49 protein-coding genes and 5 pseudogenes (2 of these 54 cut by a window edge) are annotated in these 57,671 nt (G+C 60.9%); 43 read left to right on the top strand and 11 right to left on the bottom strand.

What is annotated here, in order from left to right; genetic code table 11:
- The 12 genes and pseudogenes from DIE15_RS07700 to DIE15_RS07650 form a co-directional block, all read left to right on the top strand.
- Nucleotides 1-657, top strand: partial view of a Gfo/Idh/MocA family protein gene (locus tag DIE15_RS07700; RefSeq protein ID WP_221624158.1) — the 3' portion only. It extends 510 nt beyond the left edge of the window; the window shows 657 of its 1,167 coding nt (coding positions 511-1,167); its start codon lies off the left edge, out of view; it ends in the stop codon at nt 655-657.
- Between the two features lie 49 nt (nt 658-706).
- A complete protein-coding gene (iolG, locus tag DIE15_RS07695) occupies nt 707-1,699 on the top strand; it encodes an inositol 2-dehydrogenase (RefSeq protein WP_124832840.1) in 993 nt (330 codons plus the stop codon).
- A gap of 60 nt (nt 1,700-1,759) precedes the next feature.
- The gene (locus DIE15_RS07690) at nt 1,760-2,725 is read left to right on the top strand and encodes a Gfo/Idh/MocA family protein (protein WP_124832839.1); all 966 of its coding nucleotides are present in this window, start codon (nt 1,760-1,762) and stop codon (nt 2,723-2,725) included.
- On the top strand, nt 2,646-3,818 hold the full coding sequence (locus DIE15_RS07685; RefSeq protein WP_311771965.1) for a Gfo/Idh/MocA family oxidoreductase: 1,173 nt from the start codon (nt 2,646-2,648) through the stop codon (nt 3,816-3,818). Before DIE15_RS07690 ends, DIE15_RS07685 begins: the two co-directional genes overlap by 80 nt.
- Before the next feature lie 591 nt (nt 3,819-4,409).
- Nucleotides 4,410-5,342 carry a LysR family transcriptional regulator gene (locus DIE15_RS07680; protein WP_124832837.1) on the top strand — a complete coding sequence of 311 codons (933 nt, stop codon included), beginning with the start codon at nt 4,410-4,412 and terminating at the stop codon, nt 5,340-5,342.
- A 267-nt stretch (nt 5,343-5,609) separates the two neighbouring features.
- Complete coding sequence (locus DIE15_RS07675) at nt 5,610-6,314, top strand: response regulator transcription factor (RefSeq protein WP_124832836.1); 705 nt, start codon at nt 5,610-5,612, stop codon at nt 6,312-6,314.
- Between the two features lie 48 nt (nt 6,315-6,362).
- The gene (locus DIE15_RS36900; RefSeq protein ID WP_185733326.1) at nt 6,363-6,527 is read left to right on the top strand and encodes a hypothetical protein; all 165 of its coding nucleotides are present in this window, start codon (nt 6,363-6,365) and stop codon (nt 6,525-6,527) included.
- A gap of 297 nt (nt 6,528-6,824) precedes the next feature.
- Nucleotides 6,825-7,598: an SDR family NAD(P)-dependent oxidoreductase gene (locus DIE15_RS07670; protein WP_048985709.1), complete on the top strand. Its 774-nt coding sequence runs from the start codon at nt 6,825-6,827 to the stop codon at nt 7,596-7,598.
- Between the two features lie 78 nt (nt 7,599-7,676).
- Complete coding sequence (locus DIE15_RS07665) at nt 7,677-8,561, top strand: alpha/beta fold hydrolase (RefSeq protein WP_124832835.1); 885 nt, start codon at nt 7,677-7,679, stop codon at nt 8,559-8,561.
- A 247-nt stretch (nt 8,562-8,808) separates the two neighbouring features.
- Nucleotides 8,809-9,933 (top strand): porin, encoded by a 1,125-nt coding sequence (locus DIE15_RS07660; protein WP_050011200.1) that lies wholly within the window; start codon nt 8,809-8,811, stop codon nt 9,931-9,933.
- Between the two features lie 106 nt (nt 9,934-10,039).
- Complete coding sequence (locus DIE15_RS07655) at nt 10,040-11,368, top strand: hypothetical protein (RefSeq protein ID WP_124832834.1); 1,329 nt, start codon at nt 10,040-10,042, stop codon at nt 11,366-11,368.
- Nucleotides 11,369-11,453: 85 nt separating this feature from the next.
- Nucleotides 11,454-11,672: pseudogene (locus tag DIE15_RS07650) on the top strand (transposase); the annotation flags it as partial.
- Between the two features lie 757 nt (nt 11,673-12,429).
- Here DIE15_RS07650 and DIE15_RS07645 read toward each other — a convergent pair.
- Nucleotides 12,430-13,128 carry a response regulator transcription factor gene (locus DIE15_RS07645; protein WP_124832832.1) on the bottom strand — a complete coding sequence of 233 codons (699 nt, stop codon included), beginning with the start codon at nt 13,126-13,128 and terminating at the stop codon, nt 12,430-12,432.
- 391 nt (nt 13,129-13,519) lie between these two features.
- Here DIE15_RS07645 and DIE15_RS07640 point away from each other — a divergent pair, with 391 nt between their 5' ends.
- The 6 genes from DIE15_RS07640 to DIE15_RS07615 all read left to right on the top strand — a co-directional run bounded on the left by DIE15_RS07640 (nt 13,520) and on the right by DIE15_RS07615 (nt 21,150).
- Nucleotides 13,520-15,019: an APC family permease gene (locus DIE15_RS07640; RefSeq protein ID WP_124832831.1), complete on the top strand. Its 1,500-nt coding sequence runs from the start codon at nt 13,520-13,522 to the stop codon at nt 15,017-15,019.
- A gap of 104 nt (nt 15,020-15,123) precedes the next feature.
- Nucleotides 15,124-16,377 carry an oxidoreductase gene (locus DIE15_RS07635; protein WP_124832830.1) on the top strand — a complete coding sequence of 418 codons (1,254 nt, stop codon included), beginning with the start codon at nt 15,124-15,126 and terminating at the stop codon, nt 16,375-16,377.
- Between the two features lie 23 nt (nt 16,378-16,400).
- Entirely contained in the window at nt 16,401-16,856 is a 456-nt protein-coding gene (locus DIE15_RS07630; RefSeq protein ID WP_048985697.1) for a flavodoxin domain-containing protein, read from the top strand.
- 10 nt (nt 16,857-16,866) lie between these two features.
- Nucleotides 16,867-18,063, top strand: a complete 1,197-nt coding sequence (locus DIE15_RS07625; protein ID WP_185734383.1) for a cytochrome P450 — start codon at nt 16,867-16,869, stop codon at nt 18,061-18,063.
- Nucleotides 18,064-18,088: 25 nt separating this feature from the next.
- Nucleotides 18,089-19,543: an MFS transporter gene (locus DIE15_RS07620; RefSeq protein ID WP_260428198.1), complete on the top strand. Its 1,455-nt coding sequence runs from the start codon at nt 18,089-18,091 to the stop codon at nt 19,541-19,543.
- A gap of 449 nt (nt 19,544-19,992) precedes the next feature.
- Nucleotides 19,993-21,150 (top strand): porin, encoded by a 1,158-nt coding sequence (locus DIE15_RS07615; RefSeq protein ID WP_260428197.1) that lies wholly within the window; start codon nt 19,993-19,995, stop codon nt 21,148-21,150.
- An 80-nt stretch (nt 21,151-21,230) separates the two neighbouring features.
- On the opposite strand, the gene DIE15_RS07610 is transcribed toward DIE15_RS07615, so the two are convergent.
- From DIE15_RS07610 to DIE15_RS07590, 5 genes are all read right to left on the bottom strand, one after another.
- Nucleotides 21,231-21,869 carry a GntR family transcriptional regulator gene (locus tag DIE15_RS07610; protein WP_260428196.1) on the bottom strand — a complete coding sequence of 213 codons (639 nt, stop codon included), beginning with the start codon at nt 21,867-21,869 and terminating at the stop codon, nt 21,231-21,233.
- 204 nt (nt 21,870-22,073) lie between these two features.
- A complete protein-coding gene (locus DIE15_RS07605; RefSeq protein WP_124832827.1) occupies nt 22,074-23,687 on the bottom strand; it encodes a bifunctional 3-(3-hydroxy-phenyl)propionate/3-hydroxycinnamic acid hydroxylase in 1,614 nt (537 codons plus the stop codon).
- 90 nt (nt 23,688-23,777) lie between these two features.
- Nucleotides 23,778-25,211 carry an aldehyde dehydrogenase family protein gene (locus tag DIE15_RS07600; protein WP_124551266.1) on the bottom strand — a complete coding sequence of 478 codons (1,434 nt, stop codon included), beginning with the start codon at nt 25,209-25,211 and terminating at the stop codon, nt 23,778-23,780.
- 77 nt (nt 25,212-25,288) lie between these two features.
- Nucleotides 25,289-25,852 carry a VOC family protein gene (locus tag DIE15_RS07595; RefSeq protein ID WP_124832826.1) on the bottom strand — a complete coding sequence of 188 codons (564 nt, stop codon included), beginning with the start codon at nt 25,850-25,852 and terminating at the stop codon, nt 25,289-25,291.
- Nucleotides 25,853-25,880: 28 nt separating this feature from the next.
- Nucleotides 25,881-26,735 (bottom strand): fumarylacetoacetate hydrolase family protein, encoded by an 855-nt coding sequence (locus tag DIE15_RS07590; protein ID WP_124832825.1) that lies wholly within the window; start codon nt 26,733-26,735, stop codon nt 25,881-25,883.
- 120 nt (nt 26,736-26,855) lie between these two features.
- Between DIE15_RS07590 and DIE15_RS07585 the strand changes: the two genes are divergently transcribed.
- From DIE15_RS07585 to DIE15_RS07565, 5 genes are all read left to right on the top strand, one after another.
- Nucleotides 26,856-27,437: an amino acid synthesis family protein gene (locus DIE15_RS07585; protein WP_124832824.1), complete on the top strand. Its 582-nt coding sequence runs from the start codon at nt 26,856-26,858 to the stop codon at nt 27,435-27,437.
- Between the two features lie 134 nt (nt 27,438-27,571).
- The gene (locus tag DIE15_RS07580; RefSeq protein WP_124832823.1) at nt 27,572-28,681 is read left to right on the top strand and encodes an alcohol dehydrogenase catalytic domain-containing protein; all 1,110 of its coding nucleotides are present in this window, start codon (nt 27,572-27,574) and stop codon (nt 28,679-28,681) included.
- A gap of 95 nt (nt 28,682-28,776) precedes the next feature.
- Nucleotides 28,777-29,298, top strand: coding sequence for a cupin domain-containing protein (locus tag DIE15_RS07575; protein ID WP_260428195.1), 522 nt, complete (start codon nt 28,777-28,779; stop codon nt 29,296-29,298).
- 44 nt (nt 29,299-29,342) lie between these two features.
- The gene (locus DIE15_RS07570) at nt 29,343-29,936 is read left to right on the top strand and encodes a malonic semialdehyde reductase (protein WP_124832821.1); all 594 of its coding nucleotides are present in this window, start codon (nt 29,343-29,345) and stop codon (nt 29,934-29,936) included.
- 127 nt (nt 29,937-30,063) lie between these two features.
- Nucleotides 30,064-31,359 carry an IS701 family transposase gene (locus DIE15_RS07565; protein WP_124832890.1) on the top strand — a complete coding sequence of 432 codons (1,296 nt, stop codon included), beginning with the start codon at nt 30,064-30,066 and terminating at the stop codon, nt 31,357-31,359.
- Nucleotides 31,360-31,574: 215 nt separating this feature from the next.
- On the opposite strand, the gene DIE15_RS07560 is transcribed toward DIE15_RS07565, so the two are convergent.
- The gene (locus DIE15_RS07560) at nt 31,575-32,525 is read right to left on the bottom strand and encodes a LysR substrate-binding domain-containing protein (RefSeq protein ID WP_124832820.1); all 951 of its coding nucleotides are present in this window, start codon (nt 32,523-32,525) and stop codon (nt 31,575-31,577) included.
- A 130-nt stretch (nt 32,526-32,655) separates the two neighbouring features.
- On the opposite strand from DIE15_RS07560, the gene DIE15_RS07555 reads away from it, so the two are divergent.
- The 4 genes from DIE15_RS07555 to DIE15_RS38125 all read left to right on the top strand — a co-directional run bounded on the left by DIE15_RS07555 (nt 32,656) and on the right by DIE15_RS38125 (nt 35,896).
- Nucleotides 32,656-33,843, top strand: coding sequence for an acyl-CoA dehydrogenase (locus tag DIE15_RS07555; RefSeq protein WP_124832819.1), 1,188 nt, complete (start codon nt 32,656-32,658; stop codon nt 33,841-33,843).
- 6 nt (nt 33,844-33,849) lie between these two features.
- Nucleotides 33,850-35,088, top strand: a complete 1,239-nt coding sequence (locus tag DIE15_RS07550; protein WP_124832818.1) for a CaiB/BaiF CoA-transferase family protein — start codon at nt 33,850-33,852, stop codon at nt 35,086-35,088.
- 4 nt (nt 35,089-35,092) lie between these two features.
- A complete protein-coding gene (locus tag DIE15_RS07545) occupies nt 35,093-35,359 on the top strand; it encodes a hypothetical protein (protein WP_124832817.1) in 267 nt (88 codons plus the stop codon).
- Between the two features lie 288 nt (nt 35,360-35,647).
- The gene (locus DIE15_RS38125) at nt 35,648-35,896 is read left to right on the top strand and encodes an Arm DNA-binding domain-containing protein (RefSeq protein WP_242431724.1); all 249 of its coding nucleotides are present in this window, start codon (nt 35,648-35,650) and stop codon (nt 35,894-35,896) included.
- Nucleotides 35,897-36,132: 236 nt separating this feature from the next.
- Here the strand turns inward: DIE15_RS38125 and DIE15_RS37535 are convergent.
- A pseudogene (locus tag DIE15_RS37535) lies at nt 36,133-36,270 on the bottom strand (IS6 family transposase); the annotation flags it as partial.
- 149 nt (nt 36,271-36,419) lie between these two features.
- Between DIE15_RS37535 and deoC the strand changes: the two are divergent.
- From deoC to DIE15_RS07495, 8 genes are all read left to right on the top strand, one after another.
- Nucleotides 36,420-37,430, top strand: coding sequence for a deoxyribose-phosphate aldolase (gene deoC / locus DIE15_RS07530; RefSeq protein ID WP_124832816.1), 1,011 nt, complete (start codon nt 36,420-36,422; stop codon nt 37,428-37,430).
- A 22-nt stretch (nt 37,431-37,452) separates the two neighbouring features.
- Entirely contained in the window at nt 37,453-39,846 is a 2,394-nt protein-coding gene (locus DIE15_RS07525; RefSeq protein WP_124832815.1) for an aldehyde dehydrogenase family protein, read from the top strand.
- Nucleotides 39,847-39,909: 63 nt separating this feature from the next.
- On the top strand, nt 39,910-40,389 hold the full coding sequence (locus tag DIE15_RS07520) for an RbsD/FucU family protein (protein ID WP_057923907.1): 480 nt from the start codon (nt 39,910-39,912) through the stop codon (nt 40,387-40,389).
- Nucleotides 40,386-41,324, top strand: a complete 939-nt coding sequence (gene rbsK, locus DIE15_RS07515) for a ribokinase (RefSeq protein WP_124832814.1) — start codon at nt 40,386-40,388, stop codon at nt 41,322-41,324. Before DIE15_RS07520 ends, rbsK begins: the two co-directional genes overlap by 4 nt.
- Nucleotides 41,321-42,373: an ABC transporter permease gene (locus DIE15_RS07510; protein ID WP_173938471.1), complete on the top strand. Its 1,053-nt coding sequence runs from the start codon at nt 41,321-41,323 to the stop codon at nt 42,371-42,373. The genes rbsK and DIE15_RS07510 overlap by 4 nt, the downstream gene beginning before the upstream one ends.
- A 52-nt stretch (nt 42,374-42,425) precedes the next feature.
- The gene (locus tag DIE15_RS07505) at nt 42,426-43,430 is read left to right on the top strand and encodes a substrate-binding domain-containing protein (RefSeq protein ID WP_057923904.1); all 1,005 of its coding nucleotides are present in this window, start codon (nt 42,426-42,428) and stop codon (nt 43,428-43,430) included.
- Between the two features lie 57 nt (nt 43,431-43,487).
- Nucleotides 43,488-45,014: a sugar ABC transporter ATP-binding protein gene (locus DIE15_RS07500; RefSeq protein WP_175825355.1), complete on the top strand. Its 1,527-nt coding sequence runs from the start codon at nt 43,488-43,490 to the stop codon at nt 45,012-45,014.
- A 20-nt stretch (nt 45,015-45,034) separates the two neighbouring features.
- A complete protein-coding gene (locus DIE15_RS07495) occupies nt 45,035-46,090 on the top strand; it encodes an ABC transporter permease (RefSeq protein WP_057924137.1) in 1,056 nt (351 codons plus the stop codon).
- Between the two features lie 31 nt (nt 46,091-46,121).
- Here the strand turns inward: DIE15_RS07495 and DIE15_RS07490 are convergent, their stop codons facing one another.
- Nucleotides 46,122-46,853 (bottom strand): DeoR family transcriptional regulator, encoded by a 732-nt coding sequence (locus tag DIE15_RS07490; protein ID WP_124832812.1) that lies wholly within the window; start codon nt 46,851-46,853, stop codon nt 46,122-46,124.
- 238 nt (nt 46,854-47,091) lie between these two features.
- Here DIE15_RS07490 and DIE15_RS07485 point away from each other — a divergent pair, with 238 nt between their 5' ends.
- Nucleotides 47,092-48,636, top strand: a complete 1,545-nt coding sequence (locus tag DIE15_RS07485) for an FGGY-family carbohydrate kinase (protein WP_057923902.1) — start codon at nt 47,092-47,094, stop codon at nt 48,634-48,636.
- Between the two features lie 7 nt (nt 48,637-48,643).
- Nucleotides 48,644-48,731: pseudogene (locus DIE15_RS37530) on the top strand (short-chain dehydrogenase); the annotation flags it as partial.
- 102 nt (nt 48,732-48,833) lie between these two features.
- Here DIE15_RS37530 and DIE15_RS38010 read toward each other — a convergent pair.
- Together DIE15_RS38010 and DIE15_RS37515 are read right to left on the bottom strand one after the other, a co-directional pair.
- Nucleotides 48,834-49,751: pseudogene (locus DIE15_RS38010) on the bottom strand (LysR family transcriptional regulator).
- Nucleotides 49,752-49,803: 52 nt separating this feature from the next.
- A pseudogene (locus DIE15_RS37515) lies at nt 49,804-50,118 on the bottom strand (xanthine dehydrogenase family protein molybdopterin-binding subunit); the annotation flags it as partial.
- Nucleotides 50,119-50,634: 516 nt separating this feature from the next.
- On the opposite strand from DIE15_RS37515, the gene DIE15_RS07460 reads away from it, so the two are divergent.
- From DIE15_RS07460 to DIE15_RS07435, 6 genes are all read left to right on the top strand, one after another.
- Nucleotides 50,635-53,460 (top strand): 2-oxoglutarate dehydrogenase E1 component, encoded by a 2,826-nt coding sequence (locus DIE15_RS07460; RefSeq protein WP_124832888.1) that lies wholly within the window; start codon nt 50,635-50,637, stop codon nt 53,458-53,460.
- Nucleotides 53,461-53,579: 119 nt separating this feature from the next.
- Nucleotides 53,580-54,521, top strand: coding sequence for a LysR family transcriptional regulator (locus DIE15_RS07455; protein ID WP_124832811.1), 942 nt, complete (start codon nt 53,580-53,582; stop codon nt 54,519-54,521).
- Nucleotides 54,522-54,672: 151 nt separating this feature from the next.
- Nucleotides 54,673-55,110 carry a MarR family winged helix-turn-helix transcriptional regulator gene (locus DIE15_RS07450; RefSeq protein WP_185734381.1) on the top strand — a complete coding sequence of 146 codons (438 nt, stop codon included), beginning with the start codon at nt 54,673-54,675 and terminating at the stop codon, nt 55,108-55,110.
- Nucleotides 55,111-55,196: 86 nt separating this feature from the next.
- Nucleotides 55,197-56,759, top strand: coding sequence for a DHA2 family efflux MFS transporter permease subunit (locus DIE15_RS07445; protein WP_057923897.1), 1,563 nt, complete (start codon nt 55,197-55,199; stop codon nt 56,757-56,759).
- 109 nt (nt 56,760-56,868) lie between these two features.
- Nucleotides 56,869-57,306, top strand: a complete 438-nt coding sequence (locus DIE15_RS07440; RefSeq protein ID WP_057923896.1) for a MarR family winged helix-turn-helix transcriptional regulator — start codon at nt 56,869-56,871, stop codon at nt 57,304-57,306.
- Nucleotides 57,307-57,359: 53 nt separating this feature from the next.
- Nucleotides 57,360-57,671, top strand: partial view of an efflux transporter outer membrane subunit gene (locus DIE15_RS07435; RefSeq protein ID WP_124832809.1) — the 5' end (the start) only. The gene runs 1,194 nt beyond the window's last position; only the first 312 of its 1,506 coding nucleotides appear in the window; its start codon is at nt 57,360-57,362; its stop codon lies off the right edge, out of view.

Raw genomic sequence — 57,671 nt, 5'->3', positions numbered from 1 at the left:
GAAATCGCGAAGGGCCGCAGGCTGGTCCAGGTCGGTTACATGCGTCGCTTCGACCAACCGTACATCGAGATGAAGCGCGCGATCGGAGACGGCGAGATCGGTGCGCCGGCTGTCGTGCACAACGTCCACCGCAATCCGGTCGCGCCGGACTGGTTCAACGGTCCGATGTCCATCACCAATGCGTTCGTTCACGAAATCGATGCAAGCCGCTGGCTGCTCGATTCCGAACCTGTTGCCGCATGTGTCTACAGCGCTGGAAACGGCGATCCGCTGGTCGTCGTGATGGAGATGGCCGGCGGCGTGATCGTGTCGTCCGAGGTGTTCATGAATTGCCGGTATGGCTATCACGTACACGTGCAGGTTGTCGGGCGAACCGGGACGCTCGAGACCGCGTCAACCGGAATTGTTGGCAGGAATGCCGGCGGCTACGGCATGACGGCCCATGCCGGCAACTGGATTGACCGATTCAGGGCCGCCTACGTGAAGCAGCTCAACGAGTGGGTTCGATCGATCGGTGCCGGCACGCCAAGCGCCGGCGCAAATGCCTGGGATGGCTACGTCACGACGTCCGTCGCGGAGCAGATCGTCGCCGCGATGGGGCGCGGAACGGCGGCGATGTTGGCGAACGAGCGCTACCGTCCGACGATGTACGTGTAGTCGTACCGATCTACGGACAGGCAGAGGTTTGTGCGACTCGGGAGGAAAAATGATCAGGATCGGCATCCTCGGATGTGGGCGCATTGGTCAGGTTCATGCGCTGGGTATCAGGCAGATTCCATCGGCAACGCTGGTCGCGGTTGCAGACGTCAACGAAAGCGCCGCAGAAGCCTGCGCTGACCGATTTGGGGTTGACGCACGCAATGCATCGGAAATTCTCGAAGGGAAGGACATCGATGCGGTCGTGATTGCGACACCGTCATCGACGCATTTCGATCTCGTTCACGCGGCGGTGGTCGCGCGAAAGGCCATTTTTTGCGAGAAGCCGATCGACCTGTCGTCGGCCCGGGTAAAGGCATGCATGGAGGCCGTCGAGAATGTGGGGGTGCCCTTCATGACGGCGTTCAACCAGCGGTTCGACCCGCACTTCGGCGAGTTGGCGCGCCGCGTACGCGAGGGCGAGATCGGCGACGTCGAGACCGTCACGATCACATCGCGCGATCCGGCACCGCCGCCGCTGTCGTATCTGGAGACGTCCGGTGGCCTCTTTCGCGACATGATGATTCACGATTTCGACCTCGCGCGATTCCTGTTGCGCGAAGATCCGGTGCGTGTGTTCGCCGCCGGATCGGTGCTGGTCGAGCCGTCCATTGCGGAGGTGGGCGACGTGGACACGGCGGCAGTGATCCTGACGACGAAGTCGGGGCGCATCTGCCAGATCTCGAATTCGCGCCGCTCGACCTACGGCTATGACCAGCGAATCGAGGTCCACGGATCGCGCGGCATGCTGCGTGTCAAGAACGTTCACGAGTCTCAGGTGGAGCGTGCCACGGAAGTCGGGTTCGCCATGCCGGTCGCGCAGCCGTTCTTTCTCGAGCGCTTCGGCGCCGCCTATCTCGCCGAAATGCGCTACTTCATCGACACCCTGTCGGCGGGAAAAATGCCGCGGCCGGATGCCGGCGATGGCTTGAAGGCCCAGTTGATCGCCGACGCTGCCACGCTTTCGTGGCAGCGCGGGCAGCCGGTGGACATCGCCGGCTGATCGACATGACCGGCATGAGCAGGCCAGTCGGTCGCCATTTCTCACATATCGGGTGCGCTCATGAAGATCGGTATCGCCGGCCTCGGCAACGTAGCAGAGCTGCACGTGACGGCTCTCGCCGAATTGGATCCGCAGTTGTTTTGCGGCGGCTGGAGCCGGACTTACAGGAAGGCGCAAGAATTCGTCGACAGGTTCGGTGGACGTGCGTACGAAACTGTCGACGAACTGCTGGGCGACAAAGCGGTCGACGCGGTTGTCGTGTGCACGAATACCGCGTCGCACTTCGACATGGCCAGGCGTGCGCTACTGGCAGGCAAGCACGTATTGCTCGAGAAACCGTTGTGCGAGCAGGCGACGCAGATTCGCGAGCTTGCGGAGATTGCACGTTCGCAATCGAGGATCTGCATGCCTTCCCACAATTATGTCTATGCAGAGAGCATGCGGCGACTGCATGCGCATGTTGCTTCCGGGAAACTGGGTAGGATTGTCAATTTCTGGGCGATCTACAACAAGCGACATGACGCTTCGATCGGTGCGCCGGATATGACGATGCGCGAACTGATGGTGCATCACGCGTACTGCATGCTGTACTTCGTCGGCCGCCCGTCGTCGGTGTTCGCGACCGGTTCCAACGTGCACTTCGATGATCCGCATGCCGACGATCAACTGATGACCACCGCGGAATATCCGAACGGCAGGATTGCGAATCTGTGGGGAAGCTTTTCCGCCGACGATCGCAGTCGGGACCCATGGTCCGTCTATTTCAAGATCATCGGCTCCGACGGAAGCGGCGTGATCCCTTGGGATATCACGAAGTTTGGCGACGCGAGACTTCCGTTCTGGGATGACGCGACCTACTGGGACAGCTTTCTTCAGGTCGAAAGCTTCTTCGTGAACGAATGCGTCGCGAAAGGTACGACCCCGTTGTCGACGCTCGACGACGCATATGACGCAGCCGTCGTGCCGGATGCGGCGCGTCGGTCTTTGCGCAAGCGGAGCGCCGTGCCGGTCGTCTACGGTTCCTGAGCAACGCATAGAGGCAAACATGATCAGATACGCTGTTGTAGGTGCTGGATGGATATCGCAAGAGGCGTTCATACCGGCTGTTGCCCAGACAGGAAATTCGGTGATCGGCGCGTTGGTTTCCGGAAATCCTGACGGCGCGCGGAAGCTCGCGAGATTCCACGGCGTCGATACGATCGTCGGGTACGACGACTACGACCGGATGTTGAACAGCGATGTCGTCGACGCGGTCTATATCGCGGTACCCAACCCGCTCCACGCCGACTATGCGATTCGCGCAGCGCGAGCCGGAAAGCACGTATTGGTCGAGAAACCGATGGCGACCAGCGTCGCGGATGCCGAGGCGATGATTGGGGCGGCAGCCGAGGCCGGCGTGTTGTTGAGCACCTGTTACCGCCTGCATCACGAGGCAGGAACGATCGCGGCACTGGAAGCGATCCGGGAAGGCCGCATCGGCGATCCGAAATACTTCAGCGGGGTGTTCGGATTTCAGTCCGCGACGCGCAACCACCGGCTGGACAGTAAGAACTGGGGCGGCCCGCTTCAAGACATCGGGATCTACTGCGTCAATGCGGCGCGGCACGTCTTCTCCGACGAACCCGTCGATGCGTCGGCGATCACGACGCGCCGGCCCGGAGATTCCCGCTTCTCGGACATCGACGACGCCATTGCTGTCACATTGCGCTTCCCTCGCGATCGAATCGCGCAGTTCTATTGCAGTTTTGGCACGGCGTCGATCGATATGTACAGGGTGCTGGGAACCGAAGGGGACCTGACCATGGAGCCCGGTTTCAGGTTCGAAACACCGACCCGAATGGTACTGAACGCGAAGGATGCTTCGGAGACGATGCATTTCCGGCACTGCGATCACTTCGGCGGGTTGATTCAGCAGTTTTCCGAATGCATTCAGAAACGCAGCAAGCCTGCGTCGAGTGTCGAAGAGGGCCTGGCTGACCTGAGGGCCTTGCTGGCGATCGAGGCGTCTGCTCGCACGGGAACGGTGGTGTCCGTCGAACCGACGCGTTTCGTCCGCCGAAACCTGACGCTCGATGATGTGCGCGCCGTACCGAGAACGGAAAAGCGGCTGCTGTTGTAGGTGTTCAAGTCGAGAGAACTTGCGCGACACACTATCCGAGGCTCGCTCGGCGTGCCTCGAATTCCTGTCGCGGATGCAGATCCGTGGCGCGAGACTTAGTTGTAGCCGAGGATCGATACCGACCGGAGATCGGGCCGATCGGGAACATTCGCCGCGATGGAAGACATCGGTTCACGCAGAAGGGCGGTGTACGGAGAGACGTTTCGCTGGTCCGTGGCGGATACGTTTCGATGGTTCGTGCGGGTTACCGGGGCAACGTTGTGAAGGGCGGTGCCGAGAACTTTCCGTGGCGTCATGGGGCGAGGGTCCAGATATATCCGTCGTTTCGAGATTCGCGGTTTGCCGAATGGCTTTCGCACTCTACGTCGTAAAGAAGGAATGCGAATAAATAATAGGATCGGAAATGATCTTGAGCCAACGAGAAATTCCGCACACGGCTGTCAACATTTTCCTGACAAGCAGAGACGAACGTATCGATGTTCAACGCCAATGCGCTGTCTTCGCCGTGTTGACTCGAGAATATCGACGGGCGCAGGCAGGTGTTCTATGGCGTATGACGGGACGGAAACCTGCATCCTCGATGGTGAGGCAATGAATACACGCTTTCTGGAGACGTTCGTGACGCTCGCGCAACAAGGCAGCTTCCGGGCTACGGCGCGTCTTCTTCATACTTCGCCCGCGACGATATCGACACGTATCAAGGCGTTGGAAGACGAGTTGAGGACCGAGCTCGTCGATCGAACGGCGGCGGATTTTCGTCTCACCCTGTCTGGGCAGAGCTTGTTGACGCTGGCGATGAACGTGGTAGACGCGACTCGTGCGCTCAAGAAGGCAGCCGGTCTCGATCTCGCGTTACGCGGACCGATACGTTTCGGCGTGATAGACACGATCGTTCACAGCTGGCTTTCCTTGTATGTGACGCAGTTGAGGGAGCGCGTCCCGGGCTTGGTGGTCGAGCTGACCGTAGATTCGAGCCCGGCACTGAACAAGAAAATCCTGCAGGGCGAGCTCGACATGGCTGTCTGCGCAGAGGTCGTTGGTAGCGACAAGGTCACGTCGAGCAGGATTGCAAGCTATCCGGTTCGATGGATTGTCAGCCGGGAGCTGCTTTCCGGTTCGGACGTGGATCCGATTCGCCTCGCCCTGGCGCGGCCGATACTGACATTCGGAAGGGGCACCACGTCGCACCTGGCGGTGGAACGCATCGTCCGAACACTGGCCGGTGGAGCCGGCATCCCGGACGAGGCGATACGCATAACCTGTGCCTCTTCGGTTGCTGCGATCGTGCAATTGGTGCGTGATGGATACGGTGTCGGGGCAGTCCCGCACTTGTTCGTGCATGACGAACTGGAGAACGGGCGAATCGCCGAGCTCGCGCTGGAGCCGCAGCCGCCGTCGATCGACGTGTCGTTGTGCATGCCGGTCAATGCATCGCCGGCCGTCGTAGCGGCAGCCGACGCGGCCCGGGACGTGTGCGCCACATACTGCCGAGGAAAACCGGAGACGCTGATTCGGGCCGCGTGACCGATCATCCCGATTGAGGTCGTTCGGGCAGTGGGGGTGTACCGATTGACTTTCGGATTATGGTCGCCGGCGGGTATATGACTTCCCTAGTATGATTCGGCGGCGCGTTGCGGTAGCCTGTCCCATTAGGTATCAGATGTTAGTCTGGTGCGAATTTCATGCTCTCCGCTCGTGAGGCTTTCGGTTTCGGTGCTGGCGCACTTGTCGGGCCGCTGATTTCGGGCGATCGGCGCTCGCGCTCATCCCTACCGGCAAAGAGAATTGGCGATGTTAGTCGAAGTCAGCAAATTCAGGGAATCCCAGGAGTTCGCTCTTCAGACCGTTAACTTTGCACGGTCGATGCTCAATTGTTCGGCCGCCGTGTTCACATGGCTCGATTCGCACGACCAGCTGTTGCCGCACACCCAGATGGGATGGCCCGAAGAGACCATCAAGGACTATTACACGGTATTCGCCTCGGCCGATCCGCTGAACGTCTATCGTCTGATCAAACAGCGTGCGACCGTAGTGACCCTCAAAGGGGCAAAGCGCGACGACCAGCACTCCAGTTGGTCGGATTACCAGCGGAAGTACGGGCTCGTGGACGAAGTCGGGTTCCTGTTTTGGGCGGGAGATACGCCACTAGCATGCCTCTCCGTCATCAAGAAGCAAGGCGATAGCCCGTTCTCGACTCCCGAACCCTTCGGACAGATGTACGACTATATGCAGCACAGCTTCTCGATGCTTGCGTCCGTCAAGAAGGTCCAGGCAGACCACGCGCTGCGAAACGAGTATTTCCTGACGGAGCGGGAGCTCGCAGTCGCGTCTCTGATGACCGCCGGCCTGTCCAACAAGGATATCGCCGAGACGCTGGGCATCGAGCTTGCCACCGTCAAGTCGCACGTCATTCGAATCCTGGGCAAGCTGGGCATCGAGAGCCGAACCCAGCTTGCGGCATTCTCCGCCAACCTGGGCACACCGACGACGAAATAGCCTGGGTGCACCGGGGCGGTGCGTTCGTCCTCGTCACCGGTTGCATCAATGGAAATTTTTCTCATCCTTTGGATGGACGAACGGCGTCTTGGCCATACATACAATGGTTTCAAGGCCGCCGGACATCATTCAGACGGTCGTAACGCTCGCATTGGTTCATGCCTGTTGCGTGGCCTGACAGCTCACTTCATCGATCACGATCTTCAACCTTGAGGATGGTGCGCGTTACACATGGCTTGAGCGGCGTCCGGCTGTCAATTCGCATAACGAATTAACTTCTGATGCGTGACGGGTGTTTGCCGAGTGCCGGTTGATGGTGGACCGTCTTCGGTCCAGCTCGCCGAACTGATAGAAATTCGTGATCTGCATGCATCGAGAATCACAATTGGACCTCGTCTAATTGGCGCAAGACGATGCATGCACGCGAATCCTGGAAACAGAAAGCGCACGATTCGCCGGCTCAGTGGGCAGCGCACGTGCTGGTCAAAGTGAAGTCAAGGAGACGTTTCAGTGAATGATTATTCCGGGCGCGTGGTTGTCGTAACCGGTGCTGGTTCCGGCATGGGGCGAGCAATGGTTCGCGAGTTCGTTTCGAGAGGGGCGAACGTAGCCGCACTCGACATCAATCTCAAGAATGCCGTTGCCACCGTCGAAGCGTTGGCGAATCCGTCGATGGCGTACGCACATCAAGTGGACGTCAGCGACCCGCGTAGCGTCGAGGCCGCTGTCAAGGCGGTGATCGAGCGTTGGGGGCACATCGATCTTCTGTGCAATAACGCCGGCATTCTGGATGGACACGCGACGGCTCACGAGGTGAGCGTCGAAGAGTGGGACCGCGTCATTGCCGTTAACCTCACGGGACCGTTCCTGATGGCCCGAGCGGTCATTCCGCAGATGCTGAAGCAAGGCAAAGGGGCGATCGTGAACACGTCGTCCACCTCGGGCTTCAGTGCTGCGGGTGGCGGGACCGCCTACACGGCGTCCAAACACGGTGTGATCGGTCTGACTCGACAACTCACGTTCGAATACGGCGCGCGCGGCATTCGCGTCAATACGATTTGCCCGGGCGCAACCGCAACCCCGCTGGCGATGTCGGAGCACACGACGGCGAATTCGCCCGATATGGAGGCGGCCCTTCAGAAATTCCCGGCCCGCCGCTGGTGTCAGCCGGAAGAAATTGCCAAGCTCGCTGCGTATCTGGGCGGCGACGATGCCGACTTCGTGCATGGCAGCGAGTACGTGATGGACGGCGGTTGGCTTGCTGCTGCCCGGGATCCCTTCTGAGCGGGCGTTTGACTACACGCGTGGCGCGGCGCAGGTGCCCGCGCCTGCACATGTCGGTGGAACAACAGGAGCTTGTGAATGTTTTCGAATCGTGAATGGCCGGAGACCGGCATCGAAGGTTTCAAGCGAGGCTTTCAGACGGTTGATGGCGTGCGGATGCATTATGTGAGCGGCGGCAAGGCGGACGGCGACGTGCTGGTTCTGATTTGCGGTTTCCCTCAAAGCTGGTATGCGTGGCGCAAGGTTTTGCCGCTGCTTGGGCATCGGTATCGTGTTATTGCTCCGGATCTTCCCGGGCAAGGCGACTCGGACCGTCCCGCGGGTACGCTCGACACGGTCAAGGCCGCCAGGCTCCTTCGTGGCCTGGTCGAGAAACTCGGTGTCGATCGACATGCACTTGTCGTACACGACATCGGCGGATGGGTCGGTTATCCCTATGCGGCGATGAATGGCGACAAGGTCACCGGCCTCGCGATCCTCGACACGGGTATCCCGGGCATCAGTCTTCCGGATACGCTGCCGTGGGCTTCCGACGTTGCGTGGCGGACGTGGCACGTCGCATTCCACAACATCCCGGATCTTCCCGAAGCGCTCTTGGCCGGCCGCGAACACATCTATCTCGAGTGGTATTTGCAACGGAAGGCGGCAAATCCGCAGGTGTTCTCCCAAGCGGACTTCGAGGAATACCATCGCGTGTTCCTGACGAATGGCCTGAAAGGTGGCCTCGCTTACTACCGTGCTATCTCGGTGTCGGCCGAGCAGAATCGCGAATTGAGCGAGAAGGGCAAGCTCAAGATGCCGGTTCTCGCGGTCCGTGCAGATCAGGGATCAATGCCCGACCTTGTTCCGCAGCTGCAGCAGGTCGCGGCGGACGTTCGCGGCACGATGGTCGCTTCCGGACACTACATCCCGGAAGAGGCGCCCGAGGCGCTTGCAAAGGAACTCGAGAGTTTCTTCGGCTAGTACGAGCGGATAAGCAGGCGCCGCTTCTGACGATCCAGCCAGCGTCTGGAGAAATCCGTCGCCCGGTTCGAACGGGTATGGAGCGCGCGCCGCATGCTGCCGAGCGATGTCAGTGCGTCGTGGGCGCTGCACTCCGTTCGACGAGAGATTGTTGATCTTGAGACGGAAACGGCTGGTATCGAAGCAATTCGATAGTTTGTTTGATCAGTATTCCTAGTGAAATTAACTTTGGTGATTTGGGGGGGGAATGAACAAAAAAGTCATTGCAGTCGCCGCACTGAGCATCGTAGCTTACTCGCAAGCAAAGGCTCAAAGTTCCGTGACGCTCTATGGGATCGTCGACACGGGTGTGGGCTATGTGCACAACAGCGGCGGACAGAGTTCGCAAGTAAGGATGTTGCCCAGCAATCTTTCGGCTTCCCTGTGGGGATTGAAGGGAACGGAGGATCTGGGTGGCGGGCTCTCGGCCATCTTTACAGTAGAGAGCGGCTTTGACGGCACGAACGGCGCGCTTGCGACACCGGGCAAGTTGTTCAGCCGGCAAGCGTTCGTGGGCATTTCGAGCCAGTACGGCACCCTGACGTTCGGTCGTCAGTACGATCCGCTGACCGACCTCGAACAGCAGTTGACCGCCGATGTCTACAGCGGCTGGTTCGCTACGCCGGGTGACGTCGACAATTACGACTCGAGTGCTCGATTCAACAACGCCGTGAAATGGGTGAGTCCGTCGTGGGGCGGCGTTTCGGCCGAGGTCATGTATGCGCTCGGCGGCGTCGCTGGATCCACGGGCTCGGGGCAGACGTGGAGCGCAGCAGTTGGCTATCAAAGCACGTCGTTCAGCGTCGGCGGCGGCGTTCTCCACATCGACAACGGCAACGCGACGTTGGGCAATCGCGGCACTTCCTCGTCCGACTCGCTGTTTAATTCGCCGGTGAATGCGGCTTATGCGTCAGCCCGGTCGATCAATATCGCCCGGATCGGTGCCAATTACGTTGCGGGCCCGTTCACGGTGGGCGCGGCGTATGGCTATGCCCAGTATTCGGCCGATTCGGCATCGACGTTCACGGGGTCGGAGAAGTATCACAACGGTTCGGTCTTTGCCCAGTATCAGGTGACGCCTGCGTTCCTGCTCATCGCCGGCTACAACTACACGCGCGCACTGGGGGATTCGTCTGCCAAGTACCACCAGGTGAATATCGGGGCCGACTACAGCTTGAGCAAGCGCACCGACGTCTATGCGCTCGCAGGGTATCAGCATGCAAGCGGGCAGAACGGGCAAGGCGCCGCCGAGGCTTCCATCGGGTCGTACGGAATTGCGGCGGGCAAAGGTACTCAGGAAGTTGTAGCCGTCGGCCTGCGGCACAAGTTCTGAAGCAATCTGTATGAGGCGCCGCGGACCGATACGAGGGTGATTCCTTCGTGAGTTCCGCGGCGCCGCGTTGCGCATTTTCCTGACACGAAGGTATTGGGATTTCTGTATGCCGGCATCAACTCACTCCGATGATGATTACGCGTCCAGTCCGGTTCCTGAAGATGCAAGGACCGGTTGGCAGGGCATATTCTTCGCTACGTTAGGTATTGCGACCGCGCTTTTCTTTGCTCAGATTGCGTCGATCATTACCGTGAGGTTTGGCGTAGCAGCCGCGCTGATCGGACTGGCCTACGGATACTGCGTTTCGACATTCGTCGGTGTGCTGCTCGTTCGTCGATCCATTCAGACAGGGTTTGGCATCAATATCTGGGCCAGAACCGTGCTCGGATATCGTGGAGCGGGATTATTCAGCCTGACCTACGGAGTGGCCTGCCTCACTTACTTCGTCGCAGAAGCCAACATCATGGGGGCTTCGCTGCAGGCTCTCTTTCCGCAAGCTCCTCATGCGTTGATATACATCTGCCTTGTCTTCGTCATGTTGCCGCTCGTGTGGTCAGGCATGAAGGTTCTTGCAAGATTCCAGACGATGAGTCTGGTGCTGTTCGTTGTGTTTGTTGTGTGGGCGATAAGAAACGCGCTTGATGTTCCCATGGCTGGCGCTCCGCTCCCGGAGATTCGGCTTGCGGCAGCCCCCTTCACCAGCCTGCTTGAAGTATTGGGCATCGTTAACGGTCTCGCCTTCATCATTGGTCTTGTGACGGCCGACTATGCAAGATTTGTGCGCAAACGAGAACTCCGAGCAGGGACGGTGTTTGTTGGCGCGTTGTTTCCAGCTTTCTGTTATGGGATCACCGGGATCTTGGGGATCTGGTTCGCTGTCCAGATGCGGGAAAGCAATCCTGGCGTCTATTTCGTTTCGTTGCTGGGTGCGGGGGGGATCATTTTCGCGTGTACGACGCAGCTCAGAATCAATCTCGGGAACATCTACTCAGGCACCGTTGCTTTCGTCAACGCACTCGAGCATCTATTTGGCGTTTCCGTCAGCAGAAGAGTCGTCATCGTTGCTTTCTGCGCGGTTGCGGCCGCTGTGCTGATTTCAGATGGTACGCACTTGCTCGCGAGTGCCCTGAACTATATCGGTATGTCCATGGCTTGCTTCGTCACGTTGCTTCTCGTCGATCAGTTCTGGGTTGGACGATCCCGAGATGTGCCCGATGTCATGCCTCAAGTGATCAAGAACTGGCGATGGACGGGATTGAGCTCATGCCTGATCGCAACCCTATGTGGAGTGTGCATCGGTAACGCATCGCTCTTCCCATCGTTGTACCAGTGGGCGACACCGGTGTCGGTGCTTGTCCAGGTGATCCTCTTTGTTGGTATCGAATCGTACTGCAATCGACGAAGGGAACTGTCGTCACATGCTGCCTCGAGTTAGAGGGGGCACGTGAGAAACGGACCTGTTCTCTGGAGCGCTAGGCTACCTGACGCCAGCAAAGGTCACTTTCGAGGAAGGTTTGAGAATGCGGAAGCGCTTTACGAACGAGCAAATCATCGGCTTCTTGAGAGAGGCCGAAGCTGGCGAGGCGGTCCAGTATCTGTGCAGGACGTACGGTTTCAGCGATACCTCCTTCTACTCCTGGCGGGCGAAGTTTGGTGGCAACGACGGCGTTGAATCGCAAAGGTTGAAGTACCTTGAGGGCGAGAATGATCGACTAACGAAGCTATTGGCGGAGGCCTTGGCCAAGCAAGGGGCATCGGGTATCGCTAGAGACGATGTATAGATCGTCCACGTCGCCTGGGTCGTCGTCGTTCCGATGTCGTTGTGATTGGCGTCGAGCGATCCGGCGTGGACTTGAAAAGATCATGATGCTTCACGCTTTGTCGATTGTAACCACCTCTGCGCTTCAATGTCGGGTTGGCGCGCAGACCTCAGTAGTGGACTCAACAGGGAACCGAGTCATGCGAAAGATATTCCTGCGATCGCTGCATAGCCGTCCTCCGATTGACTCAGCAGAGGTCTCTGCTTGTCAGACGGATTCCGATGCTGGAATCCGTAACATTGAGTCAGACCGAAGCAGCTTCGTTACGTACTACAGCCTCGGACAAGTGGTTGCGCACCTGCGTTTCGACGCGCGGAATGGAGAGCAGAGTCCGGCCGAGCGTAGCCGAAAGTAAAAAAAACGGTCCAACTTCAGATCACGGCATGGAAGCGGCCACCGCGAGAGTACGCGGTGGAAACGCCACTGAACGTGCCAATTCGGCCCCGATCTCTCGTCTGTACCTTTGGCGAAGCTGTCGAAACCATGGCGTGTCAAGCTGATGGTATTGCGAAAGCTTGCAGGCTCAGCGGGCCGCGTGCGTTCGTATGGTGCCTGGAGCGGGCGCAAGTCGTTTCGACGGCCTGGTTGAGGGCGGCGTCGGTTCGCCCCGCCTGCAACTGAACTGTAATGGACCGCACGCATCAGACTTCGCTTCCACGAGGCCGGACTGCAACGGTCAATCCGCGGTTATCGAGTGCAGAAATGACGCGACTTGTGACCGCGTATTCAATCCGAGCTTTGCCAGAACCCTTCCCACGTGCGTTTTGACCGTCACCAGCTCGATCTGGCATTCGTGGCAAATTTCCTTGTTGGAAAGTCCACTCGCAATCAAGTTGGCGATCGCTAGCTCGCGGGCTGTCAATAGATGGTGCTCGGTGAGTTTCCGATTGCGTCGATGGGTTTTTATTGAATCCAATCCGAGAAGGTTGTACTGGATATAGCTATGCATTTCCTGGAGTACGGATTCATTGTCGAGCGTTTTGTCGTGTCTGCCTTTTAGAACATTGAGAAAAGCGATGGCTCGGTTGTCTTGCCCAAAGACAAAGGCGGCCTCGTCCACGAACCCGTACCGCGCCATAAACTGTGCGTATGGGATGTGGCAATCTCTAAATCTATTGTCTGCGATCTTTCTTAGAGTAACGACCGAAGATCTGTTTGATAAAAGGAAGTCGGGGGAGATCGGATCGAACTCTCTGAAGTCTCGGTAATAGTCGCGAATCATCACGTCGCCGAGGCCGTGTTCCGTGCACGGTGGGATCTTCTGGGTAGCGTCAAACCAGGTAAAGATTGCGGCAGACGATTCCAGAAGGGTTTGGGAAAACGCAATGGTCCGCTTGGCGAAGTCCTTGCAATCGTCGTTCAGATGATATCGCATGGTTTATCCAAGTGGAATAGACAAAGGATCCTTTTCCGAACCTGTCTGACGGAGGCTGGAACGCTGGCGGCCTACGCGAAAAGGCTGCTAGCGCGATGTTCAACGATTGGATGCAAGAACCGAGCCAAGGCGACGGTGGCGACGAATCCGGCCAAGTGCCAGGGTGCCGTAGAGGTAGACGCACGATCTGGAAGCGCGTCATTGCACGTTGGTCGTGCATGGCGCACCACGCGCGATCGGCGCTCCATCTTGAAGCGACGCATAGATACTTTCGGAGGATGTTGGCCAGAAATTCGCTGAATATAGTTCGGCTACCAAGTCAACGGGTTCTGCGGTACGCGCATCACAGTGCGATACCGAGAGAACCGCGCACAGAAAAGAGGTGGCTCGAATGAAGACAAGCGGTTACTGGGCGATTGCTGAGAAGGGAAATAAACTTACCGGGAATATGGGCGCCTTTGGTCTTGCGCTGAGTGTTCTGGCTTTTTCGGCCCCTCTCACGACCGTATCGGGATATGTGCCGGTCGCGTTGATGTATGGCGGTGCAGCCAGCCCTACCATCTTCATCGCGACGATGGTTCTGCTGATGCTGTTCTCGCTGGGATATCTGACACTCAACCATGCTGCGAAGCGACCAGGCGACTTCTACGCATTCATCACGCATGGATTGGGCAAGAGTGCCGGGCTTGGAGCCGGAATGCTCGCCACGATTACGTACTTCATCATCCTTGCCGGTGTTCCGGCGTATTTTGGCGTTGCGTCCGCTGATCTGCAGCGGACGCTCACGGGATGGGCATTCCCCTGGTACTACTTTACGCTCGCATGCTGGCTTGCCATCGCGATTTTCGGATATCTGCACATCGAAGTATCCGCGAAGTTCCTGACTTGGGTAATGGTCGCCGAAGTCATCGTTTGCATCGCGTTCTGCACTGGAGTTATTGGCAGCAATCCCCTGAGCGACTTGCCGCCGAACGCCATTTTTTCCCCATCCGGATTGTTCAACGCGAACAGCCCGTTTGCCATGCTGTTTGCCGTCTCTTTCTTTATGGGGTTCGAGGCGACAGCATTGTTCCGTGATGAGGTGCGCGACCCGGATAGAACCATTCCGCGAGCAACTTATGGTGCGGTTATCTTCATCGGTCTGTTGTATACGTTCTGCGCATATGCACTGATTCGCGTGTATGGACACGACGTGATCTCCGTCGCAACGCAATCGCCCGCCACCATGTTTCAGAATGCCTTCGACAAGTTCGTCAGTGCGCGGATGCGCACGCCGGTCGCGATCCTGGTTTTGACCTCGGCGTTTGCGTCCAGCTTGTCCATTCATAACGTGCTGACGCGTTATCTTCACAACCTCGGCATCGACGGCGCATTTCCGCAGTACCTGAGTGCGATCCATCCGAAGCATTTGTCACCGCACCGCTCGTCCGTTACGGTTTCGACGCTGACGCTGCTTGTTCTTCTGCCGTTCATCGTGACCGGGGCCCAACCGGAATTGCTTTACGGTCGACTGTCTGGCGTCGGTACCGCAGGAGGACTGATCCTTATGACCGTCGTGAATGTTTCATGTCTCGTCTGGTATTTCCGCGAGGGGCGGTTCATCGGTGCAGGCGTTTTCAAAGCGTGTGTTGCGCCCGGCATCTCCGCAGTCCTGTTTGTTGCGCTCGTCGTCCTCGTTGGCAAGCACTTCGAGCTTCTCGTTGGCGGCGAACCGGGCCAAAGCACGTGGATGCTCTATAGCCTGTGCGCAGTGCAGATTTTCGGGATGGCATTGGCCGTTTATTTCAGGAAGGCCAAGCCGGAAGTGTTCCGGCGGTTGGGGCGCAATCCTGACGTCGAGCCGCGAGATGGCGGCACGGACGACGAGGCCGTTCTCGCCGTCACCCAATGACATATCCATGCTTCGGATGTGAATCTCGATAGCTTCGGCTTCAGTCGCGAAGCAACTCGGCATCCGATTCATCTCCGTTTCAAGAGACCAGTCCAGGTACGTTCATGCGCATCATTAATCCATCCATTGCTGTCGTGGGAAGCGGACCGTCCGGGTGCTACCTGGCTCAGTCGTTGATAAAGGTTTGGCCGGATTCCGCAGTGTCGGTGTTTGAATCGGAGCCGGTACCATTCGGTCTGTTGCGTTACGGCATCGCGGCCGATCATCAGGGTTCGAAATCCGTGGCGATGCAGTTCGATCGGTTGTTTAGACGCGATGGGGTCAATTTTTTCGGGAATGTAACTATCGGAAAAGACCTGTCGTTTGAGCGATTGACAGAGAGTTTCGACATTGTGGCGCTCGCGACTGGTTTGGCAACGGATTCGGTTCTTCCGGTTCCACAACACCCGAAAGCAAACGTCGTTGGGGCGGGCGAAATACTGCGGGCGCTGAACGGCTATCCCGAGCCTCGGTTGCCCCATGACAGAGGGCGATTTTGCTCCTTGGGTGAATCGTTGGCGATCGTCGGGCACGGGAACGTCGCCATAGACGTTGCCCGGTTGCTGGCCAAACGCATCGAGCAATTCGATAACTCCGATATCGACGACGAGCGGCTATCGATGCTTCGCTCGAATCGTCTCGAGCGGATTCACCTCGTCGGAAGATCCAGCGCAGGCGACGCGAAATTTGACCTTGCCATGCTGCGTGAACTCTGTGATCTGGGGCATGTAAAGGTATCTGCATCGGGTCTTTCGAACGACGATCAGAGCGAAAAGGCACAAGTGCTGCGGAATGCCGCGAGACGCATCGTATCTGCCAAACCGCTGGTGGAAATTGTTTTCCACTTCGAATGTACGCCGGTGCAGGTCGACGCACTGCTGACGAAAAGTGTTTTGCGCGGACACTCGAAAGCGGAAGGTATCGTGAGCTTTCACGTTGACACGATCGTTACTGCCATTGGTTTTACGAACGAGGTCGGCGATATCGGCGCTCGATGCGGGCCGTGGCGTGCGTTGAATGTATTCGAGGTCGGTTGGGCGAAGAACGGCGGAAAGGGCGGGGTTGCCGCGAATCGCAGAGACGCACAAGCCGTGGCCGCGCAGATCGTTGCGATGGTGCAAGACGGAGCGCTGCCGATCGGCCGACCTGGACTGGCCGCGCTCGGAGACCAGTTTCCAACCGATTTCGTGAATTACGCCGGCTGGCTGGAGGTGGACCGGTATGAACGGGATGCGGCGGGGCCGAACAGGCTCCGCAAGAAAATTGCAGATCGCAGGCGCCTGCTGGAAGTTGCAAGGCAGGTCGTGAGCGTGGGGTAATCGTCTAAATATGAGCAAAAGAAATGAATGCATCAATTCTGATTCTGTTTGGCACGGAGAGCGGTAACGCAGAGATGGTTGCCGACGATATTGCGATGTGCTTCGCGGAGAAGGATATGCCGAGCGTCGTCAAATCGATGGCGGATCAAGCAGTGGACGAACTGGAGGCTGTCAGTTTCGCGATCGTTGTTACTTCTACGTACGGCGAGGGCGATATGCCGGAGACGACCGAGCCGTTCTATCGCGCGCTCGTCGCGAAGCGTCCCGATCTGGCTTCGATGAGATTTGCCGCGTTTGGGCTCGGGGATTCCAGCTACGAGAATTACAACCGTGCAATCGATCTATTGACTGAGATGCTCGCTTCGTGCGGCGCCACGCAAATTGGCGAAACGGGACGACACAATGCATCGAAGGGCATGCCTGCAAACCAGGTGGCGGTGGCATGGTCCCAAGGCATCCTTTCGATTTTGGGCAAATAAGGTGGTTTCGATGAAAAATCAAACGGACGATTTCATGAGCGATCCTTACCTTCCGTGGGCGGACCTCGCATTTCGCGACAACCCGTATCCGTGGTATGAGCGATTGCAACGCGAGGCACCGGTGTATCGGATTAGCGAACGTGAGTTCGTCGTCTCGAAGTATTCCGACTATGTGGAGTTTGCCAAGCATCCGGCGATGAGCATGGAGGAGCCGAACTGGGTGAAACCCCATCCGTGGCACGTGTTCAAGGAAAGTGTGCTGTTCTACGATCCGCCACGGCAGACGCTATTGCGGCGGCACTTCAACAAGTGGTTCACGCCGAAGATGGTCGCGGAGTGGGCGAAGCATACAAAGGCGCTTGTGAGCGACGCGCTGGACAATATCGCGCAAGATGGCATTGTCGAGGCCCATCACACTATTTGTGTCGTACCCACGCACGTCACGATGTGCCGCATCTTCGACATACCGGAAGACGACATCGAAGGTGTGATAGAGAACGGATTGCGTATTGTCATGGCTCAGTCTCCGGCTTCAACGAAGGCGCAGCTGGACGATGCGGTAGAGGGCTTCAAGTATCTGTTCGACCGGTGCAACGCGTTTGTTGCCGAGAAGCGCCGAAATCCTGGAAACGGTCTTGCGGACGCGCTAATCGAGGCACAAGCGCGAGGCGAACTATCCGAGGCTGAAGTCGTCCAGGCCATGGTCAATTTTTTCTTCTCCGGTGCACCTAATCCGGCTTACGTGCTCGCGTCGACGTTGGAGCATTTCACGCGCGAGCCTGAACTCTTCGACCTCTACAAAGCCGATCGCGAAAGCCGCCAGGCGATGATCAACGAATTCTTGCGTCTGTATCCGCCAGAGATGTCCTTCACTCGGTACAACAAAGCCGCAGTTACGATCAGAGGCACGGTGATCCCGGAAAATAGCGTCATTCGCTTCATGACTGCGGCGGTCAATCGGGATCCTGATGTGTTCGAGGATCCGAACACATTCGACCATACTCGTTCGATGCGTGAAAGCCAGATGCTGTCGTTCGGCATCGGAACACACAGCTGTGCGGGGCAATTGATCAGCCGCGTCGAGATCGAGGTGATCTTGTCAGCCATAGCGGAACGCTATTCACGCGTGGAGCTCGCCGGCTCTCCCGCGGTTCAGCACGACGATCGAATTCGCAACTATTTGACTTTGCCGTTGCGCTTTTCCTGAAGCGACCGAGGACGGGAAACGGGGGATGCTCGCTGATCGGGGGTATTCCGGATTAGCGCTCAAGGAGCGTCTCGCGAGCAACAACTGCTCGGGGCGCTCCCTTCATTCCGCTATCGGCGACTCGCCCGGTGTCGTCATGCGCACGCTGTCGACCGTATCGTCCGTTGCTTCCATCATTCCACATCCGCGCTCCGATAGCATGCCTTCCAAAAGCCGCTCGTCCGGGAAGTTTCCCGGCGATGTCCCAACCTCACGACATCAATGGTTCGCCGTATTTGCCGTCGCGGTCAGCGCATTTGCGTTCGTCACTTGCGAATTTCTACCGGTCGGCCTTCTGGCGCACATCGCTCTGGATCTGCATGTCACGTCCGGGACGGCAGGCTTGATGATGACTTTGCCCGGCGTGATGGCTGCCTTGGCCGCGCCGACCTCGGTGGTTGTTGCTGGAAAATGGGATCGCAGGTACATACTTTTGATATTAACCGGATTGCTGACGTGCTCAAGCTTCGTCAGTGCGTACTCGACGAACTTCACGACGATGCTTGCCGGCAGGGCACTGTTGGGGATCGCATTGGGAGGGTTCTGGACGCTCGCGACCGCGGCGGCGGGGCGCATGGTGCAAGCCCGGTATACGGCGCGTGCGATCGCATGCATCCTGGGCGGGGTTGCATCGGCTACTGTCATTGGTGTGCCGCTCGGGACACTGATCGCTACGCTGGCGTCCTGGCGGGAATCGTTCGTTGCGACCGGTGTCCTCGCAACGGTAGCGCTTTTTGCGCAGGTCGCCTTCGTGCCGAAGCTGACGGCTGAAACCACCGTGGGCGTTCAGGACTTCATTTCGCTGCTGCGCCGGCCGCACGTGCGTCTGAGCCTGATGATGGTGGCGTTCGTATTCGGCGCGCATTTTTCCACCTATACGTACCTGGAACCTCGTCTCGGAGAGGACTTTTCGGTATCGGAGATTTCAAGCCTGCTGATGGTGTTTGGTATTGTCGGCTTCATGTCGAACGTGACGCTTTCGGCGGTGATGGATGGCCACGTGAAAGTCGCCACCGCGATCGCGACGGCTCTGCTGTTCTTCGCATTGTTGCTGATGGTGGTACTGGATCACGCGCGAATCGGCGAGGCGGCAGCATTGTCGCTCTGGGGCGTTGCGTTCGGTGCAATCCCGTTGTGCTTCAGCATCTGGACTCAGCACGATGCCGCTGACTGCCCCGAAGTCGGTTCGGCGCTCTTCATTTGCGTTGTTCAAGTCGCCATCGCGATTGGGTCCGCCGTGGGAGGGCTGATCGTCGATCATATGGGCATACGAGCAGATTTCTCTATCGGATGTATTTCCTCCGTGCTCGGGTTGGTGATCCTATGCACACTGAAAGCCCCATCGTGCGGGCAGCTGGCGTTTTTGCCTGCTACGGGTGGAACCATAGTCGGCCAACATCCTGACTCGTCACATCGAGATAGCCCCTTAGTCTCTGAATGACCGCCATCCAATCCAGCGATTCGCCTAACCTTTTCACGCTTCAGATCGCGGTCTGGAGTTGATGGGATCGTGCGACACGGTGTCCCCACTGCAACCGGGCAGGACGTACTTGTCGCGATCGCGGAATACGAACTCGCCGCCATCGTGACCGTTATGAAAGTCATTGAGTCACGAACACGTGCAGCGTTGAAAGACCATCACGGTTCGAAGCGAAGCCTCGCTTCTCGGCCTGCGCCCCCCGGATGCTGATCGCCAGCCCTTTGCAACGTCATTGACGTGCCACGTAGCGACCGCCGCAGCGCGTGGAGTTGCTGCAGCTTCGACGTCGGCATGCGTCTTCATGCTGCAGCGCACTCACGCGTAAACACGGAGTTTTGCGTCTTGCAAAGCTGTGTATAGTGTGCGCAAAGAATATAAATATGCACAAAAAAGCATCTTAGGCATTTCTTGTGCGCATTGGCGACTTCGTAAACGATATGGAGGAGACGACGGTGAAAAGGTGGGTCATTACGTCAATTGCCTGCGCGACAGCGGGTCTGGGCCCGGTATCGTGTGCCTATGGGCAAAGCAGCGTGACGCTCTGGGGCTTGCTCGATGCAGGTGTGTCATACATCAGCAATACGTCGGGCCACCCTGCATGGCGGCTCGACGACGGCATCGCGTTGCCCAACCTGCTGGGATTTCGCGGGACCGAGGATCTCGGTGGCGGCACCCGCGCGGTGTTCCAGCTGGTGACGCAGTTCACGCTGCAGGGCAATCTCGTCGCTCAGAAGAGCAACGGGAGCGGTACCGGAACCGGGCTTTTCGCGCGCAATGCATGGGTCGGCCTCGACAACACGCGCTTCGGCAGGCTCACGCTCGGACGCCAGTACGACTTCATGGTCGACACGCTGTTCGCCGATGTCGGGGCCGATATGGCGATGTATGGCGGCGGATTCTACGGCTTCCGGGATGGTCCGTTTGCGAAGCTCGGCATTCCCGATTCTCCGCCGAACGAGGCGTTCGACTTCGACCGCATGAACGGCGACACGCCTCTTGGCAACGCGGTCAAGTACACGAGTCCGTTGCTGGGAGGATTCCGGTTCGGCGGAATGTACGCATTCGGCGGCGTGGCCGGGGATTTCCGCCAAAACAGCGCGGAAAGCTTTGGTGCCAGCTACAGTGCTGGCGCGTTTGCATTCGGCGCGGCCTATACCGACGTGCGTTATGCGTCATTGCTCGGCGACAGCATCAGGAACTACGGGCTCGGCGCGAAATATCGCGGCGACAAGCTGCTGCTGACGGCGCTGTTCACTGACACGCGCAATACGCACAACGGCGCGGTTGTCAACGCGGCGGAGGTCGGCGCACTGTATCAGTTCACGCCGGCGTTCTCGACGAGCCTCGCCTACACCTACATGTGGGGGAACGAGGTTGTTGACCGTAATCACGCCCATCAATGGGGGGCCGTTGCGAAGTACCATCTGTCGAAGCGGACGGCCGTCTATCTGCAATCGGTGTATCAGCTGACGAACGGGGGCGCGAATGCATCGATCAACGGGACGTTCGGCCCGTCGAGCAGTCGCTCGCAGTTCATCGGCCGGATCGGCATGCAAACGATGTTCTGATTGATCCGTGCGACGGCGGCGGGAGTCGTCGTCGCAATGGGGTGCATTCGCAGACGCAGTATCGGGGCACTGCGCGCGACTTACTGCACCGATGCCAATTGCCGTTCCAGTGCGGCGGCAACACGCGTCAACGTCCCTTCGATATGCTTGCGCAGCAATTTCGCTGCCTTGTCCTTTTCCCGTCCGATCGCCGCTTTCATCAGCGCCTCGTGTTCCGCGCCCTTGTGGCGTTCCTCCGTCCGATGGAGTGCCGAGTAGCGCCGATAGCGTTCGGCGCGGTCGAACAGCGATCCGACCATGTTCAGCAGCAGCGGGCTCGGCGTCGCGGACAGCAACGCCATATGGTAGGCGCGATGGCGCTCCGACCAGTCGTCGTCGAGGGCCACCGGGCCGGTACCCATTCGCTTTTCGGCGAGGCTCAGCCGATGGAACGCCGTCAGCACGGCAACTTCCCAGTCGTCGTCGCCATACTCGATGGAATCCATCAGCGCTTCGTGTTCAAGCAGGATGCGCAGGCGCGTGATGTCCTTGAAGTCGTCGATACTGATCGGTGCGACCCAGAAGCCGCGATTCTCGGTCGCCTGCACGATTCCGTCCTGCGCGAGGCGGTTCAGTGCTTCGCGAATCGGCGAACTGCTGAGACCGTAGGTCTTCGACAGACTCTCGACTTTCAGGCGCGTGCCTGGCTCCAGTTCACACCGGATGATCGAGGTTTTCATCCGCGCGAAAGCAACATCGATGAGCGGGGCACCGTTGGAGGCAGGTGTCGAATCCATGGCGTGGCATTCCGGATTTTCAATGCGGTAATTTTATGCGCAAAGATAGCTTCTATGCAAGATTGAGTCAGAAGGCTCGTTGGACAAAAAAAAGCGCTCGGGCAAAGCACCGAGCGCTGAAGGCTGTTACATGATGCGCGTTCCGGATCAAAGGCTCGTCGCCGGCGCGTCATGTGCTTGCGAGCCCTTTGCCGCCAGCGCGCCGGCGAGTTCGTCGAGCAGCGCAAGCGCTTCCCGTGATTCACGACAACCACCGTACACATAGTGGTCGGGGCGGGCGAGGACCGCACGGCAATCGTGCTGGGCCATCCAGCCGGTCAACACGCCATTGACGTCCTGATACGTATCCGGCGAAGCGTCGGGCGCGAGCGCGTCGGGCCCGATCGCGACGAACTGGATCGCCAGATGCTGCAGGCGATCGCATGCCTGCCGAAGTTGCGCGACGATCAAGGCATCGGTACGTGCGTCCACTGCGAGCCGGAAGGTCGCGCCGGTCACGTCGTCGAGCAGGCGCTCGTCGCCGGCTGACGTCCGCACGCGTGGCTGCGGAAACAGCAGCCCGCGTGGCCCGTCGCTCGAAGCGGACAGAAAGCCATCGCTCAACCCCGGAATCAACGATTGCCGGACCGTTCCACCAGGATTGGCGGCCATCTCCGCATGCAAGCGCTCGTCGCGCGCGCTGGCCGCGACGGGATCGCGTTCACAGATCAGCTTGCCCAGTTCCTTTGTCACGAGTGTCGTGCGCTTGACGTGCGGCAACCGTTCAGCCTGATAACTGTCGAGCAGTGCCGTGCCGGCCTTACCGCGCGAAACCATCGCGAGCTTCCAGACGAGATTGGATGCATCCCGGATGCCTTGACACATTCCCTGCGCGAGAAACGGCGGCGTCATATGCGCCGCGTCACCGAGGAAGAATATCCGGTCCGCTCGCCAGCGGCGCAGCACCAGTGCGTGAAACCGGTAGGCGGACGCACGCCAGATCTCGTACTCGTCGTCGGCGAGCCAGCGCGAAATCAGTTTCTTCACGAACTCGGGACGGCAGGCCTCGGCGGGTGTCTCGTCCGGATTGATCATGAACTCCCAGCGGCGGCAGTGGCCGGGTCCGACGACGAACGTCGACGGGCGCGCGATCTCGCAATACTGCACGTTGGTTGCCGGCAGGCTCTCGCCGGCACCGTCTTTGAGCATCACGTCGACGACGAGCCATGGCTCGTCGAAGTCGAGATCCTCCATGTCCAGGCCGAGCCGCGTACGGATCGGGCTCGTTCCTCCATCGCAGGCCAGCACATGGCCTGCGGTGAACGTGCGTTGCTCGCCCGACGCCAGCGAGATCGTCACGGATGCGGCATCGTCGTGTGATTCGACCGCGGTCGCTTCCGCACCGAGCTCGACCCTGACCGACGGGTAGCCGGCAAGATTGTCGCGCAGGATCCCTTCGATTTGCGGCTGCATGAACACGTAATTCGGCGCCCAGCCGAGCTGGTACGGCGGGGCTGCCGCGTCGATGCGGCGGATCACCCGCGTGTCGGTCGTCCGGTATTCGGACGGGCGGTACGGCATCACGTATTGCGCGATTCTGTCTGCGATCCCGAGGTTGGCTAGGATCCGCATGATTTCCTGGTCGAATCCCATTGCCCGCGGCTTGTCGTAGACAGTCAACGACTTGTCGACGACCAGCGCGCGCAGGCCGGCCTGACCGGCCAGGTTGGCGGCGACTGCACCGACCGGGCCGAGACCGACGATGATCAAATCGAAGTCCACATCTCCTCCATGTTCATATTCGTTCCACCAGAGCCGACCACGTTTGCCCGGCGGTGCGGGCGGGTCCACCGGACCGTCGCCCGACTAATCTCAGTATGCCTTCGTGTAGGCGGTCTTGACGGTCGTGAAGAATTCGGCGGCGTATCGGCCTTGCTCGCGCGGGCCGTAGCTCGACGACTTCGTGCCACCGAACGGCACGTGATAGTCGACGCCCGCGGTGGGCACGTTGACCATCACCATCCCGCTGCGCATGTGTTGCCTGAAATGCGCCGCATATTTCAGGGACGTCGTACAGATGCCGGCTGACAACCCGAACTCGCTGTCGTTCGCGATCTCCAGCGCCTCGTCGTAGTCCTTCGCCGGAATAGCGCACGCGATCGGGCCGAAGATCTCCTCGCGCGCGATGCGCATCTTCGGCGCCGCGTCGGAGAACAGCGCCGGCGTCAGAAAATGGCCTCGTGTGCTGCGGGAGACGGTCGTACCGCCGCAGATCAGCGTCGCCCCTTCATTCCTGCCGATTTCCACGTACGCTTCATCCAGTCGCAGTTGCTCGCTGTCGACAACGGGCCCGATTTGCGTGTCGACATCGAGCGCATGCCCGACGCGGAGCTGCTCGAGCGCTTCCGCGACACGGGCGATGAAGCGCGGATAGATGCCTTTCTGCACGATGAAACGGGATGACGCGGTGCAGCGCTGCCCGGTCGAGTAATAGGCGCCCTGTATCGCACAGTCGACGGCGACGTCGAGGTCCGCGTCGTCGAGGACGACGAGCGGATTCTTGCCGCCCATCTCGAGCTGCATCCGCTTGAACTGGCGCGCGCCCTGCAGCAGCAGGTTCCGTCCGGTATCGACGGATCCGGTGAACGAGATCGCGTGGATTTTCGGCGAGGCGACCATCGCGTTGCCGACGACACTTCCGCGCCCCATCACGAGATTGAATGTGCCGGGCGGAATGCCGCTGCGGTGGATGATGTCCGCGAGCGCCCACGCGGATCCCGGGACGAGGTCCGCCGGCTTGAAGACGACGCTGTTGCCGTGCGCCAGTGCCGGCGCGATCTTCCAGGCCGGAATGGCCATCGGGAAGTTCCACGGCGTGATGATGCCGACGACACCGACCGGCTCGCGCGTGATACTGACGTCGACGATCGGCCTGACCGACGACAGGTATTCGCCGCCCGAGCGCACCGCTTCGGCGGCGTGGAACTTGAATATCTGCCCGGCACGCGCGACTTCGGCAATGCCCTCGGCAAGCGTCTTGCCTTCTTCACGCGACAGCAGCGTACCGAGTTCCGTCTGTCGCGAGAGCAATTCGCTGCCGATCGCGTCGAGTGCATTCGCTCTGGCCTGGATGCCGCTGTCCCGCCAGCCGCGTTGAGCGTCGCTAGCGGCGTCGATTGCCTCGTGTGCCTGCTCGACATCCGCGTGCGCATAGTCGCCGATCGCGTCGTCGAGATCGGACGGATTGATGTTGCGGCGTGAAGTGGCGCCGGTGCGCCACGACCCGCCAATCAGATTGCACTTCATGACCAGTGATCTCCCCCATTTTTGCAGGGTGGCGTCCGCCTGCCGTCGAACGCGGCGGACGCTGCGGATTGGTATGTCTATTCGTCGAACGCGGTGCGCTGGGCGGCGATGCGTTCGCGCATTGCCGCGATCCATGCGTCGCGCGTCAGGAAGCCCGGGCGGCGCACGCACATCGCTTCCGTCCGTCTCAGGACTTCAGCGCTCGGGAGATCGAGATCGAGCGGCTCGCGACAAGGCTGCGCGGTGAAGAACGGGCTGTCGACGTAGAGTTCGATCGGATTGCCTTCAGGATCCTTGAAATAGATCGACCACGCGTTGCCGTGATCGACTTGCTCGATACTGGCGACGCCCGCGCGTTTCGCGCGTTGGTAATACGTCCGCAGATCGTCCAGCGAATCGAGCAGGAAGGAAAGCTGGTTGACCGGGTTGAAGGGGAGGTTGGTGGGCTTTCCATCGAACAACACGAGCTGGTGATGGATTTCCGGATCCTGCGTCATGAAGTACAGATTGTGTCCGGTCGACGCGACACCCTTGTCGCTGATCACGAACCCGAGTGCCTTGCGGTAATAGTCGACCATCCGGTCGAGGTCGCTGCAGAAGATTCCGCAGTGGGTGAACTGAATTTTCGGCAGTGCTGCCATGATCGTCTCCTGATTGTTCGAGTATCGCTCACGCTTCGTCGGCCACCGGGTTCGACAGCGTGCCGACCCCCGGAATCACCACGTCGAAAGTGTCGCCAGGCTTCAGGAACACCGGCGGCTGGCGCTTGAAGCCGATCCCGCTCGGGGTGCCGGTCGCGAGGATGTCGCCCGGCTGCCAGTCGAGCGCCTGCGATACGTATGCGATCAGGGCCGGAATGTCGAAGGCGAGTTCGGACAGCTTGCCGATCTGCATCTGTTCGCCATTCAACAGACCGTGTACCGAGAGTTCACGGTAGTCCGGAATTTCGTCGGTCGTGACGAGCCACGGGCCGAGCGCGCCGGTACCGCGGAAATTCTTGCCCATCCCGTATTGGTGCGTATGGAACTGCCAATCACGGACGCTGGCGTCGTTGAAGCACGTATAGCCGGCAACATGGCTCATCGCGTCTTCCGGTGCGATATGCGAACCGCCGCGGCCGATGACGACCGCGAGTTCGGCCTCGAAATCGAAACTGTCCGAAATGGTCGGACGAATCAGCGGTGCACCGTGCGGCAACAGGGTTTCCGCGTAACGATGGAAGATGACAGGGTACTTGCCGACCGTGCGCCCGGCTTCCGCTGCGTGCGCGACATAGTTGATGCCGACGCAGATGATCTTGTTCGGGCGTGGAATGACCGGCTCGAGTTCGACATCGGTCAACGGGAAATCCGCGGCCGCGGCCGCGGCGACGAGCCGGCGTGCTTCGTCCAGTGCCGCGTCATCCGCGAGCAGTGAAGCGAGATCGGCCAGCGCCGGCATGCGCGACGCGAGATCGACGATCCCTTGTTCCTTGATTGCACCGAAAGCGGCCTTGCCGGCCCGGCGATACGACACGAGTTTCATTGCTCCTCCGTTTGGGCATAAAACATGTTTTTATGCATATTACATCGGAATGGATATAATGCAAGCACGGGAGCACAAACTGGCTCCCGGCGATCCGAACAATTTTCGTGGAGCAGAAAGATGCCGCTGGTCAATGTCAGAAAGATCAAGCTCGACCTGGAGGAGGTCTGGCACGAAGGGGGAGAGCGCGTGAGCGAGCCGCTGCGGGTTGCGGTCGCGACTGCCGTCGTCGCGAATCCGTATGCGGGGCGGTACGAGCCTGACCTGTTGCCGTTCATGCAAGCGCTGCGCGAACTCGGGCATGACCTGTCGTCACGCGTCGTGGCGCTGCTCGGCGGCGTGGAGAACGTCGAGGCATACGGAAAGGGCGCGATCGTCGGCGAGGATGGCGAACTCGAGCATGGCGCCGTATGGCACGAAGCCGGCGGCTGGGCGATGCGGGAATCGCTGGGCCAGCCGAAGGCAATGGTGCCATCGGCCAAGACGATCGGCGGCGTTGGTACGCGCCTGATGGTACCGCTGGGCCATATTCAGGCGTCTTATGTCCGCAGTCACTATGGCACGTGCGAGGTGACCGTCTGGGATGGCCCGCGCCGCAACGAGATCGCGTTCGCACTCGCGATGGCGACGGGCGGGCGCGTGCATGCGCGACTGGGCGGCCTCGCGGCGTCGGACGTCAAGGGTCTCGACGGCCTGCGATGAAGTTTAGGCGGAATTGGTATTTTTGTGCATAAAAATTGATATCATGCATTTAGCCTGGCTTGAGTCGCAGACAGATGACCGGGCCGGTGAATGTGTGTTGTGAATACACGAAGAGTGACAGACAGGAGACAGACATGACGAAGATGATGCGAGTAGCACGGATGCACGATGTCGGCGCACCGATGGTGGTGGAGGATATTCCGGTGCCGTCGCCGCGGCCGACCGACGTGCTGGTGAGAGTCAAGGCATGTGGCATCGTGCCCAACCTCGGCAACGTGCTGAGCAACTGGCAGAAATGGTTTCCCCACCTGCCGCTTCCCCGGCTGCCGGCGATTTTCGGTCTCGACGCGACGGGTGTGATCGAGGAAGTCGGCAGTCAGGTCCACGCATTCAACGTGGGGGACCGCGTCTACGTGAATCCGGCGCGCTATTGCGGCGGTTGCCGCGCGTGCCGCTCGGGTGATACCACGGCCTGTCCGTACTACACATTCAATGGCTATTTCGGGTTCAGCCAGCGATCGCAGGCCATCTTCGACGACTATCCGTACGGCGGGCTGTGCGAGTTCATGACCGCGCCGCAATACAGCCTGGTCAAGATACCCGACAACCTGAGCCATGAGACCGCAGCGCGCTTCGGCTATCTTGGCACCGCCTATCGTGCGCTGAAGAAGGCGGAAGTCGGGCCGAGCAGCACGATCCTGATCAACGGCATCAGCGGGACGCTCGGTATCGGGGTTGCACTGTTCGGGCTCGCACTTGGCGCGCGGAAGATTCTCGGTACCGCACGCAACAAAGAGTTGCTTCAGCGCGTGAAGGCGATTGCGCCGGATCGCATCGAGATTCTGGCGCTCGATGACGAGCCGGTCGACGCATGGGCGGCGCGCATCACGCGCGGGGAAGGTGTCGATGCGGTGATTGATGCGCTCGGACCGGGCGCGCCGCATACGACGCTGCAAGAATCGCTTAAGACGCTGCGCCGTGGCGGCCATCTCGTCAATATCGGCGCGGTTGCCGGCGACGTGCCGGTCAATCTTCACTACATGATGGACAATGACCAGCGCCTGAGCGGCTCCGCCTGGTTCACGGCCGGGCAAGGACAGGAAATGGCGGACATGGTCGAATCCGGCGTCGTCGATCTGTCGGTCTTCGAACACTGCACGTTCAAGCTGGAGGACATCAATGTCGCGCTGGGCGGGATTGAGAACCGCAACGGCGGCTTCAGCAACTACGTGATCTGTCCGTAACGCACATCGGCGACACTTCTGCACCACAACGGCGCCGGGGTGTCGTCGGCCGAAAGCGTTTCCTTTCAGCGAGGCAACTCATGCACATTCGACGCGTGGTGACCGGCCGCAATCCGCACGGCCGGTCCGTCGTGGTTTCCGATGGCCCGACACCCCGAACTGTTCTGTTCGACTCCATTCCCGGGCATGCATTCGCGCAGGTGTGGACGACTGCGGCTTCTCCGTCGCTGGCGACGGCGGCCGATCCGACGATCGGAAAAGACACCCTGATTCCGCCGGCCGGCGCGACCAGTCTCCTGGTCGTAACCTTTCCGCCGGATCAGGTCATGGCGGCTCCACAGTTCGATCCCGCAGCGGCGGCAAACGAATGTGTCGCGCGCATGCCGGATCTCGCAGCGACGTTCGAGCCTGACCATCCAGGCATGCATGCGACCGAAACGGTCGACTATGCGATCGTGCTGTCGGGCGAGATCTGGCTGGAACTCGACGACGGGCAGGCGACGCGGCTCGGGCCGATGGATGTCGTCGTGCAGAACGGCACGCGCCACGCATGGCGCAACAAGGGGAACAGCCCGGCGACCGTGGCGTTTTTCATGGTCGGTGCGACGCGCACATGATGCGCACGCATGGTCTTTCGATGGTCGATCTGGAGGAAAAAGGAATGAGCGAGCCGCTCGATACCCGCGCGCGCCAGCAGCTATTTACCGACGCACGCAGCCAGAACGCGTGGTTGGACCGAGTGGTGCCCGATGCGGTGCTGCGTGACCTGTACGAACTGACCCGATGGGGCCCGACGAGCATGAACTGCTCGCCGATGCGCGTCGTGTTCGTGCGGTCGCTGCCGGCGCGCGAAAAGTTGTTGTCGGCTGTTTTTACGGGGAACGCCGAGAAAGTGCGTACCGCGCCGGTCGTTGCGATCATTGCGCAGGATGTGGCGTTCTATACGCAGCTCGACAAGCTGTTTCCGCATCGGCCGGGTGCAGGGAAGATGTTCATCGAGCAACCGGAACTGGCACGAGATACATGCTTTCGCAACAGCTCGCTGCAGGGTGGCTATTTCATCATGGCGGCGCGCACGCTTGGTCTCGACTGCGGGCCGCTTTCTGGATTCGACGCGGCCAGAGTCGATCAGTTGTTCTTCGAAGGCACGGCATTGCGCGTGAACTTTCTTTGCTGCCTCGGGTATGGCGATTCGGGCGGACTGTTTCCCCGCAGCCCGCGGCTCGATTTCGACGAGGCATGCGAGATTCTGTAGGTCATCCGCGCGGCGATCGGTTATCCGGGCCGCGCTTGCTCATGCGATCGACACCATCGCGATAGTCTTACTGTGTCAATAAATTCATGCCATTATAGGAACTTCTTCATCCATGACGTGAGGAATGATGGACTGGGAGACGTCATTCGAGGCGTATCTGGAACATTTGTGTGAAGCGCTTGGGCATAGCGACCGCGAGTCAGGATTGAGAGGCTATTGCCAAGGGCTGATGCTGCCAATTCGGCGCAAGAGCGTCGAGCCGCTGGCGGCACATCTGGAACCGGAGCATGTGAGCGCGCGGCACCAGTCGCTACATCATTTCGTGGCGAAGTCGGAATGGTCCGATACGGCGCTGCTCGAGCAGGTGAGGCGCTGGGTGCTGCCGCACATGGACCCGGCTGGCGGGTTGTACTGGATTATCGACGACACGGGATTTCCCAAGAAGGGTAAGCATTCGGTCGGCGTGGCACGGCAATACTGCGGTCAGCTGGGCAAGCAGGACAACTGCCAGGTTGCGGTGAGCCTGTCGGTGGCGACGGAAGACGCGAGCCTACCGGTGTCGTATCGACTGTATCTGCCGCGTGAATGGAGCGACGATGCCGTGCGACGACAGAAAGCCGGCGTGCCCGAGGAAATCGAGTTTGCAACCAAACCAGAGATTGCGACCGGGCAGTTGCGCGACGCACGGCAAAGCGGCGCGCCCGACGGTATCGTGTTGGCCGATGCGGGCTATGGAGACGACACTTCATTTCGGGAGGCCGTCAGCGAGCTCGGGCTGCAGTATGCGGTGGGCATTCGCTCGAACACGCGCGTCTGGGCGCCGGGCACGGCTCCTCTACCGCCCGAGCCCGCCGCGGGGAAATCGGGCCGGCCACGCAGCTTGTTACGGCGCGCACCGGGGCATGAGCCGATCGGAGTCAAGGATCTGGCCTCGACGCTTGATGCCTCGCGCTATCGCAACGTGATATGGCGCGACGGTACGTGCGCCGCGCTCAGTTCGCGCTTTGCTGCCGTGCGCGTGCGTGCTTCACACCGCGATTACTGGCGCTCCACACTGCGCGATGAGGAATGGCTACTGATCGAATGGCCCGAAGGTGATGCGGAGCCACTCAAGTACTGGCTTTCGACTTTGCCCCCAGACACGCCGCTCGAACGACTGGTTCATGTCGCCAAGATGCGCTGGCGTATCGAGCGGGACTATCAGGATCTCAAGCAGGAGTTCGGCCTGGGACACTTCGAAGGACGTGGCTGGCGTGGATTCCATCACCATGCATCGTTGTGTATTGCTGCCTATGGGTTTCTTGTTGCTCAACGCCTCATTCAAGGCGACAGTAAAAAAAACTCCGCGATCCGCGACCCATTTGCCTTACCCTCGGATTACGTGCCACGCGGGTCCCCAGCGCATGCAGCGCCACGTGGCTGATTCCATCACCACGCTGCGCTGGCGTATCGCTGCATACATCACGCGCCGGCTCGAGCGATGTCCGTTTTGTTCAGCATCCAATGCTGATTTATTGACACAGTAAGAATAGTAGCGTGTAGCGAATTCCGTGCCGGGTGCGGCGGCGAAGCCGGTCAGTCACCCATGCGCTTCAGTGGACGCGCACACTCGCGAAACGCCGTTTCGATCAGATGCAGTCACGGTGCGGGCCGGTGATGTCGCGCGCCGCGTGATTGAGCCATGTGCGCAATGTTCTCGTTGTATCGTCGCGCTTCGCCGCTCAGCCATTCCCGAAACGCAGCCAGCATCGAGCTTTCCGTCTTGGCTTCCGGGTAGATCAGGAAGTACGACTTCCCGGTCGGATGTTCGTAGCGACCGACCTGCACCAGCGTCCCGCGCGATAGTTCGTCTTCGACGAGCAGTCGAGGAATCAGTGCGATTCCGATTCCGCTCGATGCCGCTTCGGCCAGCATCGAGAACAATTCATACCGCGGTCCGGACAGGTCGCCTTCCATTTCGAGTCCTTGCGCCGCGAACCACTCGCGCCATGCGTACGGTCGCGTACTTTGCTGAAGTAACCGATAGCGCCGCCAATCCGCCCGAGTCGGCTGGATGCGCGACGCGACCAGTTTCGGGCTGGCGACCGCGATCACGCTTTCCTGCATCAGCAAATCGCCGGCCGTACCGGGCCACGGCGCGGGGCCTGCGTGGAGCGACGCGTCGAACCCTGTCGCATCGAACATGAACGGACGCGGCATGGCGGTCAGATTGACGGTGATGTCCGGATGCGTATCGATGAACGCCGGCATGCGCGGCAGCAGCCAACGGGTTGCGAAGGTCGGCACGGCCGCGAGCTCCAGGGTACCGCCTTTGCCGCCCGTCGCCATCATCTCCAGCGCGTCGTATTCGATCTGATCGAGTCTCGATGCCACACGGCGGCTGTACGCCGCACCGGCTTCGGTCAGTGTCACGCCGCGCCGGGTGCGCCGAAACAGCTTCACGCCAAGAAATGCCTCGAGCACACCGATCTGACGACAGATCGCACTTTGCGTGACGGCGAGTTCGTCCGCCGCTTTCGTGAAGCTCTGGTGGCGAGCGGCGGACTCGAATGCGGACAAGGCCGTTGTGGAGGGGATCGTGCGGCGCATGATGCGTGTCCAGGTGAGTGGCGAGATCGACGAGTGATATTTTTGCACATGTTGGTGAGAACAAATCGTTTGTTTTGACGGTACGTGGCGAATAACGTTGGCGTAACACCTTCACGCTGGCGATCAACAAATGACTAATGAACACAAATCGATTTCGTTTCAGTGGGACGACCCGCTGCTGATGGACCAGCAGCTTGGCGAGGACGAACGCATGGTGCGCGATTCCGCGCACGCGTACTGTCAGGAGCGGCTGGCACCGCGCGTTCTGGATGCGTTTCGTCGCGAGGAGACCGATCGGGCGATCTTTCGCGAATTGGGCGAGCTTGGCCTGCTCGGCATCACGATTCCGGACACCTATGGCGGCGCGGGCAGCAACTACGTCAGCTATGGCCTCGTCGCGCGCGAGGTCGAACGTGTGGATTCCGGCTATCGCTCGATGATGAGCGTGCAATCGTCCCTCGTGATGGTGCCGATCCATGCATTCGGTCATGAAGCGACACGCCAGAAATACTTGCCCAAGCTGGCATCGGGGGAACTGCTCGGCTGCTTCGGCCTGACCGAGCCGAATCACGGTTCCGATCCGGGCGGCATGGCGGCGCGCGCGCGGAAGGTCGACGGCGGCTATCGCCTGACGGGCAGCAAGATGTGGATCACGAACAGCCCGATCGCGGACGTGTTCGTCGTCTGGGCGAAGGACGACGAGGGCGCGATCCGTGGCTTCGTGCTGGAGAAGGGCTGGAAGGGTTTGTCGGCGCCGGCGATTCACGGCAAGGTCGGGCTGCGTGCGTCGATCACCGGCGAGATCGTGATGGACGACGTGTTCTGTCCGGAGGAGAACGCGTTTCCGGAAGTCCGCGGCCTCAAGGGGCCGTTCACCTGCCTGAACAGCGCGCGCTACTGTATCGCGTGGGGTGCGCTCGGCGCTGCCGAGGATTGCTGGCATCGCGCTCGGCAGTACGTGCTCGATCGCAAGCAGTTCGGCCGGCCGCTTGCCGCGAACCAGCTGATCCAGAAGAAGCTTGCGGACATGCAGACCGAGATCACGCTCGGCCTGCAAGGCTGCCTGAGGCTCGGCCGGATGAAGGACGAAGGCACGGCGGCCGTCGAGATCACGTCGATCATGAAGCGGAACTCATGCGGCAAGGCGCTCGACATTGCGCGGGTCGCGCGGGACATGCTGGGCGGAAACGGGATCAGCGACGAATTCGGCATCGCACGGCACCTCGTGAACCTCGAAGTCGTCAACACGTATGAGGGTACGCGCGACATTCATGCGCTGATCCTCGGCCGGGCGATCACCGGCATTGCCGCATTCTGAGCCGCCATGGAAACGATCGCACAGCAAGGCGCATTGGCCGGCCTCCGCGTACTCGATCTGTCGCGGGTGCTGGCCGGACCGTGGGCCGGCCAGCTTCTCGCCGATCTCGGCGCCGATGTCGTCAAGGTCGAGCGGCCGCGGACGGGCGACGACACGCGGGCGTGGGGCCCGCCGTGGCTCCTCGATGAAGACGGACAGTCGACGGGCGAATCGGCGTACTACCTGAGCGCCAATCGCAACAAACGCTCGATCGCGGTCGATCTGAGCCGGCCGGACGGTCAGTCGCTGGTTCGGCAACTCGCGCAGCAGGCCGATATCGTGCTCGAGAATTTCAAGGCCGGTGGCCTTGCCCAGTACGGGCTGGATTACGCGACGCTCAGCGCCGAGAACCCGCGCCTGATCTACTGCTCGATTACCGGGTTCGGGCAGACGGGCCCGTATGCGTCACGTGCCGGTTACGACTTCCTGATACAAGGGATGGGCGGCCTGATGAGCGTGACGGGGCGCGCCGACGGCACGGAAGGTGCCGGCCCGGTGAAGGTCGGCGTCGCGCTGACCGACGTGATGACGGGGCTGTATGCGACCGTTGCCGTGCTGGCCGCCGTTGCCCATCGTGAGCGCACGGGGCGCGGACAACACATCGATCTGGCGCTGCTCGACGTGCAGATCGCCGCGCTCGCAAACCAGGCCGCCAATTACCTGGTCGGCGGCATCGTGCCGCGGCGGATGGGAAACGCACATCCGAACATCGTGCCATACCAGGACTTTCCGACGGCCGATGGCCACATGATCATCGCGGTCGGCAATGACAGCCAGTTCACCAGCCTCTGTGCGGTGCTCGGTCAGCCGCAATGGGCGAGCGATGCACGTTTCTCGACGAATCCTTTACGCGTACAGCATCGCGACGAACTGGTCGCGCTGATTGGCGCAGTGACCACGTGCCGGTCGACCGACGAGTGGGTCATCGCGATGGAGGAGGCGGGCGTGCCGTGCGGGCCGATCAATGGGCTCGACCGGGTATTCGTGGACGAACAGGTCAAGGCGCGCGGCATTCGTATCGAGATGCCGCATGCATCGGCCGGCAGCGTGCCGCTCGTGGCAAATCCGATCCGAATGTCCGATTCGCCGGTCCAGTATCTTCGTCCGCCGCCGCGGCTCGGCGAACAGACCGATGAGATCCTGGGCGCATGGCTGGGACTGAGTCACGACGAGATCGACGCATTGCACGAGCGAAAAATCATCTGACATCATGATTTCGATATGCGATCCTTCACTGGGCCGGGAGGCAATCTGCGAGGCACGGATGGTTGCCGCTGCAACCGCGAACGCGGACGATGCTTCGGTATGGAGATGGTTTGCGGCGATGCTCGAAGAACGGCGCATCCGCTGGCGCTTCATGTTCAACGCGTGGGTTGTTCATGTCGACCGGAAGGAAGTCGCGATCGAATCGAGCTTCTATGAGGCGATCCGATCCGCCAAGTATGAATCGGAAGAGCTTGGCCTTGGCGCACTTTAGTATGAGTTGGATTGCCGCCGCGCCGAATATGGGTAGGATCGTGGGTAGGAAGCCCTCTGCGATCGAGGGAGTCTTACCTGGCGGCCCTGAGCGAGCGATGGTTGGCATCGGCTGCCTTCCGCCCGGCAAGGCTTCCCGGGCATTCCAGCAGCTTCCGAAGGCGTCCTTTAAGTCGCTGATTTCAAATCGGTTTATGGGTGGCGACGTGCTTGCTGCTTCCGCCAGGTTTCCGCACAATTTCTGCCCGATGTATGGGCAGGAAGATGGGTAAGCGGGTAGGAGGGAGTCATGTCAGGACGACAATTACACTGGCTCGGTGCGTTGCGGGTTGCCAAGGAGGTGACTCCGGGCCATTACGCCGACGGTGGTGGTCTCTACATGCAGATCGCGGACAGTGGCGCGCATTCCCGGGTGTTCCGCTTCAGGCTCAACGGATGTGCACGGGAAATGGGCCTCGGACCTGTATCGCGCGTTTCGCTCGGAGAGGCACGGCGGCTGGCCTCGACTTCCCGTGACATGGTCAGGGGATCTGATTGATCCCATCCTCGCGCGGCGTGAACGGCAGCGCCGGCAGTTGCTCGACATCTCGTCGGATTGCGATCTGCACGGCAATCATCAACTCGACACCGGATTCTCTCCGACGATCTTCGCGCCGCGCAGCGTCACAAACCTCTCATCGAGACGCCAGGTGCTACCCGGCTTGCGCCGCACCGCTTTGACACGACGGGCAAAGCCCGCGCCGAATTTGTCGCACCAGCGACGGATTCATCGTTCACGACCACACCGCGCTCGAACAGCAATTCCTCAATGTCGCGCAGGCTCAGGTGGAACCGGAAATACCACCGAACCGCGTGGCTGATGACCGCCGCCGGAAGCCGGCGGTCGTGATAAAGCGATTTGGTCTTCTTCATCACTACGTCTTACCCGGCCACTTCCTCAACGTGACAGCACCCAGCCGACCAATGGAGGTTTTCCCTATGTCATGATCGTAACATCCGCGTGATACGATGATCTCAAGTTATCGGATGATGTTGTGCATCACACAACAACGAGCCTACCTATGTTCGATGAAGCATCTCATTCCGTCATCGCCTGGCCGGGTTACGCGTATGCGTCAAGCGCCCGCGCCCGCAATCCTGGCGTTCCCTTCGATCTGGCGTGGCTCGATTCGCTGCGTGTGAACAGGTCGGCGGTCGAGCAGCGTGTCGCGACGCTCGGCACGCGCCGTTCGGTCAAAAAAGATGCACAGGCCGCGTGGCTACTCAAAGCCATTACGTGCATCGATCTGACCACGCTCTCTGGGGACGACACCGCGGGTCGCGTCGAACGTTTGTGTGCAAAGGCTCGCCGCCCGGTGCGTGACGATCTGCTCGAAGCGCTTGGCATGCCGGCGCAGTCCATCACAACCGGCGCGGTCTGCGTGTATCACCGCTTTGTTGGCACTGCGGTCGCGGCGCTGGCGGGCAGCAGCATTCCGGTCGCGGCAGTGTCCACCGGTTTTCCTGCCGGACTGATTCCGCATCCGCTGAAGCTGAAAGAGATCGAAGCGTCCGTGGCGGATGGCGCCGCCGAGATCGATATCGTGGTGACGCGCGAACACGTGCTGACCGGCAATTGGCAAGCGCTGTACAACGAGATGCGCGACTTCCGCGCTGCGTGTGGCGACGCTCACGTAAAGGCGATTCTCGCCACTGGCGACATCAACACGCTGTCGAACATCGCGAAGGCGTCGATGGTCTGCATGATGGCTGGCGCCGATTTCATCAAGACGTCGACTGGCAAGGAAGGTGTCAACGCGACGCTCGCCGTGTCGCTCGTGATGGTGCGCATGATCCGCGAATACTTCGAGCGCACCGGCATTGAAATCGGCTTCAAGCCGGCCGGCGGCGTGTCGACCGCGAAGTCGGTGCTGGAATACCAGATCCTGATGAAAGAAGAACTAGGAAGGCAGTGGCTCGAACCCGATCTGTTTCGCATCGGTGCATCGAGCCTGCTGGCCGATATCGAGCGGCAACTCGAGCATCACGTGACCGGCCGCTATTCCGCCTTCCATCGTCACGCTCTCGCGTGATCTCGCACAACGAAGACCCCACATGAGCGTAGCTGAATACTTTTCTTCGATGGAATACGGACCCGCCCCGGAAGACGACAAAGCCGCGCGCGCGTGGCTCGCTGAGCATGAGAACGTCTTTGGCCATTTTATCGATGGTGCTTTTCGCGTGCCGACGTCCGGCGACGGTGCCGAAACATTCGAATCCCGCGAGCCGGCGACGGGCCGGGTGCTCGCAAACATCGCGCAAGGCGACAAGGCCGATGTGAATGCAGCGGTCGTCGCCGCACGCAATGCGCAGCCTGGCTGGCAGGCATTGGGCGGCGCGGGCCGTGCGCGGCATCTGTATGCACTTGCCCGGATGGTGCAGCGGCATAGCCGGCTCTTCGCCGTGCTCGAATCGCTGGACAACGGCAAGCCGATCCGCGAGACGCGCGACATCGACATTCCGCTTGTCGCGCGGCACTTTCTGCATCACGCAGGGTGGGCACAACTCCAGGAAAGCGAACTATCGGGTTGGCAACCGCTAGGCGTCATCGGGCAGATCGTGCCTTGGAATTTTCCGCTGCTGATGCTGGCGTGGAAGATCGCGCCAGCACTGGCAACCGGCAATTGCGTGGTGCTGAAGCCCGCTGAATTTACGCCGCTGACGGCACTCCTGTTCGCGGAACTCGCCCATCGCGCGGGGCTGCCTGCGGGCGTGCTCAACGTCGTCACGGGAGACGGCCGTACCGGCGCGGCGCTGGTCGAACATCCGCAGGTGGCGAAGATTGCATTCACTGGATCGACCAGTGTCGGCCGGCAGATCCGCGCCGCGACCGCAGGCTCGGGAAAGTCGCTCACGCTCGAACTCGGCGGCAAGTCGCCGTTCATCGTCTTCGATGATGCCGATCTGGATGGCGCGGTCGAAGGCGTGGTCGACGCGATCTGGTTCAATCAGGGGCAAGTCTGCTGCGCGGGTTCTCGTCTCCTGGTGCAGGAAGGTGTCGAAGCGCGCTTCATCGAAAAACTGAAGCGCCGGATGGAGACGCTGCGGGTCGGCCATTCGCTGGACAAGAGCATCGACATGGGTGCCATCGTTGACGAGGTGCAGCTGGAGCGTATCAGGTCGCTCGTCGCACAAGGCGAGATGGAGGGGTGCGAGGTCTACCAGCCTGCGAATCTGCGGATGCCTGACAACGGCGTGTTTTTCCCGCCGACGCTGGTCACCAAAGTCGCGCCCGCGTCGACACTTGCGCAGGAAGAAATATTCGGACCGGTGCTGGTCGCGATGAGCTTTCGCACGCCCGACGAAGCAGTCGCGCTCGCGAACCATACACGTTACGGTCTGGCCGCGAGTGTGTGGAGCGAGACGATTGGCCGCGCGCTCGATATCGCGCCGCGTCTTGAATGCGGTGTCGTGTGGGTCAACGCGACGAACCTGTTCGATGCGGGTGTTGGCTTCGGTGGTTATCGCGAGTCGGGCTTTGGACGGGAAGGCGGCCGCGAAGGGATTTACGAGTACCTTGAGCCGCAGGCGTGGACTGATCTGCCGCTGCGCTCGAACGAACGTCACGAGGTGAAGCCCGTCGCGCAAGCCGATGTCTATCTTAGTGCGATGGATCGGACCGCGAAGCTGTTTATCGGCGGCAAGCAGGTGCGTGCGGACAACGGCAGCTCGCGCGTCGTGCGTGCACCGTCCGGGTTAGTCGTCGGAGAGGTGGCAGACGGTAGCCGCAAGGACATTCGCAATGCGGTCGCAGCGGCGCGCGGCGCGACGAAGTGGTCGCAGGCCAGCACGCACAACCGCGCTCAGATACTGTATTACCTCGCTGAAAACCTGTCTGCGCGCGGGGACGAATTCGGGCGGCAACTCGTGATTCGCGCGGGATTGGACGCCGCCGCCGCCGAACGCGAAGTCGAGGTGTCGATCACGCGGCTGTTCACGTATGCCGCATGGGCCGACAAGTTTGACGGCGCGGTCCATTCGCCGCCGTTGCGCGGCGTCGCACTCGCCATGAACGAGCCGCTTGGCGTGGTCGCCGTGATCAGTCCGGACGAAGCACCGTTGCTGGGTTTCGTGTCGTTGATTGCACCGGCGCTTGCGATGGGCAATCGGGTAGTCGTCGTGCCGAGTGAACGCTGCCCGTTGATGGCGACGGATTTCTATCAGGTCGTCGAGACGTCGGACGTGACGGCGGGGGCATTGAACATTGTCACCGGCGAACATGCCGCGCTTGCGAAGACGCTTGCGCAGCACGATGACGTCGACGCGCTCTGGAGTTTCGGCGGCGCAGCGCTCTCGACGCTTGTCGAGCGTGAATCGGTCGGCAATCTGAAGCGTACGTTCGTCGATCATGGGCGCGTGTTCGACTGGTACGACGCGTCCGCGGAAGGCTTGCCGTTCCTGCGGCAGGCGGTGCAGGTCAAGAACATCTGGATTCCGTACGGCGACTGATCGTCGCCGCTGATGGCCGCGGGATCAGACCTTCAACGGGCGCTCGCAAGATGGAGGAGATACATGCTGAAAAATATCGATCCGTTGCTCAACGCTGACGTGCTGTATGCGCTCTGCTCGATGGGCCACGGCGACGAAGTAGTCGTCTGCGATGCGAACTTCCCGGCGGATTCCGTCGCCCGTCAAACCGTGCTGGGCAAGGTGCTGCGGCTCGACGGCGCGAACGCGCCACGCGCCATTCGCGCGGTGCTGTCGGTGTTGCCGCTCGACTCGTTCGTCGAGCATCCGGCGGAGCGCATGGAAGTGGTCGGCGATGCCGATGCGTTGCCTGCAGTGCAGCGTGAAGCGCAGCGGGAAGTCGATCGCGCGGAAGGACGGTCGACGCCGTTCGCGTCGATCGAGCGCTTCGCGTTCTACGAGCGCGCAAAAAAGGCGTACTGCGTGATCGCCACCGGCGAAGCGCGCGGCTATGGCTGCTTCATTTTCAAGAAGGGCGTCGAGCTTGCGCCCGATACGCCTGCCGTTGCGGAGGCCTGTCAATGAGCGTCGTCATTCTCGGTATCTATGTGACCGACCTCAGCTTCCGCGCGAGCCGGATGCCGGCGCTCGGCGAAACGATTGCCGGCACCTCGTTCGCGATGGGCCCGGGCGGCAAGGGATCGAATCAGGCCGTGGCTGCCGCACGAGCCGGCGCGGATGTCGTGTTCTGCACGCGTATCGGCGGCGATGCATTCGGTGCAATCGCGCAATCGACGTGGGCCGCCGAAGGCATCACGGCGCGTGCGACGGTCGTCGACGACATGGCGACCGGCGCCGCGCATATCTACGTCGACGACGTCACAGGCGGCAACGCGATCATTGTTGCTGCTGGCGCTGCGGGCACACTGGGCGTTGCCGACGTCGACGCAATGGAGGCGGACATTGCAAAAGCGAAGGTGTTCGTCACGCAACTGGAACAACCCGTTCCGGCGGCGAAGCGCGGTCTCGAACTCGCGCGCCGCCACGGCGTGACGACGGTGTTCAACCCCGCGCCGGCCGTGCCGTTCGACGACGACATGTTCCCGTTGTGCGACTTCATCACGCCGAACGAAACCGAAGCGACGGCGCTCACGGGTGTGCCGATCGAAACGGTCGACGATGCCCGTCGTGCCGCCGATATCCTGCTGTCGAAGGGCGTGCGTGCGGTGATCGTGACGCTCGGCAAGGCGGGCGCGTTGCTTCACACGCGTGAGGTTTCGGAGCACGTGCCCGCATTCGATTGCGGCCGTGTCGTGGAAACCGCGGGTGCCGGCGACGGCTTCGCAGGCGGATTGGCCGCGGCGCTGTCGCGCGGCGATTCTCCGCTCGATGCGGTGCGCTTCGGCTGTGCGCTGGCAAGCCTGTCGGTCACGCGAGCGGGCACCGCGCCGTCGATGCCGACGCTCGACGAGATCAACGCGGTACTCGGCGCTCACGCAGCGCTCGCGGCTCAATCATGAATGGTCTGAACATGACGTCCTGGTTCAGGGACAAACAACTGAACTTCCTGGTCGGCGTGAACCTGCTGATTGTGATCGTCGCGACTGTGCTGTCGCACGGGCAGTTCGTCGACATTGACAACCTGCAATCGATGGGTGGTCAGTTGCCTGAGCTGGGGTTGCTCGCGCTCGGCATCATGCTGTCGATGGTGTCGGGCAATGGCGGCATTGACCTGTCGGGCGTCGGGCTCGCGAATCTGTCGGGAATGGTTGCAGCGATGCTGTTGCCGCATATGGTCTCCGCCGACGATTCGCCCGCTCTCTACACTGCCGTGTTCACCGCGATCGTGCTGACGATGGGCGTGCTCGGCGGCATGCTGAACGGGATTGTCATCGCACGCCTGCGCCTGACGCCGATCCTGTGCACGCTCGGTACGTCGCTACTGTTCACCGGTATTGCCGTCGTGCTGAGCAACGGCGCGTCGGTACGGGTTGAGTACGTCGATCCGTTGTCGGCGATCGGCAACGGTACGTGGCTCCAGATTCCGATCTCGTTCGCGATTTTCGCGGTGACCGTGCTCGTGCTTGGCTGGGTGCTGAAGCGCATGCCGTTCGGTCTGCGTCTGTACCTGATGGGGACCAATCCTAAGGCGGCGTTCTACGCGGGCATTCCTCGCACCCGGATGCTGGTCATCACGTATGGCCTGTGTGGCGTGCTGGCGTCGCTTGCCGGCCTGATCAGCGCCACGCACACGTCGAGCGCAAAGTGGGACTACGGCAACTCGTATCTGTTGATCGCAATCCTGATCGCGGTGATGGGCGGCGTGAATCCATCGGGCGGCTATGGCCGCATCGTCTGCGTATTCCTCGCCGCGACGGCACTGCAATTCCTGTCGAGCCTGTTCAATCTGCTGGGCGTTTCGCAGTTTTTTGGCGATTGCGCCTGGGGTTTCCTGCTGCTTGCTTCGCTGGCGTTTGCGGGTGGCGAACGGGTTCGCACCATCTTCGGCATTGGCGGCGCACGAGCGGCGCCCAACGTGCCGCGGCCACCCGCATCGACCGGACGTTAGGTTCAACCCTGCTTTCATGTGCAGCACATTCAAACGACACAGGAGACATCGCATGAAACTGAATCGACTTGTAATCGCCGTCGCAGGTGCCGCCGTGGCGGCGGGCGCGATCCTTACGGCGCAAGCCGCGACTGACGAGACGATCGTCACGGTCGTCAAGGTGACCGGCATCAACTGGTTTAACCGGATGAACGAAGGCGTGAAGGAGTTCGGCAAGGAAAATCCGACCGTCAACGTGTATCAGACGGGGCCCGGTCGCGCGGACGCCGCTCAGCAACTGAAGATCGTCGAAGACCTGATTGCCAAGAAGGTCTCGGCGATCGCCGTTGTGCCGTTCGATCCGCCGACGCTCGAACCCGCGTTGAAGAAGGCCATGGATCGCGGCATCAAGGTCGTCACGCATGAAGCGGACAACGAGAAGAACACGATGGTTGACATCGAAGCGTTCGACAACACCGCGTACGGCGCGGGTCTGAACGAACGTCTGGCGAGCTGCATGGGGCGCAAGGGCAAGTGGGCAGTGCTGGTGGGTTCGCTCGGCAGCCGTTCGCAGGTGCAGTGGGCCGACGGCGGCATCGGCAATGCGAAGCAGAAGTACCCGAAGATGGACCTCGTCGAGCCGAAACTCGAAACCAATAACGACGGCGAACAGGCGTACAAGGTCGCGAAGGAAGTCCTGCGTAAGCATCCGGACCTGAACGGCTTCCAGGGCTCATCGTCGCTGGATGTGATCGGCATTGGCCGTGCGGTCGAAGAGGCGGGCAAGATCGGCAAGATCTGCGTGTACGGCACGGGCCTGCCGACCGAGGCCGGAAAATTCCTTGAAAGCGGCGCAATCAACGGCATCGCGTTCTGGGATCCGAAGCTCGCCGGCATCGCAATGAACAAGGTCGCGCAGATGCTCGTCGCCGGCAAAACGGTGGAGAACGGCGCGGACCTGGGCATCGTCGGCTATAACAAGGTGACCGTCAGCAAGGGACCGGGCAAGGGCATCATCGTGCGCGGGGCGGGCTGGGTCGACGTCGACAAGACGAACTACAAGCAGTATCCGTTCTGATGTGCGGCGGCGTGCGCCGACCACCGGCGCACGCCGCCCTCAACATTGCAGGTGAACATGAGTCAGGCACCGCTTCTCGAAGTCGTCGATATCCATAAGCGCTTCACCGGCGTGTATGCGCTGCGCGGCGTGAGTCTGCAGTTCGAGCGCGGGCAGATCTACCATCTGCTCGGCGAGAACGGTTGCGGCAAGAGCACGCTGATCAAGATCATCTCGGGCGCGCAGCCGCCCGACCAGGGCGAACTGGTGATCGAAGGCACGCGGCATGCGCGCCTGTCGCCTTTGGAGGCGCTGGCAGCGGGCGTCGAGACGGTCTATCAGGACCTGTCGCTGCTGCCCAACATGAGCGTCGCGGAGAACGTCGGTTTGACGGTCGAACTTGCCGAGCATAACGGCCGGCTTGCGCGGACCTTTGATCGCAAGGTGCTCGCCAAGACGGCAGCCCGCGCGCTCGCAGCGGTCGGTCTGCGGGGCGACGCCGAGTTCCAGCGTACATTGATCGAACAGTTGCCGCTCGCGACACGCCAGCTGGTCGCGATCGCGCGCGCGATCGCAAGCGAAGCGCGCTTCGTGATCATGGACGAGCCGACCACGTCGTTGACACAAAAGGAAGTCGATAACCTGATCGCGGTGCTCGCGAAGCTGCGCGCGGAGGGAGTCGCCGTGCTGTTCGTGAGCCACAAGCTCGACGAATGCTTTGCGATCGGCGGCGAGGTGATCGTGCTGCGCGATGGCCAGAAGATGGCTCAAGGCCCGATCGCCAACTTCACGAAAGCACAGATCAGCGAACTGATGACGGGCAAGCATCTGTCGACCGAGCGGTATCGCCAGGTCGCCGGTGCCGAAGCGCACGACGTGATACTCGATGTCAGGGCGCTCGGCCGCCGCAACCAGTTTGCCGATGTGTCGTTCTCGCTGTATCGCGGCGAGATCCTCGGCGTGACCGGCCTGCTCGACTCGGGCCGCAACGAACTGGCACGGGCGCTGGCAGGCGTGAGTCCTGCTGACACCGGCTCGGTGACGCTCGATGGCGACCTCGTCCGGCTGCGCACGCCATCCGATGCAAAGGTGCAGCGCATCGGCTATGTACCGGAGGATCGCCTCAACGAAGGTCTGTTTCTCGACAAGCCGATCCGCGATAACGTGATCACCGCGATGATCTCGACATTGCGCGACCGCTTCGCGCAGATCGACCGGCGCCGCGCGCGGGAACTGGCTGAGCGGACGGTAAGGGATCTTCAGATCGCGACGCCCGACATTGACAAGCCTGTGCAGTCGCTGTCCGGCGGCAACCAGCAGCGCGTGCTGATTGGCCGCTGGCTCGCGATTGATCCGCGCGTGCTGATTCTGCACGGACCGACGGTCGGCGTCGACGTTGGGTCGAAGGACATCATTTACCGGATCATGCAGCGCTTGTCGGAGCAGGGTATCGGCATCATTCTGATCAGCGACGACCTGCCCGAGTTGCTACAGAACTGCGACCGCATCCTGATGATGAAGAAAGGTCGCGTTGCGGCCGAATATCGTGCCGATGAACTCGACGAGGCCGGTCTGTATCACGCACTTCTTTCCGAGGCGGCCTGACCCACGTGAACAGCAATCTCATGAACGAATCCTTGCAATCCGCTCCGCATCCCGAGACGGCCGCCGCAGTTGAGGCAAGTGCGCCTGGCTTGCGCAAGCTCGACATGCGCGCGAGTCTGATGCGCAACCCCGAATGGTTCACCGTCGCGCTGATCGTGCTGACGTGTCTGATCGTCGGAGCGATCAATCCGCGCTTCTTCCAGTACGCGACGCTCTTCGACCTGCTGCATTCGGCGACCACCATGTCGATCTTCGCGATGGGCACGCTCGTGGTGCTCGCGTCGGGCGGCATCGATGTGTCGTTCACCGCGATTGCGGCGCTGACCATGTATTCGCTGACGAAGGCCGTTTTCGCGTGGTGGCCCGATGCGCCGTTCATGCTGATCGTGCTTGCCGGTGCGGTGGGCGGCACGCTGCTCGGCGTCGTGAACGGGATGCTGGTGCATCGGCTGAAGGCACCTTCACTGATCGTCACGATCGGCACCCAGTACCTGTTTCGCGGCGTGTTGCTGACATTCGTCGGCACGCAGTTCTTCATGAACATTCCGCATAGCATGGATCGTTTCGGCCAGTTGCCGCTGTTCTTCTACACGACCGCCGATGGGCTTCGCGCGGTGCTGCCGGTGTCGGTCGTCGCATTGGTCGTGACAGCGGTGCTGACGTGGTGGCTACTCAATCGCACGATGATGGGGCGCGGTGTGTATGCGATCGGCGGCAGTTTGCCAATCGCCGAACGGCTCGGCTACAACGCGCGGGCGATCCAACTGTTCGTGTTCGGCTATACCGGGATGCTCGCGGGCGTGGCCGGCATTCTGCATGTGTCGACGAACCGGCTCGCGAATCCGTTCGATCTGGTGGGCACCGAGCTCGATGTGATTGCTGCCGTGATTCTGGGCGGCGCGCGCATCACCGGCGGCACGGGGACCGTGATGGGCACGTTGCTCGGCGTCGCGCTCGTGACGCTGATCAATAGCGTGCTGATCCTGATCGGCGTGCCGAGCACTTGGCAGAAGGCCATTATCGGCGCCTTCATTCTCATTGCCGGGACGTTGTTCGCGCTCGGGCGGCGGAACTGACAGTCAGAGACGAACCGCGCGCGGCTTCAGGTCAGCCTGCTTGCCGCTCGCGCACCGTTTGCCCGAACTCGGTCATGATCGAATCGAACTCGTCGAGCCGGGAAAATCGTACTGCCTTGACCTTGCCGATCTTGCTCTGATCGACCACCAGGTGACGTTCGACGGCGCTCGCCATCGCCGCCTGTTTGATCGCCACCTCGTGAAAATTCCAGCAAGTCACGCCGCGTGCTTCGTCGACGCCGCCGGCCGATAGAAACGCCTTGTTGATCCCCATTCGCCGCAACGTCTCGACGCTCTCGTCGCTCGCAAACGAGTCCGACGACGGCATGTACTCTCCGCCCAGCAAAATCATCCGCACGTTCGGTTTGCGCCGTAAGACTTCTGCGACGTTCAGCGAATAGCACACCACCGTTAGACGCATATCTGCGGGGATCAGGCGTGCGAGTGCGACAAGCGTCGTCCCACAATCGATAAAGATGGTTTCGTCGTTCGCGAGCAGGCTCGCGGCAACAGCGGACGCCTCGGCCTTCGCTTGCGCGAAGTGGTCTTTTTCGTGCTCGATGGTGTAGCCCGAGGCGTTGGGCACGTCACTCGCGCTGACGATATAGCCCCCCAGATAGGTGAACTGACCTGGCGTCGCGGCGATGTCGCGTCGCACGGTCATCTCGGATACCTGAAGCAGCGTGGCGGCATCGCGCAGATGCAGGACACCTTGCGCTTTCAAGGTGTCGGCAAGCAGGCGCAAGCGATCGATTTTGGCCATCTGGCGGGGAGCGTGCGGGCCGCCGGAGAAAGGCTCGCCCGAACGTTAGAATAGAGTCATAAGATGAGAGAATTATAACAACGCGTGTCAATAGCAGGCATCTCGATGCTCAAATATTTCGCTGATCGAGTATTACAGCCGTCGTAAAACGGCCTAAGGATTCCTGGGGCGGTTTGGTATTCATGAAGCCGTGCGCCGGAGCGTTCCGACACCAAAAGCAGCACCTTATGGAGACTCTATGGACTACGTCATCGGCGTCGATATCGGCACGCAGAGCACGAAAGCGTTGCTGGTCGATCAGTACGGCGCGATCGTCGCGCAGCATGCGTCGAGCTATCAGCCGGATACGCCCAGGCCGCTATGGGCCGAGCAGTGGCCGGCGGTCTGGTTGAACGCGGTGGTGGAGTGCATCGCTGCGTGCGTCGGGAAGGCAAAGGAGGCGGGCATCGCGGCAAAGTCGATCAAGGCGGTGTGTGTGAGTAGTCTCTATGGAGGCTCCGGCATTCCAGTCGATCGCGACATGCGGCCGCTCTATCCGTGTCTGATCTGGATGGACCGGCGTGCGACCGATCAGGTCGAATGGGTACGCAACCACGTCGATCTCGAACGCCTCTACATGATCACCGGCAACGGCGTGGACAGCTATTACGGCTATACGAAGATGTTGTGGCTGCGCGAACACGAGCCGGATGTGTGGGCGCATACGCGTTACTTCCTGCCACCCAACGCGTACGTGATCTACATGCTGACCGGCGAAGTCGCTGTCGACCACAGTTCGGCGGGCAATATTGGCGGCATCTACGACATTGCCAGGCGCGACTGGTCCAACGAAGCACTCGATATGCTCGGCATTCCCGCCACGATGTTTCCGGAACGACTGGTGGCGTCGTCGGACGTGGTGGGCGGATTGCTATCGCAGTGGACAGAACAGCTTGCACTGGAAGCGGGTACGGCCATCGTCGCCGGTGGCGTCGATGCGGCGGTGGCGACGTTTGCCGCAGGCGTTACGCGCGCGGGGCAGCACGTCGCGATGATCGGCACCAGCATGTGCTGGGGGTATATCAATCAGCGCGTGGATGCGCGGCATGGCTTGATCAGCATGCCGCATGTGTTCAACGGCGAGCGCGATATCTATGTGTTCGGCGGCGCGATTACGGCGGGCGCTTCGGTCACGTGGTATCGCGAGCAGTTTTGCCAGGCGGAGACTGAAGCGGCACGCGCGACGCCGCATGGTGATCCGCATCGTTTGCTCGAAGAAGCCGCTTCGGTGATTCCGCCAGGTGCCGACGGCGTGATGTTTTTGCCGTATTTGATGGGCGAACGCAGTCCGGTGTGGGATGCCAGGGCGAGCGGTGCGTTTGTCGGCTTGAGCCTGTTTCACACGCGTGCGCATTTGTATCGAGCGGTACTCGAGGGCGTGTCGTTTGCATTGAAGCACAACATCGAAGCGGGGCGCAAAGGCGCGCAATCGCTGGACGAAAAATTGATTGTGGTCGGCGGCGCCGCGCATTCGGATTTGTGGATGCAGATCATTGCCGACATTACGGGCTATCCGGTTTATACAATCGAGCAGGAGGTGGAAGCGGCGATGGGGGCGGCGTTGCTCGCAGCGGTTGGGATCGGATTGATTTCGCGTGAAGAGGCGCAGGACGGATGGGTGACGTTGACCGCCCGCGCGCAACCAGACGCCGCGCGGATGGTTCTCTATGAGCAGCGCTTTGGCGTTTATACCGATCTGTATCCGGCTTTGAAGCCGATCATGCATCGGTTACAACCGGCGTGAGCGCGAGATGAAGACTATTTTCGATTTTTCTGACCGATCGATTCTTGTCACGGGTGCATCGAGCGGGATTGGACGGGCCACCGTCACCGTACTAAACGCGGGGAGCGGGTCAATCACTCTCCAAGGCGCCACGGTTTCCCGCGATGAACCTTTTTTGTCCCGAAATGAAGATACGTGCTGTGCGTGTCCGCCGCCGCTCAGCATCGCTTGCCCTGAAGTGTCGGGATTTGCGCGTATACGCTGGCGAGCCAGTCGACGAAGAGCTTCAGCTTGGCCGGTATGTGCCGATTCGGCGGATACAGCACGGAGATCGGCCGCGGCGGCGGGTTGAACTTGGGCAGTACCTCCTGCAACGCGCCGGATTTCAGATACGGCTCGACGAAAAACAGCGTGGTCTTGATCAATCCGAGGCCCGCGAGTCCGCATGCGATGTAGGTATCCGCCTCGTTGACCGCGACCGTGCCGCGCATCTGCACGATGTGCGTGTCGCCGTCGACGACGAAATCCCAGCTCCGCGGCCGGCCGGTGTCGGCCGACACGTGGCTGACCGCGATGTGTTGGGTCAGGTCGTCGATCGTTTCCGGGACGCCGAATCGTTCGAGATACGACGGCGACGCGCACGTGCAGGTCGTGAGACTGCCGATGCGCTTCGCGATCATCCCGGAGTCGTCGAGCGCGCCGACCCGCACGACACAGTCGACACCCTCGCCGACGAGGTCGATCTGGCGATCGGTCACGCCGAGTTACACCGTGATGTCCGGATGGGCGACGAGAAAGGCGGGCAGTGCGGGAACCACGATCCGCTTGGCCATCGCAGATGGCAGGTTCACCTTCAGGCGGCCGCGTGGCGCATTGCGCGAGTGAGACATCGACGCCTCCATCTCGTCGATCTCGCGCAGCACCGCGACACAGCGTTCGTAGTAGGCCTGCCCATCCTCGGTCAGCGACAGCCTGCGGGTCGTGCGGTTCAACAGCCGACAGCCGAGATGCTGTTCCAGTGTACGCAGCAGCGCGGACACGCGCGGTGTCGTCAGACCTGATGTGTCCGCTGCGCGCGTGAGGCTGCCCGTTTCAACGATGCGTGTAAACATGCGCATCGAAAGCAGTGTGTCCATGAGTGGCGGATCCCCTCGCGGCGAATCGTCGGCACCGGAGCGCGCCGGTGCGTCAGTGAGTTTTCATGCATCGAGGCGTCTTGGCGTCGATGTGTTTCATGAGTTCGTCACCGGCGAACGGCATGTCGCGCATGTGCTGGCCAGTCGCACGGAAGATTGCGTTGGCGAGTGCGCCGGCAGTCGGCCCCATCGATACGCCGGCCGCGCCGAGGAACGGCGCGCCGGGACGATTGATCAGGTGGACTCTCGGGCCGTGCGGCGGCACCGAGAAGCGCAGGATCGGATAACTGCTCCAGTCGAAGCTGCGAATCCTCTGCGTGTCGTACTACAGCGCCTCGTACAGCGTCCAGCTCGCTGCCTGAATGATAGCGCAGCCCTCTTGCACGCCGCTGATAACCAGTCAAGACAGGTGCTGGTACAAGGCGCTTTCAACGCCATATTTCGTGTTCAGCCATTGCTCGACCTCGGGGCTCGCGGTCATGTCCCTGATCTCTCGCAGAAACGGGATTAAACGAACGACGAGTTCATCTGCAATGCTTGTGAATTTCCGGTGATCTTGGCGCGATGTCCGGAAATGAATGCTGAATGTCCCGAAACTGTCGTAGCTAACGCGTCAGTGAAAACCCGCAGAACCTAAACTGTCCTTACCAGCGGTCAGGAGACGGCTGGTCCTGGCGGGCACGGGAACCCGGTGGCTTGAGTCACGGGGTCTTGCACGAATTGACGCGAACTGGGTGGCACGAGCTCTTGCCTCCTTTCGGATGTGGATCTTTGTCTTCGTGTGCCTGTGAATGCATTGGCTCGGCCAAGGCGGGAGCGGGTGCTGCCTTGGATACATTCGTGGCAGATATCGGGCGTGAGCCTGACTGAGGACAAAGTCATCATGACGATGCGGAACCGGAGTACCTCCTTCCTGTTCGGAGGCAATGCTTCTTATGTCGAGGAGCAATACGAGGCGTACCTCGCAGACCCAAACACGGTGTCGGCCGAGTGGCGCGATTATTTCGACGCGTTGCAGGGCGTCCCGGCGGCTGACGGATCGGGTGCCGGCGATGTTGCGCACGCACCCGTCGTGTCTCGTTTCGTCGAGTTGGCCAAGAAGGCGCGCACTGGCGGACGTTCGGAAAGCGAGGTACTCGGTTTTGCCCGGAAGCAGGTCGCCGTGCAGGCCTTGATTTCGGCCTATCGCATGGTAGGCACCCGCAATGCGCATCTGGACCCGCTGCGCTGGACGGCGCCGGTGCCCGTGCCCGAATTGAACCCGACTTACTACGATCTGTCCCAGGCGGACCTGAACACGACGTTCAGCATGTCGGGCACGCATTTCCCGGACGAAGACGCGACGCTCGGCGATCTGGTGCAGGCGCTGACGAAGACATATTGCGGCACGCTGGGCGCCGAGTTCATGCATCTGGCCGATCCGGAGCAGCGCGACTGGTGGCCCATGCGTCTCGAGTCGTCGCGTTCGAGCGCGAGCCTGGATAACGGTGACAAGCTGCACATCCTCGAACGGCTGACGGCCGCCGAAGGTCTCGAGAAATACCTGCATGCGCGCTATGTCGGTCAGAAGCGCTTTTCGCTCGAGGGGGGCGAGTCGCTCATCGTCCTGCTGGATGAACTGGTTGCATATGGCGCGACGAGGGGCATCAAGAGCTCGATTCTCGGCATGGCGCACCGTGGACGCCTGAACGTTCTCGTCAATATCGTCGGGAAGCCGCCAGCTGCGCTGTTCGACGAGTTCGAGGGAAAAACCGCGAATCTTCTTCCGGCGGGCGACGTCAAGTATCACAAGGGCTTTACCGGCCTGCTCCCGACGGCAACCGGGCCGGCGGAGGTCACGCTCGCATTCAATCCGTCGCACCTGGAAATCGTGAACCCGGTTGTCCAGGGAATCGCGCGTGCGCGCGCCGAAGTATTGGGGCAAGGTGCGAGTGCGGTCCTGCCGGTGGAGATTCACGGCGACGCCGCGATTTCGGGGCAGGGCATCGTCATGGAGACGATGAACCTGTCGAATACCCGGGGCTACGGCACGGGCGGCACGATACATGTGGTGGTGAACAACCAGGTTGGCTTTACCACTTCGGACCCGCGAGATGTCCGGTCGTCGTTCTATTGCACCGACATTGCCAAGATGATCGAGGCGCCGATCCTGCACGTCAATGGCGACGACCCCGAGGCGGTCGTTGCCGCAACACGCCTGGCAATCGATTTTCGTGCGACGTTCGGCAAGAGCGTCGTGATCGAGCTGGTTTGCTTCCGCCGCCATGGCCACCAGGAACAGGACACGCCGAACATCACGCAACCGTTGATGTATCGCTCCATCGCGAGCCACCCGGGTGCCCGCGCGCTCTATGCAAGGAAATTGGTGGACGAGCGGATTCTGACGGCGGAAGACGTGGAGAAGTATGTCCATGACTACCGTGAGCGTCTCGACGCCGCGCAAACCGCTGAAGAGAGGAAGCCGGCCGATCAAAAGAGCGAAGAAGTGAGCTGGCCGCAACTGCTCGATGGAAACGTCGGCCGTATCTATTACGCGCCGCCCTTGCCGGATCTCGTTCATCGACTCGCACACAACATCACGCGCATTCCCGAGCAGGTCTCGCTGCATCCGCTGGTGGGAAAAGTGATGACTGCGCGTCGCGAGATGGCGGAAGGCAAGCGTCTGCTGGATTGGGGGATGGCCGAGCATCTGGCCTTTGCCTCGCTTCTCGCCGCTGGCATTGACGTGCGTTTGAGTGGGCAGGACAGTGAACGTGGCACGTTCAGCCATCGTCACGCGGTGCTCCATGATCAGAAGCGGTCGATTCGGGCGGAAGGCACGTACGTCCCGTTGCATCATGTGTCGGAAGACCAAGGACGATTTTCGGTCACCAACTCGGTTCTGTCGGAGGCTGCGGTTCTGGGTTTCGAGTACGGATACTCGATTGTTCGACAGAACTCGCTCGTATTGTGGGAGGCACAGTTCGGCGACTTCGCGAACGGCGCGCAAGTCGTGATCGACAACTTTCTGTCAGCGGGCGCTGCAAAGTGGGGGCAACATAGCGGCCTAACGATGCTGCTTCCGCACGGTCAGGAGGGGGAGGGGCCGGAGCACGCGTCCGCGCGTCTCGAGCGCTATTTGCAACTGTGTGCACAGAACAACATGCGGGTGGTTCAGCCTACGACACCGGCCCAGATCTTCCACCTGCTGCGGATGCAGGCCGTGCTGCACGATCGCGTTCCGCTGGTCGTGATGACGCCCAAGTCGCTTCTGCGCCATCCGGAGGCCGTCAGCAGCCTGGACGATCTCGCCCAAGGCCGATTCAACGAGATTCTGGCGGAATCGCCTACGGCCGAAGCGGCGTCCAGGGTGGACCGGGTCATCCTGTGTTCGGGCAAGGTCTATTACGAACTTCTGGAGCGCCGGCGCAAGGCGCAAAAGGACAATATCGCGTTGATCCGCGTTGAACAGTTGTATCCGTTCCCCACCACGCAGATCCGTTCGGCGCTGAAGCACTATCCGAATCTGAAGTGTGTTGTCTGGTGTCAGGAAGAGTCGAAAAACCAGGGTTCGTGGAATTTTGTGCTGGAACAGCTGCTGGACATCGTGAAGGCGCCTGTCACGTTGCGCTATATCGGACCCGAGGCAACGGCATCGACCGCACCCGGTTACAAGTCGATGCACATCGCGCGCCAGGAGAAGTTCCTGCACGCGGCGATTGACGAGTAAGGACGCAGCCGGGGCGAGTCGGAGGCGATGTGCGCGCCACCGACTGTTCCCCATGCCGGGTCGTTGTCGAGGACCGGATAAAATCGGGCGCAGGGTGATTTCATTTGAGGGAAGCGTCGATGGACACGCTGCAAATGATGCGGATCTTTGTCGGCATTGCGGAAGAGGGCAGCTTCACCGGCGCCGCTCGGCGCCAGGACATCACCACCGCCTATGCATCGAGATCGATCGCGCAGTTGGAGACGCACTTGCGCACACGCCTGCTCCAGCGCAGCACACGTCGCATCGCGCTGACCGAGGCGGGGCAGCGATATCTGGAGCGATGCGAGCGGATTCTCGCGTACATCGACGAGGCCGAAGCGGAGGCCGCGGATGCGCAGGCCCGGCCGTCCGGCAAGCTGCATGTGCACGCGACGACGGGTTTCGGCCAGACGTACGTCGTGCCGGCGGTCGTGCGCTACCGGGAACGCAATCCTTCGGTATCCGTCGAGTTGACGTTGTCGCATCATGTGCCCGATCTGCTCGATGAGGGTTACGACGTGTCATTTCAATTGAGTTCGTCGGATCTGCCCGACTCTGGCCTCGTGTCGCATCGGCTCGGCACCGTACACAGCGTGCTGTGCGCGGCGCCGGCCTACCTGAGCGCGCACGGCACGCCGAGCACGGTGCCGGAGCTCGACGGGCACGCGTGCCTGCAGATCGTCACGTCCGTGTTTCCGCGCGATCACTGGCATCTGGACGGCCCCAATGGTCGGGAAACGTTCAAGCTGCCGTCGGCGGACTTTCAGGTCAACGTGCCGGACGCGCTCGGGGCTGCGTTGCGGGATGGCATCGGCATCGGTGCGCTCCCGTTGTCGACGGCGTTGCCGGCGCTTCGCAGCGGCGCGCTGGTGCGCGTCTTGCCCGAATATCAGTTACAGACGCTGACCGCCTACGTGCTGTACGCGTCGCGCCAATACCTCGACGCGAAGATCAGGACGTTCGTCGATTTCCTCCGGGAATACGTTCCGGAAGCGCTGGATGCCGACAAGGCGGCGCTGTGCGAGTCCGGCCGGGCGTGACCCGGCCCTCGGAAAGGCCGAAACCGGAAAGGAAATCCCGTCGGCGTTCCTTCCGGGGCAGCATCGGCACGACTGCTTCGCGCCCCTCAAAAAATTCTTGCATGTATCTGCAATGTCAGATATGTTACATGTCAGAAAATGGAGGTGGCCGATGACCGAGCTGGTCAACGAACTATCCGAGCGAACCCAGCCTTTCCTCATCGCCCTCGGCAAGGCCTGCAACAGGGTGACTGCGGAACTGGACACGGGGCTCGCGGAAGTCGGAATCGATGCGCGGCAACTGGGCATTCTGCTGACGCTGGCGTACGACAATGCGCGGTCGCCGGCCGCGCTGGCGAAGTTGGTTGGCGTCGACCCCGGCCGCATGACCCGGTTGCTGGACGTGCTGAAAAGTCGCGGCCTGGTGGAACGCGCCCGCAGCGACAAGGATCGACGCGTGGTCGACGTTTCGTTGACGCAAGAAGGGTGGGAAACCATCGCCCGAAGCGCGCAAGTCATCCCCGAGATACGGAGACGGCGGCTCGCGCACTTTACGCAATCCGACTTCGATGCATTGAGCAGGCTCGTTTGCAAATTGCTCGAAGGCTGACGCGAAATTTTTTATCCAAATATCTGACATATCAGATATTTTCCGCCCCATGACAGGCAGTTCGATTTCAGACTAAAGGATGCAACATGAATTCGTCGCCCCAACCTCGTGTGCCGGCGCCGCTGACCGGCGTCAGGTTCGCACTCGGCACGTTCGCCGTGGCGCTCGCCACTTTCATGAACGTGCTGGATTCGTCGATCGCGAACGTCGCGATTCCGACGCTCTCCGGCAACCTCGGCGTGTCGATCGACGAAGGGACGTGGGTCATTACGCTGTTCGCCGCGGCCAACGCGGTGTCGATTCCGCTGACCGGGTGGCTCACGCAGCGGGTGGGGCAAGTGAAGCTGTTCGTTTGGGCGATTCTGCTGTTCGTGCTGTCGTCCGCGGCGTGCGGGCTTGCGCCGAACCTGTTCGTGCTGCTCGCCGCGCGGATCGTGCAAGGCGCGGTGGCGGGGCCGCTGGTGCCGCTGTCGCAGGCGCTGCTGCTGGCGTCCTTTCCAAAGGACAAGAGCTCGAGCGCGCTGTCGCTGTGGGCGATGACCGCGACGGTTGGGCCGATCGCCGGGCCGGCGCTGGGCGGCTGGATCACCGACAGCTACAGCTGGTCGTGGATCTTCTACATCAACGTGCCGGTCGGCCTGTTCGCCGCCGGCACGGTCTGGGCGATCTACCGGGATCGCGATACGCCCGCGCGCAAGCTTCCGATCGACAAGGTGGGGCTGATCTCGCTGATCGCATGGGTCGCGTCGCTGCAGATCATGCTCGACAAGGGCAAGGACCTCGACTGGTTCAATTCGCCGGTGATCTGGGCGCTGACCATCATGGCGGCAATCAGCTTCGTGTTCTTCCTGATCTGGGAGTTTACCGAGGCAAAGCCGATCGTCGACCTGCGACTTTTCGCCGGGCGCAACTTTCTCGGCGGCACGGTCGCGATATCGGTCGCTTACGCGATCTTCTTCGCGAACCTGGTGATCCTGCCGCAGTGGATCCAGGGCTTTCTCGGCTACCGCGCGGTGGATGCGGGGCTCGTGACGGCGCCGCTGGGCATCTTCGCGGTGATCCTGGCTCCCGTGATGGGCAAGATCATGCCGCGCTCCGATATGCGGGTGCTCGCCACGCTGGCCTTCGTTGGCTTCGCGGGCGTGTTTTTCATGCGCTCGAACTATACGACCGGCGTCGACGCGTGGACGCTGGTGCTGCCGACGTTGCTGCAAGGCATTCCCACCGCGCTCTTCTTCACGCCGCTCACGGGCATCATCCTGTCGGGGCTTCCGCCCGAGAAGATTCCGGCGGCGGCCGGCCTGTCCAACTTCGTGCGCATTTTCGCCGGCGCGGTCGGGACGTCGCTGTTGAGCACCGGCTGGAACGACCGGACGATCCTCCATCATGCGCGGCTCGCCGAGCAAACGGACGTGGGCAACCCGACCTACGTTGCCGGTATCGCCAATCTGCAGACGGTGCTCGGCGCCGGTACCGCCAAGGCGACAGCCTTCTTCGAAGCGTCGCTCAACGCACAAGCGACCATGCTGGGCCTGAACGACATCTTCTGGATATCGGGCGTGATCTTTGTCGTGATCGTCCCGCTGATCTGGGTGACCAAGCCGGGCAAGGGCGCTGGCGCGGGCGCCGCGGGTGCCGGCGGCCACTGACCGACGCGAATCCGGGCAACGCGACACACCGGGCGTGGCATTCGGAAATCCAGCTTGACAAACTCTGACATTGCAGTTATTGTCAATATCAATCACATAGGACGGCACCATGGACCATTACACGATCAAAAGCTTCACGCTCACGCATAGTGTCGGATTCATGCTGAGCAAGGCGCGCAACCTGATCGTTGCCGAAATGGACGCGGCGCTCAAGGACCTCGACATCACCAGCCAGCAAATGGGCATTCTGCTGTCGATGCGCAGCGGCATGGCCGCCACGCCGTTCGAGCTGTCGAAGCTGCTCGGGATCGACACGGGCCTGATGACGCGCATGCTGGACAAGCTGGAAGCGAAGGGACTGCTGGAACGTTCCCGCGACGCGGACGACCGCCGCGTGGTCAATCTCACGTTGACGGAGAAGGGCGAGGAAGTCGCGGCCCGGATTCCGGAAGTCGCGCCGCATGTGTTGAACGCCCGGCTGCGCAACTTCACGAAGGCCGAGTTCGCAGAGCTGTCTCGCTTGCTTCACAAGTTCATCGGCGAGTGAGCGCGGCGGGCGTGCCCGCCTTTTTTTGAATCATTAATCTGACGGGTCAGAAAATGAAATCGCAGATAAATGGATCCAACCTCGGCGCCCGCGCATTGAAACTGGGCGTGTCGGCGATCTTCGTGGCGGTACTGTCGGCATGTGCAAACTATGCGGGCATCCATAGCGACAAGCGGATCGTGGCGCCGCAACAGCTCGATACGGCCCGCAGCCTGCCGGCCGAGCAAGGCGGCTGGCCGGCTGCCGACTGGGCCGACCAGTTCGGCGATGCGCAACTGAAGGCGCTGATCGCCGAGGCGCTGCGTGGCAGTCCGACGATCGAACAGGCTCGTGCGCGGGTGGCCCAGGCGCAGGCCTTCGCCGAA

This window comes from Burkholderia sp. Bp9031, assembly GCF_003857965.1.
Classification (GTDB): domain Bacteria; phylum Pseudomonadota; class Gammaproteobacteria; order Burkholderiales; family Burkholderiaceae; genus Burkholderia; species Burkholderia ambifaria_A.
This window is presented reverse-complemented; position numbering and strand designations above follow the sequence as displayed.

Bases quoted from the DNA above. Each gene is read 5' to 3' on its own strand.
- deoC (WP_124832816.1), top strand. From the start codon at position 36,420: ATGTTCGATGAAGCATCTCATTCCGTCATCGCCTGGCCGGGTTACGCG.
- DIE15_RS07625 (WP_185734383.1), top strand. From the start codon at position 16,867: ATGAAAAATCAAACGGACGATTTCATGAGCGATCCTTACCTTCCGTGG.
- DIE15_RS07520 (WP_057923907.1), top strand. From the start codon at position 39,910: ATGCTGAAAAATATCGATCCGTTGCTCAACGCTGACGTGCTGTATGCG.
- DIE15_RS07665 (WP_124832835.1), top strand. From the start codon at position 7,677: ATGTTTTCGAATCGTGAATGGCCGGAGACCGGCATCGAAGGTTTCAAG.
- DIE15_RS07680 (WP_124832837.1), top strand. From the start codon at position 4,410: ATGAATACACGCTTTCTGGAGACGTTCGTGACGCTCGCGCAACAAGGC.
- DIE15_RS07640 (WP_124832831.1), top strand. From the start codon at position 13,520: ATGAAGACAAGCGGTTACTGGGCGATTGCTGAGAAGGGAAATAAACTT.
- DIE15_RS07590 (WP_124832825.1), bottom strand. From the start codon at position 26,735: ATGAAACTCGTGTCGTATCGCCGGGCCGGCAAGGCCGCTTTCGGTGCA.
- DIE15_RS07645 (WP_124832832.1), bottom strand. From the start codon at position 13,128: ATGCGATATCATCTGAACGACGATTGCAAGGACTTCGCCAAGCGGACC.
- DIE15_RS07485 (WP_057923902.1), top strand. From the start codon at position 47,092: ATGGACTACGTCATCGGCGTCGATATCGGCACGCAGAGCACGAAAGCG.
- DIE15_RS07450 (WP_185734381.1), top strand. From the start codon at position 54,673: ATGACCGAGCTGGTCAACGAACTATCCGAGCGAACCCAGCCTTTCCTC.
- DIE15_RS07580 (WP_124832823.1), top strand. From the start codon at position 27,572: ATGACGAAGATGATGCGAGTAGCACGGATGCACGATGTCGGCGCACCG.
- iolG (WP_124832840.1), top strand. From the start codon at position 707: ATGATCAGGATCGGCATCCTCGGATGTGGGCGCATTGGTCAGGTTCAT.
- DIE15_RS07510 (WP_173938471.1), top strand. From the start codon at position 41,321: ATGAATGGTCTGAACATGACGTCCTGGTTCAGGGACAAACAACTGAAC.
- DIE15_RS07440 (WP_057923896.1), top strand. From the start codon at position 56,869: ATGGACCATTACACGATCAAAAGCTTCACGCTCACGCATAGTGTCGGA.
- DIE15_RS07635 (WP_124832830.1), top strand. From the start codon at position 15,124: ATGCGCATCATTAATCCATCCATTGCTGTCGTGGGAAGCGGACCGTCC.
- DIE15_RS07460 (WP_124832888.1), top strand. From the start codon at position 50,635: ATGACGATGCGGAACCGGAGTACCTCCTTCCTGTTCGGAGGCAATGCT.
- DIE15_RS07655 (WP_124832834.1), top strand. From the start codon at position 10,040: ATGCCGGCATCAACTCACTCCGATGATGATTACGCGTCCAGTCCGGTT.
- DIE15_RS07690 (WP_124832839.1), top strand. From the start codon at position 1,760: ATGAAGATCGGTATCGCCGGCCTCGGCAACGTAGCAGAGCTGCACGTG.
- DIE15_RS07565 (WP_124832890.1), top strand. From the start codon at position 30,064: ATGGACTGGGAGACGTCATTCGAGGCGTATCTGGAACATTTGTGTGAA.
- DIE15_RS07595 (WP_124832826.1), bottom strand. From the start codon at position 25,852: ATGGCAGCACTGCCGAAAATTCAGTTCACCCACTGCGGAATCTTCTGC.
- DIE15_RS07455 (WP_124832811.1), top strand. From the start codon at position 53,580: ATGGACACGCTGCAAATGATGCGGATCTTTGTCGGCATTGCGGAAGAG.
- DIE15_RS07560 (WP_124832820.1), bottom strand. From the start codon at position 32,525: ATGCGCCGCACGATCCCCTCCACAACGGCCTTGTCCGCATTCGAGTCC.
- DIE15_RS07600 (WP_124551266.1), bottom strand. From the start codon at position 25,211: ATGAAGTGCAATCTGATTGGCGGGTCGTGGCGCACCGGCGCCACTTCA.
- DIE15_RS07660 (WP_050011200.1), top strand. From the start codon at position 8,809: ATGAACAAAAAAGTCATTGCAGTCGCCGCACTGAGCATCGTAGCTTAC.
- DIE15_RS07445 (WP_057923897.1), top strand. From the start codon at position 55,197: ATGAATTCGTCGCCCCAACCTCGTGTGCCGGCGCCGCTGACCGGCGTC.
- DIE15_RS07675 (WP_124832836.1), top strand. From the start codon at position 5,610: ATGTTAGTCGAAGTCAGCAAATTCAGGGAATCCCAGGAGTTCGCTCTT.
- DIE15_RS38125 (WP_242431724.1), top strand. From the start codon at position 35,648: ATGTCAGGACGACAATTACACTGGCTCGGTGCGTTGCGGGTTGCCAAG.
- DIE15_RS07620 (WP_260428198.1), top strand. From the start codon at position 18,089: ATGCTCGCTGATCGGGGGTATTCCGGATTAGCGCTCAAGGAGCGTCTC.
- DIE15_RS07490 (WP_124832812.1), bottom strand. From the start codon at position 46,853: ATGGCCAAAATCGATCGCTTGCGCCTGCTTGCCGACACCTTGAAAGCG.
- rbsK (WP_124832814.1), top strand. From the start codon at position 40,386: ATGAGCGTCGTCATTCTCGGTATCTATGTGACCGACCTCAGCTTCCGC.
- DIE15_RS07685 (WP_311771965.1), top strand. From the start codon at position 2,646: ATGACGCAGCCGTCGTGCCGGATGCGGCGCGTCGGTCTTTGCGCAAGC.
- DIE15_RS07495 (WP_057924137.1), top strand. From the start codon at position 45,035: ATGAACGAATCCTTGCAATCCGCTCCGCATCCCGAGACGGCCGCCGCA.
- DIE15_RS07505 (WP_057923904.1), top strand. From the start codon at position 42,426: ATGAAACTGAATCGACTTGTAATCGCCGTCGCAGGTGCCGCCGTGGCG.
- DIE15_RS07555 (WP_124832819.1), top strand. From the start codon at position 32,656: ATGACTAATGAACACAAATCGATTTCGTTTCAGTGGGACGACCCGCTG.
- DIE15_RS07585 (WP_124832824.1), top strand. From the start codon at position 26,856: ATGCCGCTGGTCAATGTCAGAAAGATCAAGCTCGACCTGGAGGAGGTC.
- DIE15_RS07500 (WP_175825355.1), top strand. From the start codon at position 43,488: ATGAGTCAGGCACCGCTTCTCGAAGTCGTCGATATCCATAAGCGCTTC.
- DIE15_RS07610 (WP_260428196.1), bottom strand. From the start codon at position 21,869: ATGAAAACCTCGATCATCCGGTGTGAACTGGAGCCAGGCACGCGCCTG.
- DIE15_RS07630 (WP_048985697.1), top strand. From the start codon at position 16,401: ATGAATGCATCAATTCTGATTCTGTTTGGCACGGAGAGCGGTAACGCA.
- DIE15_RS07545 (WP_124832817.1), top strand. From the start codon at position 35,093: ATGATTTCGATATGCGATCCTTCACTGGGCCGGGAGGCAATCTGCGAG.
- DIE15_RS36900 (WP_185733326.1), top strand. From the start codon at position 6,363: ATGGAAATTTTTCTCATCCTTTGGATGGACGAACGGCGTCTTGGCCAT.
- DIE15_RS07525 (WP_124832815.1), top strand. From the start codon at position 37,453: ATGAGCGTAGCTGAATACTTTTCTTCGATGGAATACGGACCCGCCCCG.
- DIE15_RS07570 (WP_124832821.1), top strand. From the start codon at position 29,343: ATGAGCGAGCCGCTCGATACCCGCGCGCGCCAGCAGCTATTTACCGAC.
- DIE15_RS07550 (WP_124832818.1), top strand. From the start codon at position 33,850: ATGGAAACGATCGCACAGCAAGGCGCATTGGCCGGCCTCCGCGTACTC.